55 protein-coding genes and 1 pseudogene (1 of these 56 only partly in view) are annotated in these 56,454 nt (G+C 71.9%); 40 read left to right on the forward strand and 16 right to left on the reverse strand.

The genetic code is table 11. The annotated features are described in order from the left end of the window. Window positions 1-142: 142 nt before the first annotated feature. Together ACWFR1_RS09720 and ACWFR1_RS09725 are read right to left on the reverse strand one after the other, a co-directional pair. Window positions 143-817, reverse strand: coding sequence for a response regulator (locus ACWFR1_RS09720; RefSeq protein ID WP_453548522.1), 675 nt, complete (start codon window positions 815-817; stop codon window positions 143-145). 63 nt (window positions 818-880) lie between these two features. After that, a complete protein-coding gene (locus tag ACWFR1_RS09725; RefSeq protein ID WP_453548524.1) occupies window positions 881-1,783 on the reverse strand; it encodes a RecB family exonuclease in 903 nt (300 codons plus the stop codon). A 180-nt stretch (window positions 1,784-1,963) separates the two neighbouring features. Between ACWFR1_RS09725 and ACWFR1_RS09730 the strand changes: the two genes are divergently transcribed. From ACWFR1_RS09730 to ACWFR1_RS09740, 3 genes are all read left to right on the forward strand, one after another. Next, window positions 1,964-3,097, forward strand: a complete 1,134-nt coding sequence (locus ACWFR1_RS09730) for a site-2 protease family protein (protein WP_453548756.1) — start codon at window positions 1,964-1,966, stop codon at window positions 3,095-3,097. An 18-nt stretch (window positions 3,098-3,115) separates the two neighbouring features. Further along, window positions 3,116-4,003: a tRNA (adenine-N1)-methyltransferase gene (locus ACWFR1_RS09735; RefSeq protein WP_015032448.1), complete on the forward strand. Its 888-nt coding sequence runs from the start codon at window positions 3,116-3,118 to the stop codon at window positions 4,001-4,003. Window positions 4,004-4,266: 263 nt separating this feature from the next. Then, complete coding sequence (locus tag ACWFR1_RS09740) at window positions 4,267-4,854, forward strand: hypothetical protein (RefSeq protein WP_453548527.1); 588 nt, start codon at window positions 4,267-4,269, stop codon at window positions 4,852-4,854. A 4-nt stretch (window positions 4,855-4,858) separates the two neighbouring features. Here ACWFR1_RS09740 and ACWFR1_RS09745 read toward each other — a convergent pair whose 3' ends face one another. Next, window positions 4,859-5,170: a ferredoxin gene (locus tag ACWFR1_RS09745; RefSeq protein WP_453548529.1), complete on the reverse strand. Its 312-nt coding sequence runs from the start codon at window positions 5,168-5,170 to the stop codon at window positions 4,859-4,861. Window positions 5,171-5,413: 243 nt separating this feature from the next. Between ACWFR1_RS09745 and arc the strand changes: the two genes are divergently transcribed. From arc to prcA, 5 genes are all read left to right on the forward strand, one after another. Next, window positions 5,414-7,180 (forward strand): proteasome ATPase, encoded by a 1,767-nt coding sequence (gene arc / locus ACWFR1_RS09750; RefSeq protein ID WP_453548531.1) that lies wholly within the window; start codon window positions 5,414-5,416, stop codon window positions 7,178-7,180. Between the two features lie 202 nt (window positions 7,181-7,382). Continuing rightward, window positions 7,383-8,894 (forward strand): depupylase/deamidase Dop, encoded by a 1,512-nt coding sequence (dop, locus tag ACWFR1_RS09755; protein ID WP_453548533.1) that lies wholly within the window; start codon window positions 7,383-7,385, stop codon window positions 8,892-8,894. Between the two features lie 159 nt (window positions 8,895-9,053). Continuing rightward, the gene (locus ACWFR1_RS09760) at window positions 9,054-9,266 is read left to right on the forward strand and encodes a ubiquitin-like protein Pup (protein ID WP_055644448.1); all 213 of its coding nucleotides are present in this window, start codon (window positions 9,054-9,056) and stop codon (window positions 9,264-9,266) included. 161 nt (window positions 9,267-9,427) lie between these two features. Beyond that, window positions 9,428-10,267: a proteasome subunit beta gene (gene prcB / locus ACWFR1_RS09765; RefSeq protein ID WP_453548535.1), complete on the forward strand. Its 840-nt coding sequence runs from the start codon at window positions 9,428-9,430 to the stop codon at window positions 10,265-10,267. Between the two features lie 46 nt (window positions 10,268-10,313). Then, window positions 10,314-11,066, forward strand: a complete 753-nt coding sequence (gene prcA / locus ACWFR1_RS09770) for a proteasome subunit alpha (RefSeq protein WP_453548537.1) — start codon at window positions 10,314-10,316, stop codon at window positions 11,064-11,066. A gap of 108 nt (window positions 11,067-11,174) precedes the next feature. Here prcA and ACWFR1_RS09775 read toward each other — a convergent pair whose 3' ends face one another. Further along, the gene (locus tag ACWFR1_RS09775; RefSeq protein WP_453548539.1) at window positions 11,175-12,194 is read right to left on the reverse strand and encodes a LacI family DNA-binding transcriptional regulator; all 1,020 of its coding nucleotides are present in this window, start codon (window positions 12,192-12,194) and stop codon (window positions 11,175-11,177) included. Between the two features lie 202 nt (window positions 12,195-12,396). On the opposite strand from ACWFR1_RS09775, the gene ACWFR1_RS09780 reads away from it, so the two are divergent. The 14 genes from ACWFR1_RS09780 (at window position 12,397) to ACWFR1_RS09845 (ending at window position 27,102) form a co-directional block, all read left to right on the forward strand. Further along, on the forward strand, window positions 12,397-13,671 hold the full coding sequence (locus ACWFR1_RS09780) for an MFS transporter (RefSeq protein ID WP_453548541.1): 1,275 nt from the start codon (window positions 12,397-12,399) through the stop codon (window positions 13,669-13,671). A 69-nt stretch (window positions 13,672-13,740) separates the two neighbouring features. Further along, a complete protein-coding gene (gene pafA / locus ACWFR1_RS09785; protein WP_024755470.1) occupies window positions 13,741-15,102 on the forward strand; it encodes a Pup--protein ligase in 1,362 nt (453 codons plus the stop codon). A gap of 118 nt (window positions 15,103-15,220) precedes the next feature. Next, a complete protein-coding gene (locus ACWFR1_RS09790) occupies window positions 15,221-16,159 on the forward strand; it encodes an FKBP-type peptidyl-prolyl cis-trans isomerase (RefSeq protein ID WP_453548546.1) in 939 nt (312 codons plus the stop codon). 43 nt (window positions 16,160-16,202) lie between these two features. Beyond that, window positions 16,203-16,574 (forward strand): FKBP-type peptidyl-prolyl cis-trans isomerase, encoded by a 372-nt coding sequence (locus ACWFR1_RS09795; protein ID WP_453548549.1) that lies wholly within the window; start codon window positions 16,203-16,205, stop codon window positions 16,572-16,574. A gap of 138 nt (window positions 16,575-16,712) precedes the next feature. Next, the gene (locus ACWFR1_RS09800) at window positions 16,713-17,669 is read left to right on the forward strand and encodes a helix-turn-helix transcriptional regulator (protein ID WP_453548551.1); all 957 of its coding nucleotides are present in this window, start codon (window positions 16,713-16,715) and stop codon (window positions 17,667-17,669) included. A gap of 16 nt (window positions 17,670-17,685) precedes the next feature. Further along, window positions 17,686-18,639, forward strand: a complete 954-nt coding sequence (locus tag ACWFR1_RS09805) for a helix-turn-helix transcriptional regulator (RefSeq protein ID WP_453548553.1) — start codon at window positions 17,686-17,688, stop codon at window positions 18,637-18,639. 134 nt (window positions 18,640-18,773) lie between these two features. Next, the gene (locus tag ACWFR1_RS09810) at window positions 18,774-19,037 is read left to right on the forward strand and encodes a hypothetical protein (protein ID WP_453548555.1); all 264 of its coding nucleotides are present in this window, start codon (window positions 18,774-18,776) and stop codon (window positions 19,035-19,037) included. 35 nt (window positions 19,038-19,072) lie between these two features. Next, the gene (locus ACWFR1_RS09815) at window positions 19,073-19,270 is read left to right on the forward strand and encodes a hypothetical protein (protein WP_453548558.1); all 198 of its coding nucleotides are present in this window, start codon (window positions 19,073-19,075) and stop codon (window positions 19,268-19,270) included. 185 nt (window positions 19,271-19,455) lie between these two features. Further along, window positions 19,456-19,749, forward strand: coding sequence for a Sec-independent protein translocase subunit TatA (gene tatA / locus ACWFR1_RS09820; RefSeq protein ID WP_453548560.1), 294 nt, complete (start codon window positions 19,456-19,458; stop codon window positions 19,747-19,749). 104 nt (window positions 19,750-19,853) lie between these two features. Beyond that, window positions 19,854-20,762: a twin-arginine translocase subunit TatC gene (gene tatC, locus ACWFR1_RS09825; protein WP_453548758.1), complete on the forward strand. Its 909-nt coding sequence runs from the start codon at window positions 19,854-19,856 to the stop codon at window positions 20,760-20,762. Window positions 20,763-20,804: 42 nt separating this feature from the next. Further along, the gene (locus tag ACWFR1_RS09830; RefSeq protein WP_453548562.1) at window positions 20,805-21,761 is read left to right on the forward strand and encodes a diacylglycerol kinase; all 957 of its coding nucleotides are present in this window, start codon (window positions 20,805-20,807) and stop codon (window positions 21,759-21,761) included. Between the two features lie 44 nt (window positions 21,762-21,805). Further along, window positions 21,806-24,631 (forward strand): DEAD/DEAH box helicase, encoded by a 2,826-nt coding sequence (locus ACWFR1_RS09835; protein ID WP_453548564.1) that lies wholly within the window; start codon window positions 21,806-21,808, stop codon window positions 24,629-24,631. 230 nt (window positions 24,632-24,861) lie between these two features. Continuing rightward, a complete protein-coding gene (locus ACWFR1_RS09840; protein ID WP_453548567.1) occupies window positions 24,862-26,259 on the forward strand; it encodes a cytochrome P450 in 1,398 nt (465 codons plus the stop codon). Between the two features lie 33 nt (window positions 26,260-26,292). Further along, a complete protein-coding gene (locus ACWFR1_RS09845) occupies window positions 26,293-27,102 on the forward strand; it encodes a class I SAM-dependent methyltransferase (RefSeq protein ID WP_453548569.1) in 810 nt (269 codons plus the stop codon). A 91-nt stretch (window positions 27,103-27,193) separates the two neighbouring features. On the opposite strand, the gene ACWFR1_RS09850 is transcribed toward ACWFR1_RS09845, so the two are convergent. The 3 genes from ACWFR1_RS09850 to ACWFR1_RS09860 are packed head-to-tail and all read right to left on the reverse strand — an operon-like array spanning window position 27,194 to window position 29,496. Continuing rightward, window positions 27,194-28,162, reverse strand: coding sequence for an ADP-ribosylglycohydrolase family protein (locus ACWFR1_RS09850; protein WP_453548571.1), 969 nt, complete (start codon window positions 28,160-28,162; stop codon window positions 27,194-27,196). 9 nt (window positions 28,163-28,171) lie between these two features. Further along, complete coding sequence (locus tag ACWFR1_RS09855) at window positions 28,172-28,597, reverse strand: ABA4-like family protein (RefSeq protein WP_453548573.1); 426 nt, start codon at window positions 28,595-28,597, stop codon at window positions 28,172-28,174. Continuing rightward, window positions 28,594-29,496 (reverse strand): hypothetical protein, encoded by a 903-nt coding sequence (locus ACWFR1_RS09860; RefSeq protein WP_453548761.1) that lies wholly within the window; start codon window positions 29,494-29,496, stop codon window positions 28,594-28,596. Before ACWFR1_RS09860 ends, ACWFR1_RS09855 begins: the two co-directional genes overlap by 4 nt. A 283-nt stretch (window positions 29,497-29,779) precedes the next feature. Here ACWFR1_RS09860 and ACWFR1_RS09865 point away from each other — a divergent pair, with 283 nt between their 5' ends. Then, a complete protein-coding gene (locus tag ACWFR1_RS09865) occupies window positions 29,780-30,412 on the forward strand; it encodes a MerR family transcriptional regulator (protein WP_453548575.1) in 633 nt (210 codons plus the stop codon). 77 nt (window positions 30,413-30,489) lie between these two features. Here ACWFR1_RS09865 and ACWFR1_RS09870 read toward each other — a convergent pair whose 3' ends face one another. Further along, complete coding sequence (locus tag ACWFR1_RS09870) at window positions 30,490-31,326, reverse strand: siderophore-interacting protein (protein WP_453548577.1); 837 nt, start codon at window positions 31,324-31,326, stop codon at window positions 30,490-30,492. Window positions 31,327-31,407: 81 nt separating this feature from the next. Continuing rightward, complete coding sequence (locus ACWFR1_RS09875; RefSeq protein ID WP_453548764.1) at window positions 31,408-32,313, reverse strand: 5'-3' exonuclease; 906 nt, start codon at window positions 32,311-32,313, stop codon at window positions 31,408-31,410. Window positions 32,314-32,703: 390 nt separating this feature from the next. Here ACWFR1_RS09875 and ACWFR1_RS09880 point away from each other — a divergent pair, with 390 nt between their 5' ends. The 4 genes from ACWFR1_RS09880 to ACWFR1_RS09895 all read left to right on the forward strand — a co-directional run bounded on the left by ACWFR1_RS09880 (window position 32,704) and on the right by ACWFR1_RS09895 (window position 37,163). Further along, window positions 32,704-33,846 (forward strand): quaternary amine ABC transporter ATP-binding protein, encoded by a 1,143-nt coding sequence (locus tag ACWFR1_RS09880; RefSeq protein WP_453548579.1) that lies wholly within the window; start codon window positions 32,704-32,706, stop codon window positions 33,844-33,846. Continuing rightward, entirely contained in the window at window positions 33,839-35,650 is a 1,812-nt protein-coding gene (locus ACWFR1_RS09885; protein ID WP_453548581.1) for an ABC transporter permease/substrate binding protein, read from the forward strand. Before ACWFR1_RS09880 ends, ACWFR1_RS09885 begins: the two co-directional genes overlap by 8 nt. A gap of 209 nt (window positions 35,651-35,859) precedes the next feature. Next, complete coding sequence (locus ACWFR1_RS09890; RefSeq protein WP_453548583.1) at window positions 35,860-36,411, forward strand: helix-turn-helix domain-containing protein; 552 nt, start codon at window positions 35,860-35,862, stop codon at window positions 36,409-36,411. Further along, window positions 36,408-37,163, forward strand: coding sequence for a helical backbone metal receptor (locus ACWFR1_RS09895; RefSeq protein ID WP_453548585.1), 756 nt, complete (start codon window positions 36,408-36,410; stop codon window positions 37,161-37,163). The genes ACWFR1_RS09890 and ACWFR1_RS09895 overlap by 4 nt, the downstream gene beginning before the upstream one ends. Here the strand turns inward: ACWFR1_RS09895 and ACWFR1_RS09900 are convergent. Next, entirely contained in the window at window positions 37,090-38,316 is a 1,227-nt protein-coding gene (locus ACWFR1_RS09900) for a TDT family transporter (protein ID WP_453548587.1), read from the reverse strand. The two genes, ACWFR1_RS09895 and ACWFR1_RS09900, sit on opposite strands and share 74 nt — an antisense overlap. 70 nt (window positions 38,317-38,386) lie before the next feature. Between ACWFR1_RS09900 and ACWFR1_RS09905 the strand changes: the two genes are divergently transcribed. Next, window positions 38,387-39,349, forward strand: coding sequence for a LysR family transcriptional regulator (locus ACWFR1_RS09905; protein ID WP_453548589.1), 963 nt, complete (start codon window positions 38,387-38,389; stop codon window positions 39,347-39,349). A 27-nt stretch (window positions 39,350-39,376) separates the two neighbouring features. Here the strand turns inward: ACWFR1_RS09905 and ACWFR1_RS09910 are convergent. Then, a pseudogene (locus ACWFR1_RS09910) lies at window positions 39,377-39,652 on the reverse strand (amidohydrolase family protein); the annotation flags it as partial. Window positions 39,653-39,655: 3 nt separating this feature from the next. On the opposite strand from ACWFR1_RS09910, the gene ACWFR1_RS09915 reads away from it, so the two are divergent. Continuing rightward, window positions 39,656-40,300, forward strand: coding sequence for a C45 family autoproteolytic acyltransferase/hydolase (locus ACWFR1_RS09915; RefSeq protein ID WP_453548591.1), 645 nt, complete (start codon window positions 39,656-39,658; stop codon window positions 40,298-40,300). 63 nt (window positions 40,301-40,363) lie between these two features. On the opposite strand, the gene ACWFR1_RS09920 is transcribed toward ACWFR1_RS09915, so the two are convergent. From ACWFR1_RS09920 to ACWFR1_RS09930, 3 genes are all read right to left on the reverse strand, one after another. Further along, a complete protein-coding gene (locus ACWFR1_RS09920) occupies window positions 40,364-41,059 on the reverse strand; it encodes a gamma-glutamyl-gamma-aminobutyrate hydrolase family protein (protein WP_453548593.1) in 696 nt (231 codons plus the stop codon). Between the two features lie 39 nt (window positions 41,060-41,098). Next, window positions 41,099-42,532: an ethanolamine permease gene (gene eat / locus ACWFR1_RS09925; protein WP_453548595.1), complete on the reverse strand. Its 1,434-nt coding sequence runs from the start codon at window positions 42,530-42,532 to the stop codon at window positions 41,099-41,101. Between the two features lie 114 nt (window positions 42,533-42,646). After that, window positions 42,647-43,375 (reverse strand): FadR/GntR family transcriptional regulator, encoded by a 729-nt coding sequence (locus tag ACWFR1_RS09930; protein WP_453548597.1) that lies wholly within the window; start codon window positions 43,373-43,375, stop codon window positions 42,647-42,649. 90 nt (window positions 43,376-43,465) lie between these two features. Here ACWFR1_RS09930 and ACWFR1_RS09935 point away from each other — a divergent pair, with 90 nt between their 5' ends. The 4 genes from ACWFR1_RS09935 to ACWFR1_RS09950 all read left to right on the forward strand — a co-directional run bounded on the left by ACWFR1_RS09935 (window position 43,466) and on the right by ACWFR1_RS09950 (window position 48,493). Beyond that, window positions 43,466-44,830: a glutamine synthetase family protein gene (locus ACWFR1_RS09935; protein WP_453548599.1), complete on the forward strand. Its 1,365-nt coding sequence runs from the start codon at window positions 43,466-43,468 to the stop codon at window positions 44,828-44,830. A 30-nt stretch (window positions 44,831-44,860) separates the two neighbouring features. Then, window positions 44,861-46,225 carry an aldehyde dehydrogenase family protein gene (locus ACWFR1_RS09940; RefSeq protein ID WP_453548601.1) on the forward strand — a complete coding sequence of 455 codons (1,365 nt, stop codon included), beginning with the start codon at window positions 44,861-44,863 and terminating at the stop codon, window positions 46,223-46,225. Further along, window positions 46,222-47,004 carry a 3-oxoacyl-ACP reductase gene (locus tag ACWFR1_RS09945; protein ID WP_453548604.1) on the forward strand — a complete coding sequence of 261 codons (783 nt, stop codon included), beginning with the start codon at window positions 46,222-46,224 and terminating at the stop codon, window positions 47,002-47,004. The genes ACWFR1_RS09940 and ACWFR1_RS09945 overlap by 4 nt, the downstream gene beginning before the upstream one ends. A 97-nt stretch (window positions 47,005-47,101) precedes the next feature. Beyond that, window positions 47,102-48,493 carry a haloacid dehalogenase-like hydrolase gene (locus tag ACWFR1_RS09950; RefSeq protein ID WP_453548607.1) on the forward strand — a complete coding sequence of 464 codons (1,392 nt, stop codon included), beginning with the start codon at window positions 47,102-47,104 and terminating at the stop codon, window positions 48,491-48,493. A gap of 200 nt (window positions 48,494-48,693) precedes the next feature. Here ACWFR1_RS09950 and ACWFR1_RS09955 read toward each other — a convergent pair whose 3' ends face one another. Then, window positions 48,694-49,896, reverse strand: a complete 1,203-nt coding sequence (locus tag ACWFR1_RS09955; protein WP_453548609.1) for an amino acid deaminase/aldolase — start codon at window positions 49,894-49,896, stop codon at window positions 48,694-48,696. Between the two features lie 124 nt (window positions 49,897-50,020). Here ACWFR1_RS09955 and ACWFR1_RS09960 point away from each other — a divergent pair, with 124 nt between their 5' ends. Genes ACWFR1_RS09960 through ACWFR1_RS09970 form a run of 3 tightly spaced genes read left to right on the forward strand, consistent with a single transcriptional unit; the run spans window position 50,021 to window position 53,890 of the window. Beyond that, complete coding sequence (locus ACWFR1_RS09960) at window positions 50,021-51,799, forward strand: hypothetical protein (protein ID WP_453548611.1); 1,779 nt, start codon at window positions 50,021-50,023, stop codon at window positions 51,797-51,799. After that, window positions 51,796-53,112, forward strand: coding sequence for a type VII secretion-associated serine protease mycosin (mycP, locus tag ACWFR1_RS09965; protein WP_453548612.1), 1,317 nt, complete (start codon window positions 51,796-51,798; stop codon window positions 53,110-53,112). The genes ACWFR1_RS09960 and mycP overlap by 4 nt, the downstream gene beginning before the upstream one ends. Before the next feature lie 46 nt (window positions 53,113-53,158). Next, window positions 53,159-53,890, forward strand: a complete 732-nt coding sequence (locus tag ACWFR1_RS09970; protein WP_453548614.1) for an SseB family protein — start codon at window positions 53,159-53,161, stop codon at window positions 53,888-53,890. 22 nt (window positions 53,891-53,912) lie between these two features. On the opposite strand, the gene ACWFR1_RS09975 is transcribed toward ACWFR1_RS09970, so the two are convergent. Then, the gene (locus tag ACWFR1_RS09975; RefSeq protein ID WP_365787788.1) at window positions 53,913-54,290 is read right to left on the reverse strand and encodes a DUF1844 domain-containing protein; all 378 of its coding nucleotides are present in this window, start codon (window positions 54,288-54,290) and stop codon (window positions 53,913-53,915) included. A 379-nt stretch (window positions 54,291-54,669) separates the two neighbouring features. On the opposite strand from ACWFR1_RS09975, the gene infC reads away from it, so the two are divergent. From infC to ACWFR1_RS09995, 4 genes are all read left to right on the forward strand, one after another. Further along, the gene (gene infC / locus ACWFR1_RS09980) at window positions 54,670-55,374 is read left to right on the forward strand and encodes a translation initiation factor IF-3 (RefSeq protein ID WP_453548766.1); all 705 of its coding nucleotides are present in this window, start codon (window positions 54,670-54,672) and stop codon (window positions 55,372-55,374) included. A 123-nt stretch (window positions 55,375-55,497) separates the two neighbouring features. Continuing rightward, window positions 55,498-55,692, forward strand: a complete 195-nt coding sequence (gene rpmI / locus ACWFR1_RS09985) for a 50S ribosomal protein L35 (protein ID WP_024760685.1) — start codon at window positions 55,498-55,500, stop codon at window positions 55,690-55,692. A gap of 106 nt (window positions 55,693-55,798) precedes the next feature. Then, the gene (gene rplT / locus ACWFR1_RS09990; protein WP_024760684.1) at window positions 55,799-56,185 is read left to right on the forward strand and encodes a 50S ribosomal protein L20; all 387 of its coding nucleotides are present in this window, start codon (window positions 55,799-55,801) and stop codon (window positions 56,183-56,185) included. 113 nt (window positions 56,186-56,298) lie between these two features. Further along, window positions 56,299-56,454 carry the 5' portion of a TrmH family RNA methyltransferase gene (locus tag ACWFR1_RS09995; protein WP_453548618.1) on the forward strand. 684 nt of this gene lie beyond the right edge of the window, so the window shows 156 of its 840 coding nt (coding positions 1-156); its start codon is at window positions 56,299-56,301; its stop codon lies beyond the right edge, outside the window.

The raw sequence follows: 56,454 nt of genomic DNA on the forward strand, positions 1-56,454 counted from the left end.
CGCGCGTCCCCCGGGGGGCGGGCCCCAGGCGCCCCGCCTCACCCCCCTACGACTTCTATACCCTCTCACCCGGGTTTTAAACCCGGGGCCCGGCCCCCCCCCGGGGGCGCGCCGGGCCCCTCCGCCGTACCTGTCGACCGTGCTACTGGTTACCGCCGGGCCGCACCAGACCGCTCTCGTACGCGTACACCGCGGCCTGCACCCGGTCCCGCAGCCCCAGCTTCGTCAGCACATGGCCCACGTGCGTCTTCACCGTCGTCTCGCTGACGAACAGATCCGCCGCGATCTCCGCGTTGGACAGGCCCCGCGCCACCAGCTTCAGCACCTCGACCTCACGATCGGTCAGAGTGCCCAGCGTGTCCGGCATCTGCTCCTCGCCCGTCGGCAGATGCGCCGAGTACTTGTCGAGCAGCCGACGCGTGATCGACGGCGCCAGCATCGCCTCACCCGCCGCCACCACCCGGATCGCCTGCACCAGCTCGTTCGCCGGGGCGTCCTTCAGCAGGAAGCCGCTCGCGCCCGCCCGCAGCGCCTCCACCACGTACTCGTCCAGATCGAACGTGGTCAGCACCAGCACCTTCGCCGGACCGTCCCGGCCGGGACCGGTGATCTGCCGCGTCGCCTCCACCCCGTCCATCCGCGGCATGCGGATGTCCATCAGCACCACGTCCGGCTGCAGCGCGCGCACCTGCTCCTGCGCCTGGAGACCGTCACCGGCCTCGCCCACCACCGCGATGTCCTGCTCCGCCTCCAGAATCATCCGGAAGCCGGTGCGCAGCAGCGGCTGATCGTCGACCAGGAGGACGCGGATCGTCACAAGGGCTCCTTCACGGGGCGGGCAGGGTTACGGGGTGGGTCGGGCTCACGAGACGGGCCGCTGTCACGGTGCCGGCGGCGCCGGGTCCATTCTGCCCTGCCCGGATTCGCCCGACTCCGGCGGGCGCGCGGAAACGATCTTCAGGGGGTACACCGGGGGAGTCCCGCCGAACTCCGGACAGACCTCCTGGTGGTCGCACCAGCCGCAGAGCTTCGTCGGCCTCGGCCGCCAGTCACCCGTCTCCGTCGCCAGCCGGATCGCGTCCCACAGCGCCAGGAGCTTCCGCTCCACCCGCAGCAGATCCGCCTCCACCGGGTCGTACGTCAGCACGTCCCCACTGCCCAGATAGACCAGCTGCAACCGCCGCGGCAGCACCCGCTTCAACCGCCAGACCACCAGCGCGTAGAACGTCATCTGGAACAGCGCGCCCTCGCGGTACTCCGGCCGGGGCGCCTTGCCCGTCTTGTAGTCGACGATCCGCACGTCACCCGACGGCGTGACATCGACGCGGTCGATCACCCCGCGCAGCCGCAGCCCGGAATCCAGCTCCGTCTCCACGAACAGCTCGCGCTCGGCCGGCTCCAGACGCGTCGGGTCCTCCAGCGTGAACCACCGCTCGACCAGCCGCTCCGCCTCGCCGAGCCAGCCCGCGAGCCGCTCCCCGTCCGGATCCTCCGCGAACAGCTCGCCCAGCTCCGGCTTCGACTCCAGGAGCCGCTCCCACTGCCCCGGAACCATCGCCTTCGCCCGCGGCGCCGTCCGCTCCGCCGCCTCGTCGTCGAAGAGCCGCTCGAGCACCGCGTGCACCAGCGTGCCCCGCGTCGCCGCCGCGCTCGGCTTCTGCGGCAGCCGGTCGATCACCCGGAACCGGTACAGCAGCGGACACTGCATGAAATCGCTCGCCCGCGACGGCGACAACGACATGGGCGCCCGGGGCTCCACCGGCACCTGCTCGCTCGTACTCATGACAGAGACCCTACGACCCGCCACCGACAACGGGCGGAATACCATCGACCTGGGACCCCGTCGCACTGCATGATCGAACCGTGACGCACCGACGTGGGTCACACGTCGCGACGAAAGGAACCCGTGAACCAGGACGAGCGCAAGCCGCAGCGGACCGAGGAGCCCGGCGGCGGGATCCTCATGGGCCGCCCCTTCGGCGTGCCCGTCTACGTCGCACCCAGCTGGTTCCTGGTCGCCGCTCTCATCACCTGGGTCTTCGGCGACCAGATCGAGCGGGTCCTGCCCGAACTCGGCGCCGCCCGCTACCTCGTCTCCCTCTTCTTCGCGGTCGCCTTCTACGCCTCCGTGCTCGTCCACGAACTGGCCCACACGATCGCCGCGCTCCGGTTCAAACTGCCCGTGCGCCGCATCCAGCTCCAGTTCTTCGGCGGCGTCTCCGAGATCGAGAAGGAGACCGAGACCCCCGGCCGCGAATTCGTCCTCGCCTTCGTCGGCCCGCTCTTCTCCCTCGTCCTCGCCGGCGTGTTCTACCTCTCCCTGTACGCCGTCGAGCCCGGCACCGTCCCCGGTGTCCTCCTCGCCGGCCTGATGATCTCCAACCTGATCGTCGCCGCCTTCAACCTGCTCCCCGGCCTTCCCCTCGACGGCGGCCGCATGCTCCGCGCCGTCGTCTGGAAGATCACCGGCAAGCCCATGAGCGGCACCGTCGCCGCCGCCTGGGTCGGCCGCGCCCTCGCCGTCCTCGTCCTCGTCGGACTGCCGCTGCTCACCCGCACCGGCCTCCTCGGCAACGCCACCGACGACATCAGCGGCCTCAACACCGTCACCGACGCCCTCCTCGCCGCCATCCTGGCCGCGATCATCTGGACCGGCGCCGGCAACAGCCTCCGGATGGCCCGGCTCCGCGAACACCTCCCCGAGCTCCGCGCCCGCACGCTCACCCGGCGCGCCATCCCCGTCGAACCCTCCACCCCCCTCTCCGAAGGCCTCCGCCGTGCCAACGAGGCCGGCGCCCGCGCCCTCGTCGTCGTCGACACCGGCGGCGACCCGACCGGCATCGTCCGCGAGGCCGCCATCGCCGCCGTCCCCGAGCACCGCCGGCCCTGGGTCGCCGTCAGCACCCTCGCCCAGGACCTCACCGAGGGCATGCGCGTCCCCGCCGAGCTCGCGGGACAGCCCCTCCTCGACCACCTCCGCGCCAGCCCCGCCACGGAGTACCTCGTCGTCGAGGACGCCGGGGAGATCTACGGCGTCCTCGCCACCACCGACGTGGAGCGCGCGTTCGTCCGGGCCATGGCGCGACCGTCTTCGTAACCCCGGTACTCTGTTCACATGTCCGAACCGACCGGTGCCGCCCGCCGACGCGGGCCCTTCAAGGTCGGGGACCAGGTTCAGCTGACCGACCCCAAGGGCCGTCACTACACGTTCACGCTCGAAGAGGGAAAGAACTTCCACACCCACAAGGGTTCTTTCCCGCACGACGAACTGATCGGCGCCCCCGAGGGCAGCGTTGTCCGCACCACCGGAAACGTCGCCTACCTCGCGCTGCGCCCCCTGCTCCCCGACTACGTCCTGTCCATGCCCCGCGGCGCAGCCGTGGTCTACCCCAAGGACGCGGGTCAGATCCTGGCCTTCGCCGACATCTTCCCCGGCGCGCGCGTCGTGGAAGCGGGCGTGGGCTCGGGCTCGCTGAGCAGCTTCCTCCTGCGCGCCATCGGAGACAGCGGAATGCTGCACTCCTACGAGCGCCGCGAGGACTTCGCCGAGATCGCGAAGGGCAACGTCGAGCGTTACTTCGGCGGCCCCCACCCGGCCTGGCAGCTGACCGTCGGCGACCTCCAGGACAACCTGTCCGACACGGACGTCGACCGCGTCATCCTGGACATGCTCGCTCCCTGGGAGTGCCTGGAGGCCGTCTCCAAGGCCCTCGTCCCCGGCGGCATCCTCTGCTGCTACGTGGCGACGACCACCCAGCTCGCGCGCACCGTGGAGTCCATCCGCGAGTTCGGCTGCTACGCCGAGCCGCAGCCCTGGGAGTCCATGATCCGCAACTGGCACGTCGAGGGCCTCGCCGTCCGGCCCGATCACCGCATGATCGGCCACACCGGCTTCCTCGTCACCGCCCGTCGCCTCGCGGACGGCGTCGAGCCCCCGATGCGCCGCCGCCGCCCCGCCAAGGGCGCGTACGGCGAGGACTACGAAGGCCCCAACAAGGGCTGAGTCGTCGAACGGGGCCCGCTCCCCGTACCGATGCCGACGTCCGGAACCAGGGCCCGCACCCCGTACGGGGGCTGACGCCCCGACACCCGTGCCGCGCCGCCGCCGAGTTCCCCGCCCACGCGAGGGAACTCGACGGCGGCGTCCTCATGTTCGCCGTCACCGAAAGCCGGCCGGCCGAGGCCGACCCCGCCTGTTCCGTCCCCCTGTGACGTATGGCACGATGCCCGAAACCCTCCGCACAGCCCCCACAGGAGACGTCTCGCGTGCAGCCCTCCGCCGCCCAGGACCCCGCGGATCTGCCCGACCTCGCGCACACCCACGCCGGGCCGGCGCACTGGCTGGCGACCGCCACGGCGACCGCCGCGGTCGTCGCCCTCGCCGGACTGCTCCAGCCGGGCCCCGCCGGAGCCACCGCGGCGGCCCCCGCCGCCCCGAGCCCCGCACCCGCTCCCGAGGCCGCCACGGCCGCCTTCCCGCTGGACTGCGGGGGAGCACCCCACAAGATCGCCAAGCGCGTCTCCGGCGACCTCGACGGCGACGGGAACCCCGAGACCGTTGCGGTCGTGCACTGCGAAGCCGGCTCCGGCACACCGCCGAGCGGCGTCTACGTCCTCACCCGGGGCAGGGGTACGGATGCCCCCGCGCGCGTGGTGGCCACGCTCGTCACGCCGGCGCAGGACAAGAACATCACCGAGCTCGCCGTACGCGACGGAGCGGTCCACGCCACGCTGCTCGGCTACTCGTCCCCGGACGTACCCAGGTGCTGCCCCGACGAGAAGGAGCAGGTCAGCTGGGCCTGGAAGGGCGGCACGTTCGTCCGCACCGCCCGTACCGAGGCGCGGAGCGCCTGACCGGTCACTCCGCGTCGGGGCCGTACACCTCGACCTTGTCGGCGACCCGGCGCACATGGATGCAGTCGCCCGGGCACTCCTTCGCCGAGTCCACCACGTCCTGGAGCAGCGGCAGCGGAACCCGCGTCGTCGCCCCACTGTCCTGGAGCAGCTCGTCGTCGGCGCTCTTCACATACGCGAGCCCGTCGATGTCCAGCTCGAAGACCTCGGGAGCGTACTGCGCGCAGATCCCGTCCCCGGTGCACAGGTCCTGGTCGATCCAGACCTCCAGCGCCTCTTCGACGCCCGTCGCCGGGGCCTCGTTCTGCACGGTCATTTCTCCTGCCGTTTCTGCTTCGCGCGGGTAAGTCGGGCCACCTCTGAAGGGTGTTGACCCATGACGACGATACAACCGCCCGCTTTCAGACCGCGAAAGGGTGGGTATTCCCTCTGGCGAGAGGGGAAGCGCAAGGGTGAAGATCGGACACGGCCCGGAGTCTTTTTGATCTAGGGGTTTCAATCACCACCCACGCAGGTAGGGTCAGGAAGCGTCCAGCTCCCCTTGGAGGAGGTGAGGACCGTGGCAGCCCACGACGACGACATCAACCGCGGCATCCGGCCCGGGCGAGGGTCTGAGGACCCCGCCGGCCAGGTTGCCTATCTCGAGCAGGAAATCGCCGTCCTGCGCCGCAAGCTCGCCGACTCTCCGCGACACACGAGGATTCTCGAAGAGCGGATCGTCGAGCTGCAGACGAACCTGGCCGGCGTGTCCGCGCAGAACGAGCGGCTCGCCAATACACTCCGTGAGGCCCGCGACCAGATCGTGGCCCTCAAGGAGGAGGTCGACCGGCTCGCACAGCCGCCGGCCGGCTTCGGTGTCTTCCTACAGGTGAACGAGGACGGCACGTGCGACATCTTCACCGGGGGCCGCAAGCTCCGGGTGAACGTGAGTCCCAGCGTCGAGCTCGAAGAGCTCCGGCGCGGCCAGGAAGTCATGCTCAACGAAGCGCTGAACGTGGTCGAGGCCATGGAGTTCGAGCGCGCCGGGGACATCGTCACCCTCAAGGAGATCCTCGAGGACGGCGAGCGCGCCCTGGTGGTCGGGCACACCGACGAGGAGCGGGTGGTGAGGCTCGCCGAGCCTCTGCTGGACGTCACCATCCGCCCCGGCGACGCCCTGCTGCTCGACTCCAGGTCCGGCTACGTCTACGAGGTCATCCCCAAGAGCGAGGTCGAAGAGCTCGTTCTGGAAGAGGTCCCGGACGTCGACTACGAGAAGATCGGCGGTCTGGGCAACCAGATCGAGCTGATCCGCGACGCGGTCGAGCTCCCGTACCTCTACCCCGACCTCTTCAAGGAGCACGAACTCCGACCGCCCAAGGGCATCCTGCTCTACGGGCCGCCGGGCTGCGGCAAGACGCTGATCGCGAAGGCCGTGGCCAACTCGCTGGCCAAGAAGGTCGCCGAGGTGACCGGCCAGCCCGCGGGGAAGTCCTACTTCCTCAACATCAAGGGCCCCGAGCTCCTCAACAAGTACGTCGGCGAGACCGAGCGGCACATCCGCCTCGTCTTCCAGCGTGCGAGGGAGAAGGCGAGCGAGGGCACCCCCGTCATCGTCTTCTTCGACGAGATGGAATCCCTCTTCCGCACCCGCGGATCCGGTGTCAGCTCGGACGTGGAGAACACCATCGTCCCCCAGCTGCTCGCCGAGATCGACGGTGTGGAGGGCCTGGAGAACGTCATCGTCATCGGCGCCTCCAACCGCGAGGACATGATCGACCCCGCGATCCTGCGGCCCGGCCGGCTCGACGTCAAGATCAAGATCGAGCGTCCGGACGCGGAGGCCGCGAAGGACATCTTCGCGAAGTACCTCACGGCCACCCTGCCGCTCCACACGGACGACATCTCCGAGCACAGCGGCTCCAAGGCCGCCGCCGCCCACGGAATGATCCAGTCGGTCGTCGAGCAGATGTACGCGGAATCCGAGGAGAACCGCTTCCTCGAAGTCACGTACGCCAACGGCGACAAGGAAGTCCTCTACTTCAAGGACTTCAACTCCGGCGCGATGATCCAGAACATCGTCGACCGGGCCAAGAAGATGGCCATCAAGGCCTTCCTCGACCACAACCAGAAGGGCATCCGGGTCTCCCACCTCCTCCAGGCTTGCGTGGACGAGTTCAAGGAGAACGAGGACCTGCCCAACACCACCAACCCCGACGACTGGGCCAGGATCTCCGGAAAGAAGGGCGAGCGGATCGTGTTCATCCGTACGCTCGTCACCGGAAAGCAGGGCGCGGACACGGGACGCTCCATCGACACGGTGGCCAACACCGGTCAGTACCTGTAGAAACGCACACCGGCTGCGGATGTCCGGAAACCGGGCATCCGCAGCCGGTGCATTCCGTCCCAGGATTTCTCCCGGCAGCACGGGTTTCTTCCGGCGGTACGGGAAATACCGCAAGTGATCTCCCCACCAGCGCTGAGCCGCTCTAGGCTCTTCGGTAACGCCGAGTCGCGCACTGTGAGCGACGCCGGGCAAGGAGGGCCGCATGACCGTACGGCGAGTAATGGGCATCGAGACGGAGTACGGGATCTCCGTCCCGGGACACCCGAACGCCAATGCCATGCTCACCTCGTCCCAGATCGTCAACGCCTACGCGGCGGCGATGCACCGGGCGCGCCGCGCCCGCTGGGACTTCGAGGAGGAGAATCCGCTGCGGGACGCCCGCGGCTTCGACCTCGCCCGCGAGGTCGCGGACTCGAGCCAGCTCACCGACGAGGACATCGGCCTGGCCAACGTGATCCTCACCAACGGGGCACGCCTCTACGTGGACCACGCCCACCCCGAGTACAGCTCGCCCGAGGTCACCAATCCGCGCGACGCCGTCCTCTGGGACAAGGCCGGCGAGCGGATCATGGCGGAGGCGGCCGTACGCGCCGCCCAGCTCCCCGGGGCCCAGCCGATCCACCTCTACAAGAACAACACCGACAACAAGGGCGCCTCCTACGGCACGCACGAGAACTACCTGATGAAGCGGGAGACCCCCTTCTCGGACATCGTGCGCCACCTGACGCCGTTCTTCGTCTCCCGCCAGGTCGTGACCGGCGCGGGCCGGGTCGGCATCGGCCAGGACGGCCGGAAGAACGGCTTCCAGATCAGTCAGCGCGCCGACTACTTCGAGGTCGAGGTGGGTCTGGAGACCACCCTCAAGCGGCCCATCATCAACACCCGGGACGAGCCGCACGCGGATGCCGAGCGGTACCGCCGCCTGCACGTGATCATCGGCGACGCGAACCTGTCGGAGATCTCGACCTACCTCAAGCTGGGCACGACCGCCCTGGTGCTCTCGATGATCGAGGACGGTTTCATCACCGTCGACCTCGCCGTCGACCAGCCGGTCAAGACGCTCCACCAGGTCTCGCACGACCCGACCCTCCAGTACCTGGTCACGCTCCGCAGCGGCCGGACGCTCACCGCGGTCCAGTTGCAGATGGAGTACTTCGAGCTGGCCAGGAAGTACGTGGAGGAGCGGTACGGCTCGGACGCGGACGAGCAGACGAAGGACGTCCTCACGCGCTGGGAGGACACCCTCAACCGGCTCGAGAACGATCCGATGAGCCTCGCCGGCGAGCTCGACTGGATCGCCAAGCTGGAGGTCATGGAGGGCTACCGGCGGCGCGACGGCCTGGACTGGGACGCGGCCCGCCTGCACCTGGTGGACCTCCAGTACGCGGACGTGCGCCCCGAGAAGGGCCTGTACAACCGCCTGGTGGCCCGAGGACGCATCAAGCGGCTCCTGGACGAGACCGACGTGCGGCAGGCCCAGACGGCGCCTCCGGAGGACACCAGGGCCTACTTCCGGGGCCGCTGCCTGGAGCAGTACGCCGACGACGTCGCCGCCGCCTCCTGGGACTCGGTGATCTTCGACCTGCCGGGCCGGGACTCGCTCCAGCGCGTCCCGACCCTGGAGCCGCTGCGCGGCACCAAGGCCCATGTGGCAGCGCTCCTGGACCGCTGCCGCACGGCGGAGGAACTCGTCCGCGTGCTCTCCGGCGGATGATCGGGGCCCCGACGCGGGCCTGAAATGCCCCGGCACTGGGAATCATGGAAACAGTGCCCGGGCGAAGTGGAAACCACGGGGCCGAAGTCAGACCCGACCTATAGGGTCTGATCTTGTACGGACTCAACCGAGCGGGCCGATTCGAGCGGGGTGAGGGATATGGCGACCAAGGACACCGGCGGCGGACAGCAGAAGGCGACGCGATCCACGGAGGAGGTCGAGGAGACCACCACGGAGGCGAGCTCCGACCTCCAGGAACGCCAGGAGAAGCTGAGCGACGACGTGGACTCCGTGCTGGACGAGATCGACGACGTCCTCGAGTCCAACGCGGAGGAGTTCGTCCGAAGCTTCGTGCAGAAGGGCGGCGAGTAGCCGCCTCGCGCGCCTGTACACCTCCGTCCCCGGAGCCCCGGAGAAAGCCGTGGGTCCGGGGACGGATGACAGGCGATGGCACGGGTATGGTCCGTGCACAGCAAGCAAGATCGGCCCGCGCGTCCCACGGCGGGCCGACTCTCCCACCCGGAAGGAATCGCGTGGAAGCCAACCCTCGTAGCACCGGGCGTCTGCCGGCGGCCTTCCTGACGCCGGGATCGTCCTCGTTCTTGGACTTCCTGTCCGCCCACAAGCCGGAGCTGCTGCCGAGCCACCGGAAGCTGCCCGAGGGCGTCATCGAGGCCCCGCACGGCACGACCATCGTGGCGGTCACCTTCCCCGGCGGGGTCGTCCTCGCCGGCGACCGGCGGGCCACCATGGGCAACATGATCGCGCAGCGGGACATGGAGAAGGTGTTCCCGGCCGACGAGTACTCCGCCGTCGCCATCGCGGGCACCGCGGGTCTGGCCGTGGAGATGGTCAAGCTCTTCCAGCTGGAGCTGGAGCACTTCGAGAAGGTCGAGGGCGCCACGCTCTCCCTGGAGGGCAAGGCGAACCGCCTGTCCACCATGATCCGCGGCAACCTCGGCATGGCCATGCAGGGGCTCGCCGTCATCCCGCTCTTCGCGGGCTGGGACGAGAGCAAGGGCAAGGGCCGGATCTTCTCCTACGACGTCACCGGCGGTCGGTCCGAGGAGCAGGGCTTCGCGGCCACCGGCTCCGGTTCGATCTTCGCGCGCGGGTCGATGAAGAAGCTCTACCGGTCCGACCTCACCGAGCAGCAGGCCACGACCCTGGTCGTGCAGGCGCTCTACGATGCGGCGGACGACGACTCGGCGACCGGCGGCCCCGACATGGCCCGCCGGATCTTCCCACTCGTCACCGTCATCACCGAGGAGGGTTTCCGCAGGCTCACCGACGCCGAGTCCTCCGGGCTGGCCCGGGCGGTCACCGACGGGCGCCTCGCGCAGCCCGACGGGCCGCGCGCCGCCCTGCTCTGACCACTCGTCGCTCTGTAGAAGCCCAGAAGAAAGGGACGGACCGCCGGTGTCCACTCCGTTCTACGTCTCACCCCAGCAGGCCATGGCCGACCGGGCGGAGTACGCCCGCAAGGGCATCGCCCGAGGCCGCAGCCTCGTCGTCCTCCAGTACACCGACGGCATCGTCTTCGTCGGCGAGAACCCGTCGCGCGCACTGCACAAGTTCAGCGAGATCTACGACCGGATCGGCTTCGCCGCCGCCGGCAAGTACAACGAGTACGAGAACCTCCGCATCGGCGGCGTGCGGTACGCCGACCTGCGGGGCTACACCTACGACCGGGACGACGTCACCGCGCGCGGCCTGGCCAACGTCTACGCGCAGACGCTGGGCACGATCTTCTCCAGCGCGGGCGAGAAGCCGTACGAGGTGGAGCTGGTCGTCGCCGAGGTCGGCGCCGAGCCGGAGGGCGACCAGATCTACCGGCTGCCCCACGACGGCTCGATCGTGGACGAGCACGGCTCGGTCGCGGTCGGCGGCAACGCGGAGCAGATCGGCTCCTTCCTGGACCAGCGCCACCGGGACGGCATGTCCCTGGCCGAGGCCCTGAAGCTGGCCGTGCAGGCGCTCTCGCGGGACACCAACGGCAGCGAGCGGGAGATCCCCGCGGAGCGCCTCGAGGTGGCGGTCCTGGACCGTACGCGCCCGCAGCAGCGCAAGTTCAAGCGGATCGTCGGCCGGCAGCTCTCGCGCCTCCTGGAGGCGGACAACGCGGCCATCGCGAAGACGGACGAGCCCTCGGACGAGGCGCCCGAGGAGTAGACGGGCCCGGGATCCTCCCGAGTCCTGCCCGAGGGGCCCCGGTGCGCGCGAGCGGACCGGGGCCCCTCGGCGTCCGTGCGGCCGGAGCCGGCGCGTCCGTCCCGGGCCTCAGGCCGTCGGTGCGGGCCCCGAGGAGCCGCGGGGGACCAGGGTGACCGGGAGGTCGTCCGGGCGCGGCGGTTCGCCCGCGAGGACAGCCAGGAGGGCCGCCATGCCCCGCTCCCCGATGCGCTCGGCGGGCAGGGCGACCGTGGTCAGCTCCGGTTCGACGGCGGTCGCGAGCGCGAGGTCGTCGAAGCCGGTGACCGAGACGTCCTCGGGGACCCGCAGTCCCAGGCGTCGCAGGGCCTTGCAGGCGCCCGCCGCGAGGATGTCGTCGTCGCACACGAGGGCCGTGGGGCGTGGGCCGGGCGCGGCGAGGGCGCGCTCGGTGGCGGCCATGGCGCCGTGCACGTCCAGGGGCGCGCGGACGGTCCGTACCGACGCGTCGGCGAGGGCCTCGGCGAGCGCCGCGGCCCGGACGTCGAAGGTCCAGGACGGCACGGCCGAGGCGAGATGGACGAAGCGCCGGTGGCCGAGGGAGAGCAGGTGACCGGTGACCTGACGCATGCCGTCCGCGATGTCGAGGTTGACGTGCGCGGCGGCGGCGGAATCGGCGGGGTCGCTGTCGAGCATGACCAGGGGCAGGTCGGTGCCCCGGAAGGCCTTGAGTGCGTCCGAGGCCATCGAGGAGGCGATGACCCCGTCGAGGGCGGCGCGGGCCGAGGCGAACGGGTCCTTGGCCGGGCCGACGCCGTCGGGGGAGGGGTACAGGACCACGCCGAAGCCGTGCCGGGCGGCGACGGTCGCCGCGCCCGTGTAGACGCGGGCGAAGAACTCGTTGGTGAGCGCCGGGACGACGAGGAGCGCCGTGCGGGTGTGGCCGAGGCGGAGGTTGCGGGCGGCGAGGTTGGGGCGGTAGCCGAGGCTCCGCGCCGCCTCCCGCACCGCGTCGGCCGTCCGCTCGGAGACGCGCCCGCGCCACTTGTCGCCGAGGACGAGCGACACAGTGGCCTGGGAGACGCCCGCGACCCGGGCGACGTCCCGGCTGGTCGGGCGCGTGCCGCCGAGCGGCTCCGGGGTCTGCACACAAGCCTCCGCGTCGGACGGGTCACGGTACGCACCGCGGCGCCAGGTGGCCCCAGGTGCTTCGGTACGTCGGGTGGGCTCCGGACACTACCCCGTCGTGACCAGGACGAGGGGTGGACCCGCGGACCGCCGACGTGGTACGTATGATGCCGGACGTTATACGTAAAACCTCGGCGGGGTCCGAGGGTGAGGGGAGACCGACATGGCCACCGAGGCCACGGCACACGGCGGCTATCTCGACATACTCCGGGCACCGCACGCGGCCCGGCTGCTCGCGGGCACGCTCGTCGGGCGGCTGCCCAACGGCACCGGCCCCATCGCCCTCACCCTCTTCGTGCGCGACCAGGGCGGCAGTTACACGCTCGCCGGCGGCCTCATCGCCGCCTACGGCGTCGCGACCGCCGTCGGCCAGCCCCTCCTCGGCCGCGCCGTCGACCTCAAGGGCCAGCCGCGCGTCCAGCTGCCCGCCGCGGTCCTCTCCGCCCTCGGCATGGTCCTGCTGGCCTTCACCGGCATCGGGAACCTCGCCCTCGCCTACGCGGCCGTCGTCCTCGCCGGCCTCTTCACCCCGCCCCTGGAGGGCGGGCTGCGGGCCCTCTGGCCGAGCGTCCTCGGCCGTGAGGACCGGGTGCACCGCGCCTACGCGCTCGACGCGGTCGCCCAGGAGGTCATGTTCACCGTCGGGCCCCTCCTGCTGACGCTCCTCGTCTCGCTCCGGTCGCCCGCCGCGGCCCTCCTCGTCATCAACGTCCTCGGCGTCCTCGGCGCCCTCGCCGTCGTCCTCTCCGAGCCCTCCCGCACCTGGCGCTCGGCGCCCCGCGAGGCCCACTGGCTGGGCGCACTGCGCTCGCCCGGCCTCCTGGCCCTCCTCGGCTCCTTCTTCTTCGTCGGCCTCGCCCTGGGCTCCATCACCGTCGCCGCCGTCTCCTACGCCGACGACCTGGGCACCCCCTCCGTCTACGGCTGGCTGATGGCCGCCCTCGGCCTCGGCGCCCTCCTCGGCGGCGTCGCCTACGGCGCCCGGCCGTGGGCCGGCACGCCCGAGAAGCGGCTGCGGGTCCTCGTCCTGCTCCTCGCGCTCTGCTACCTGCCGCTCACCCTGACCCCCGGCCCGGTCGCCATGACTGGCCTCGCGGTCCTCTCCGGCGTGTTCCTCGCCCCGGTGCTCGCCTGCGCGTTCATCGTCGTCGACCGGCACGCCCCGGCCGGCACCGTCACCGAGGCCTTCTCCTGGCTCGTCACGACGTTCGGCGTCGGTTCGGCCCTCGGCTCCGCGGTCGCGGGACCCGCCGTCGAACTCGCCGGGACCGTCACCGGATTCGCCGTCGCCGGAGTGGGTGGTGTCGTCGCCCTGCTCGTGCTCCTCGCCACGGGCCGCGTCCTCGACGCACCCGAGGCCCCGGCCGGGTACGACGCGCGACACGCCGTCAGCGCGGGCGGCCCCACCCCCGTACATACGGAAAAGAACGCGCACTGATCGGAAAATGATCGAAACGGGAACGCCCAACCCGGTTTCATCACACGCCGTCAGGCGTAATGTTCAGACATGGACCGCCGCATTTTCGGGCTGGAGAACGAGTACGGCGTCACGTGCACGTTCAGGGGACAGCGCCGACTGTCTCCTGACGAAGTGGCGCGCTACCTCTTCCGCCGTGTCGTGTCATGGGGCCGCAGTAGCAATGTCTTCCTGCGGAACGGCGCCCGCCTGTACCTGGACGTGGGTTCGCATCCGGAATATGCCACACCGGAATGTGACGACGTGACCGAACTGGTCACCCACGACAAGGCCGGCGAGCGCATTCTCGAGGGCCTGCTGGTCGACGCCGAACGCCGCCTGCACGAGGAGGGAATCGCGGGCGACGTCTATCTCTTCAAGAACAACACCGACTCGGCCGGAAACTCCTACGGCTGCCACGAGAACTATCTCGTCGCCCGCCACGGGGAGTTCTCCCGGCTCGCGGACATCCTCATTCCCTTCCTCGTCACCCGGCAGCTGATCTGCGGTGCGGGAAAGGTCCTCCAGACCCCGCGCGGCGCGGTCTTCTGCGTCTCCCAGCGTGCCGAGCACATCTGGGAGGGCGTCAGCTCCGCCACGACACGCTCCCGGCCCATCATCAACACCCGGGACGAGCCGCACGCCGACGCCGAGCGCTACCGCCGCCTTCACGTCATCGTCGGCGACTCGAACATGTCCGAGACGACCATGCTGCTCAAGGTCGGCGCCACCGACCTGGTGCTCCGCATGATCGAGGCCGGCACCGTGATGCGCGACCTGACCCTGGAGAACCCCATCCGGGCGATCCGCGAGGTCAGCCACGACATCACCGGCCAGCGCAAGGTCCGGCTCGCCAGCGGCCGCGAGGCCTCCGCCCTGGAGGTCCAGCGCGAGTACTACGAGAAGGCCGTCGACTTCGTCGACCGGCGCGGGATCCGCACCGGCACCGTCGCGCAGGTCCTGGAGCTGTGGGGCCGTACGCTCGACGCCATCGAGAGCGAGCGCCTCGACCGCATCGAGACCGAGATCGACTGGGTCATGAAGCACCGGCTCATCGAGCGGTACCGAGCCAAGCACAACATGACCATGTCGAACCCGCGGGTCGCGCAGATAGACCTCGCGTACCACGACATCCACCGCCGCCGCGGGCTCTACTACCTGCTGCAGAAGAACGGGCAGGCGGCCCGGATCTGCAACGACATGAAGATCTTCGAGGGCAAGTCGGTGCCCCCGCAGACCACCAGGGCACGGCTCCGCGGCGACTTCATCCGCCGCGCGCAGGAGCAGCGCCGGGACTTCACCGTCGACTGGGTCCACCTGAAGCTCAACGACCAGGCACAGCGGACCGTGTTGTGCAAGGACCCGTTCCGCTCCGTCGACGACCGCGTCGAAAAGCTGATCGCCGGAATGTAGGACCGGCGCGTACGAGTCCCAGGGCCCCGCACGTTTGGCGTGCGGGGCCCTCGACGTGACAGGAGGGTCCCCTAGAGTGTCGGCACAACTACTGTGCCGTCTGAGATCTGAGGAACACGTGCGCCGACTTGCCGGCCTTCTCGTCGTCCCGCTGCTGCTGCTCTCGACAGCGGCGTGCGGCAGCGACGACAAGGGCTCCGATTCCGCTTCGATGAAGAACGGGCTGCCCGCCATCACCGCGGGGGCCAAGTTCGGTGAGAAGCCGACCCTCTCCAAGGGCGAGGGTGACCCGCCCAAGGAACTGAAGGTCAACGTCATCAGCGAGGGTGACGGCGCGGTGACGAAGAAGGGCGACGCGCTCCAGGTGAACTACCTGGGCCAGGCCTGGGACTCCACCACCCCCTTCGACAACAGCTTCGACCGCGGTCAGCCGTTCGACCTGACCCTCGGCGCCGGCGCGGTCATCAAGGGCTGGGACCAGGGCCTTGAGGGCCAGAAGGTCGGCAGCCGCATCGAGATCGGCATCCCGCCGGAGCTCGGCTACGGGGCGCAGGGCCAGGGCGACATCAAGCCCAACGCCACCCTCGTCTTCGTCGTGGACATCCTGAAGTCCGTCACGATCCCGAAGTCCGCCACCGGCACGCCGGTCGCGCAGGACAACAAGGACCTGCCGAAGGTCGGGACGAACACCGACGGCAAGGCGCCCTCGCTGACCGTCCCCAAGGTCGCCCCGCCGACCAAGCTCGTCTCGAACTACGTGCTCGAGTCCAAGGGCGAGGTCGTCAAGGAGACCGACACGGTCGTCGTGAACTACGTCGCCGCCCTCTGGAAGGACGGCAAGGTCTTCGACTCGACCTACACCACCGGCAAGCCCGCGAACTTCCCGCTCGCGCAGCTCACGCTGAAGGGCCTCAAGAACGGCCTCGTCGGCAAGAAGGTCGGCAGCCGTGTCCTCATCGTCGCCCCGCCGTCCGAGGCGTTCGGCAACGAGGAGAAGCAGGGCATCCCGAAGGGATCCACGCTGGTGTTCGCCGTGGACATCCTGACGAAGATGTAAGACTGTCCCGATCACGCAGTTCATCAGTATGAGGAGCAGTTCAGTGAGCATCGAGAAGCCCGAGGTCGACTTCCCGGGCGGCGAGCCGCCGGCGGACCTGAAGATCAGGGACATCTGGGAGGGCGACGGCGCCGAGGCCAAGGCCGGCGCCAACGTCCTCGTCCACTACGTGGGCGTCGCCTTCTCCACCGGCGAGGAGTTCGACTCCTCCTGGAACCGCGGCGAGCCGCTCCCGTTCCGGCTCGGCGCCGGCCAGGTCATCTCCGGCTGGGACCAGGGCATCCAGGGCATGAAGGTCGGCGGCCGTCGTGAGCTGATCATCCCCGCCCACCTCGCCTACGGCGACCGTGGCGCCGGCGGCAAGATCGCTCCGGGCGAGACGCTGATCTTCGTCTGCGACCTGGTCGCCGTCTGATCGGTCGTGCCCGACCGGTAACGGTCCTCCGAGGCCCCCGCCACCCGTGGCGGGGGCCTCGGCTTTTGCCCCGACACTCCGGGGCGGTACGGTCGGACGTCCGACAAGTGGATCCGGTAGATGAGGTGCGGGGCGTCGATGGCGATTGCCAAGTCCGAGCGGCTGATGAATCTCGCGCTGTGTCTGCTCGGGACGCGCCGGCCGCTGAGCAAGCGGGAACTCCGCGGCTCCATCGAGGCCTACCTCGAAGCGAGCGGGGACGACGCCTTCAACCGGATGTTCGAGCGCGACAAGGACGACCTGCGCGAGCTCGGCCTCGTCATCGAGACCGTCGAGAACCTGGAGGGCGAGACCGGCTACCTCGCCCGCCGCGACTCCAACCGCCTCCCGGCGATCACCCTCGACGCCGAGGAGGCCGCCGCACTCGGCCTCGCCGCCAAGGTGTGGCAGCAGGCCCGGCTCGCGGGAGCCGCCAGCGGCGCCCTGCAGAAGCTCCGCGCCGCCGGCATGCCCGAGGCGGAGGACTCGTACGACGTCCAGCCCAGCGCCCTCGAACCCCGCATCCCGGTGCACGAGGCCGCTTTCGAGCCCCTCATGCTGGCCTGCCGCGACCGCCGGACCGTCGCCTTCGACTACCGCAAGGCCAACGCCGCCCGCCCCGAGACCCGCCAGGTCGAGCCCTGGACCCTCGAGTGCTGGCGCGGCCACTGGTACCTCGCGGGCTGGGACCGGGACCGGGGCGCCGAGCGCGTCTTCCGCCTCTCCCGGATCACCGGCAAGGTCCGCTCCCGGGCCGGCGCCTTCACCGTGCCCGTGCCCGACGTCGTCACCGTCCGCGAGACCGTCGAGAGCTGGGCCGGCGAGACCGCCACCCGCTCCGCCCGGATCCGGCTGCGCGCGGGCTGCGGCTACCCGCTGCGAGCCCGCGCCAAGTCCGTGGAGGTGGGCCCCGACGGCTGGGACGAGCTGGAGATCCCGTACGGCCACGGCCTCGACGCCTGGCTCGTCGAGTTCGGCCCGGACGTCGTCGTACGGGAACCCGCCGATCTGCGGGCGGATGTAGTGGACCGGCTGCGCGCCGTGGCCAAGGGCTGAGGGGGAGACGTACCGCATGGCTGCCAACGCGATCGACCAGACGAGGCGGATGCTGTCCCTCGTCACCTATCTCCGTGAGCGCCCCGGCGCCCACGTCGCCGACGTGGCGCGCGCCTTCGGCATCACCGAGGACGAGCTGATCTCCGACCTGGACGTGCTGCCCATGTGCGGCACCAGCTTCCGGGGCGGCGATCTGCTCGACATCGACACCGACGGCGACCGGATCTGGTGGCACAACCCCGACGACGTCGCCGAGCCGCTGCGGCTCGCGGCCGACGAGGCGACCGCCCTGCTCGTGGCCGCCCGCGCCGTCGCCACCCTGCCCGGGCTCCGCGAGAGCGACCGGGACGCCCTGGTCCGCGCCACCGCCAAGCTGGAGGCCGCGGCCGGCGAGGCCGCCGGGGCCAGCTCCCGGCTCTCGGTCACCTTCGAGTCCGAGGGCGGCGTCTTCGCCGAGGTCGACCGGGCCATCTCCGAGCGCCGACGGCTGTGGGTGCGCTACTACTCGCCCGCGCGCGACGAGCTCACCGAGCGCGAGGTCGACCCGATCCGGCTCTTCGCCGTCGGCCACACCTACATGGAGGCGTGGTGCCGGCTCTCCGAGGCGCGCCGCACCTTCCGCCTCGACCGGGTCGTCGAGATCCGGCTCCTCGACGAGCACGCCGCGCCGCCGGAGCTGGAGCTGCGCGACCTCTCCGAGGGCCTGGTCCAGCCCTCCGCCGACGACCCCGAGGTCGTGGTCGAGGTCGGCCCCGGCGGCCGGTGGGTCGCCGAGTACTACCCGCACGACCGGGCCGAGGAACTGCCCGACGGCGGCCTGCGGATCACCCTGCGGACGCCGGACCCCGCCTCGCTGCGCAGGCTCGGCCTCCGGCTGGGCAGTGACGGGCGGATCGTCGCGCCGCGTGAGCTCGCCGTCAGCGCCCGTGAGGCGGCCGCCGCGGCCCTCGCCGCGTACGAGGGTGTGTGACGAGTTCCGCTCCGTGGACGCTGTTGCTGACGTGGTTGCCCACTCGGTCGCCCACCTGATGTGCCCATCCGGTCGCCCACCGGGTCGCCCAGCCGTCGGCGACCGGGTGGCCGCCCGGTCGACGCCGTAGAGAAATGAGGGAGATGTCCGTCATGCATGGTCTTGCCGCGACGATGGCCCCAGTCCTCTTCAAGGCAGCCTGCCCCGACTGCCGGGCCCGCTTCGAACTCTCCGCGAGCGCCCTGCGCCTCGCCATCGGCGCCAGCCGCCGCACCACCTTCTACTCCTTCACCTGCCCCGAGTGCGGCAGCTCCGTCCGCAAGCCCGCGGGTGAGCGCATCGTCGAGCTCCTCACCGGCGGCGGCGTCCGCACCCTGCGCCTCCACACCACCGTCTGAACGACCCGTACCCGCTCAAGGTCTAGGCTCTGCCCATGTTCTGGCCCATGCTCGCCATCGCCCTCGGCTTCCTCGGCATCGCCGTCCTCGGTGTCCTCGGCATCAAGGTCTTCCTGGAGGTCCAGCGCCTCGGCCGTCAAGTGGCCCGCACCACAGAGCGGATCACCCAGGCCGCCGAAGAGCTCGAAACGGCCGCCGAGGGACTGGCCCGAACCGGCGAGTCACTGCGGTGAGTCGGTGCCGTACGCTGCACGAAAGGGCCTCGGCCCGGGCACGCGGGACGCAATCCGGAGTATGCACGGGCATTGCCTCGCGTTTACTCCTGCGGGTTACGATCGCAGGCAGCGCGGTGGCCGGACGCTTGTCCGACCCGCCGGGCACGCACTCCATGTCGCCTCGGTGAAGAAGGTAAACAGCTATGGGTAGGCTCGGCCCCACCGAGATCATTCTCATCCTCGTCGTCATCATTCTCCTGTTCGGCGCCAAGAAGCTCCCGGACATGGCCCGCTCGCTGGGCAAGTCGGCCCGCATCCTCAAGAGCGAGGCCAAGGCGATGAAGTCGGACGACCAGCAGAGCGCCCCCGCCGACCCGCCGCAGGCCGGAACCGGAGCGCAGGACCAGCAGCCCGCGCCGCGCACCATCCAGGCCGCTCCCGGAGACGTGACCAGCTCGCGTCCCGTGACCGAGCCCTCGGACACCACCAAGCGCTGACCCGGTCCGCCGCGGCCGCCGCACCGTGCGGCGGCTGCCGCACGAGATGAGGACGTGGGTTGCCCAAGTCTGCCCGCAAGCAGGAGAAGGATCCCGAGGGCCGGATGCCCCTCGTGGAGCACCTGCGTGAACTCCGCAACCGACTGGCGAAGGGTCTCCTCGCCGTCGCAGTGGTGACGATCGTGGCCCTCGTGTACAGCGAGGAGCTCATGCAGTTCCTGACGCAATCGGTGCCCACCTGCGCCAAGGGCGTCACCAGTGACGGCGGAAACTGCGCCATCGTCTCCTTCAACACGCTGATGGCCCCCTTCAGCACGACGATCCAGCTGTCCCTGACGGTGGGTCTCGTCGTCGCGAGCCCGGTCTGGCTGTACCAGCTGTGGGCGTTCGTCGCGCCCGGCCTCCACAAGAGCGAGAAGAAGTACACGTACGCGTTCGTCGGCGCGGCCGTGCCGCTCTTCTCCGCCGGCGCCTACCTCGCGTACCTGATCCTCCCCATCAGCGTGAAGGTCCTCATCAGCCTCACGCCCAGTGGTTCCGCGAACATCCTCTCGCTCGGCGACGTCCTCGACTTCACCCTGCGCATGGTGCTCGTCTTCGGCCTCGCCTTCGAGCTCCCGCTCGTCCTGGTGATGCTCAACCTCACCGGGGTCCTCACCGGTCGCCGCATGGCCGGCTGGTGGCGTGGCGTGATCATGGGCGTCTTCGTCTTCGGCGCCGTCATCACCCCCACCACCGACCCGATCGGCATGATCGCCCTCGCGGGACCGATCACGATCCTGTACTTCGGGGCCGTCGGCTTCTCGCTCCTGAACGACCGTCGCCGCAAGCGCAACAACCCCGACGCCGCACTCGACGACGACGAGGCCTCCGAGCTCGACCTCACGCCCGAGGCGGTCGGCGCGATCGAGCCCGTCGGAGCCGCGCGGGCCTTGCCCGAGCAGGCCACCGGCCCGGGGGAGACCGGGGGAACTGCCGCCCACCGGGTCAACGGTTACGACGACATCACCTGACCTTGTAAGGTCCCCCCAGACTCCGTCCGGGGGGACCTCCGCATGACCAGCGACATCACCCTTTTCGTCAACCCCACCGCCGGCCGCGGCCGGGGCGCCCACGCCGCGCAGCCCGCCGCCCAGGTCCTGAGGGACGCCGGATTCTCGGTCCGGACCCTCCTCGGGTACGACGCCGACGACGCGCTGCGGCGCGCCCGCGAGGCCGTCACCGCCGGGACCGGTGCCCTCGTCGCCGTCGGTGGCGACGGCATGATCTCCCTCGCCCTCCAGGCGGTCGCGGGGACCCGGACACCCCTCGGGGTCATCGCCGTCGGCACGGGCAACGACTTCGCCCGCACCCTCGGCCTGCCGGTCCGCGACCCGGCCGCCGTCGCCCGCGTCACCGCCGAGCTCCTCAAGGGTGGTGGCGACCACGCGATGGACCTCGGGCGGATCACCGGGGCCTCCACCGCCCGTTGGTTCGGCACCGTCCTCGCGTCCGGCTTCGACTCCCGTGTGAACGACCGCGGGAACCGCATGCGCCTTCCCGTCGGGCGCTTCAAGTACGACCTCGCCGTCCTCGCCGAGCTCGCGGCCTTCCGGCCCGTGCCCTACCGGCTGACCCTCGACGACGGGCGGGTCGTCGAGACCGACGCGACCCTGGTCGCCGTCGGCAACGGCACGTCCTACGGCGGCGGCATGCGGATCTGCGCCGACGCCCGGACCGACGACGGACTCCTCGACGTCACCGTCGTCGGCGACTGTTCCCGCGCCACCCTGATCAAGGTGTTCCCCCGCGTCTACCGCGGCACACACCTCGACCACCCGAAGGTCACCACGTACCGTGTCCGCTCCCTCACGCTCGACGCCCCGGGCATCACCGGCTACGCCGACGGCGAGCCCCTCGGTCCGCTGCCCCTCACGGTGGAGTGCGCACCCGGCGCCCTGCGCGTCCTGGCGCCCCCGGCTCCTCCGGCGCCCTCAGCCCCTCCGGTGGCCCCGGGAGCATTGCCCCGATAAAGATCGCGTCACTGTCAGAGGTGGCGGGTAGGCTCGAGAACAAGATGACAGAGGACCTCACACCAGCCGAAGCGTACGCAGCCGCCCGCGCCCGAAACGCCGAGCAGCGCACCGCACTGGCCCCCTTCCGCGAGATGTACGAGTTCGACCTGGACCCCTTCCAGATCGAGGCGTGCAAGGCCCTCGAAGCGGGCAAGGGCGTGCTCGTCGCCGCGCCAACGGGCTCCGGAAAGACCATCGTCGGTGAGTTCGCCGTCCACCTCGCCCTGAGCCAGGGCCGCAAGTGCTTCTACACGACACCCATCAAGGCGCTGTCGAACCAGAAGTACGCCGACCTCGTCAAGCGGTACGGCGCCGACAAGGTCGGCCTGCTCACCGGCGACAACAGTGTCAACGGCGACGCCCCGATCGTCGTCATGACGACCGAAGTCCTCCGCAACATGCTGTACGCGGGGTCCCAGGCCCTCTCCGGCCTCGGCTACGTCGTCATGGACGAGGTGCACTACCTCTCCGACCGCTTCCGTGGCGCCGTCTGGGAGGAAGTGATCATCCACCTCCCCGAGTCCGTCACGCTCGTGTCACTCTCCGCGACCGTGTCGAACGCCGAGGAGTTCGGCGACTGGCTCGACACCGTCCGCGGCGACACCGAGGTCATCGTCTCCGAGAGCCGTCCCGTGCCTCTCTGGCAGCACGTCCTGGCGGGACGCCGGATGTACGACCTCTTCGAGGAGGAGACGGACCACGGTGGCCGCGGCTCCTCCCGTCGCGAGGTCAACCCCGACCTCGTCCGTCTCGCCCGCACCGAGAACTCCACGTACAACCCGCGTGACCGACGCCGCGGCAAGATGATCCGCGAGGCGGACCGCGAGCGCGAGCGGCGCCAGCGCTCCCGGATCTGGACCCCCGGCCGGCCCGAGGTCATCGAGCGCCTCGACGCCGAGGGGCTCCTGCCCGCCATCACCTTCATCTTCAGCCGCGCCGGCTGCGAGGCCGCCGTCCAGCAGTGCCTCCACGCCGGACTCCGCCTCAACAACGAAGAGGGACGGCTGCGCGTCCGCGAGATCGTCGAGGAGCGGACCGCCTCCATCCCCAGCGAGGACCTCCACGTCCTCGGCTACTACGAGTGGCTCGAAGCACTGGAGCGCGGCATCGCCGCCCATCACGCCGGCATGCTCCCCACCTTCAAGGAGGTCGTCGAAGAGCTCTTCGTCCGCGGCCTCGTGAAGGCCGTCTTCGCCACGGAGACCCTCGCCCTCGGCATCAACATGCCCGCGCGTTCCGTCATCCTGGAGAAGCTCGTCAAGTGGAACGGCGAGCAGCACGCCGACATCACGCCCGGCGAGTACACGCAGCTCACCGGCCGTGCCGGCCGCCGCGGCATCGACGTCGAGGGCCACGCCGTCGTCCTCTGGCAGCGCGGCTTCGACCCGGGCCACCTCGCCGGACTCGCCGGCACGCGTACGTACCCGCTGCGCTCCAGCTTCCGCCCCTCGTACAACATGGCGGTCAACCTCGTCGACCAGTTCGGCCGCCACCGCTCCCGCGAGCTCCTCGAGACCTCCTTCGCGCAGTTCCAGGCCGACCGCTCGGTCGTGGGCATCTCGCGCCAGGTACAGAAGAACGAGGAGGGCCTGGAGGGCTACCGCGAGGGCATGACCTGCCACCTCGGCGACTTCGAGGAGTACGCGCGGCTCCGCCGCGACCTCAAGGACCGCGAGACGGAACTGGCCCGGCAGGGCGCCGCCCAGCGGCGTGCCCAGGCCGCGGGATCGCTGGAGAAGCTCAAGCCGGGCGACGTCATCCACGTCCCCACCGGCAAGTTCGCGGGCCTCGCCCTCGTCCTCGACCCCGGCATCCCCGCGGGCCGGACGAACGGCCACCGCGGCTTCGAGCAGCACGACGGACCCCGGCCCCTCGTCCTCACCGCCGAGCGGCAGGTCAAGAGGCTCGCCTCCATCGACTTCCCGGTCCCCGTCGAGGCGCTCGACCGCATGAGGATCCCCAAGTCCTTCAACCCCCGCTCCCCGCAGTCCCGCAGGGACCTCGCCACCGCGCTGCGGACCAAGGCCGGGCACATCAACCCCGAGCGGCACCACAAGCAGCGCGCGGCCGCCGCCGACGACCGTGAGATCGCCCGGCTGCGCTCCGCGCTCCGTGCCCATCCCTGCCACGGCTGCGACGAGCGCGAGGACCACGCCCGCTGGGCCGAGCGCTACCACCGGCTCCAGCGCGACACGCAGCAGCTGGAGCGGCGCATCGAGGGCCGTACCAACACCATCGCCCGGACCTTCGACCGGATCGTCGCGCTCCTCACCGAGCTCGACTACCTGCGGGGCAACGAGGTCACGGAGAACGGCAAGCGGCTCGCCCGGCTCTACGGCGAGCTCGACCTGCTGGCGAGCGAGTGCCTCCGGGACGGTGTCTGGGAGGGGCTCACTCCGCCCGAACTGGCCGCCTGTGTCTCGGCGTTGGTGTTCGAATCGCGCCAGGCCGACGACGCCGTCGCGCCGAAGCTGCCCACGGGCAACGCCAAGGCGGCGCTCGGCGAGATGGTCCGGATCTGGGGGCGCCTCGACGCCCTTGAGGAAGAGTTCAAGATCAATCAGGCGGAAGGCGTCGGTCAGCGCGAGCCCGACCTCGGCTTCGCCTGGGCCGCCTACCAGTGGGCCTCCGACAAGAGCCTCGACGAGGTGCTCCGCGAGGCGGAGATGCCCGCCGGCGACTTCGTCCGCTGGTGCAAGCAGGTCATCGACGTCCTCGGACAGATCGCCGCCGCGGCGCCCAAGGAGAACAGCACGGTCTCCAAGAACGCCCGCAAGGCCGTCGAATCGCTGTTGCGGGGGGTCGTGGCCTACAGCTCGGTGGGCTGACGGTTCGGGCCCCTTCCGGTCCCGTCGTCAGGTCTCGTCCGGTTCCCTTCCGGTTTCCTTACGGTCCTCTTTCGGTCAGTGCTCGTGGCGTTCACGCCACGGGCGCTGACCGTTCCACCCCCTGTGCGCATGGTTGTCCACAGGTCGTTGTCCACAGGGGTGGCGCCGGGTCGACCCTTCCGCTTGCATGGACTCGCACAGGGGGAAGGCCAGTTGGGGAGGGGACGCACATGACCACGCAAGCCGGTCAGGACGCCGGGACGGCAAGCGGCGACACGGCACGGCCGACACCGGGCATCGTCGACGGCCCCCGAGGGGTACCCCTCCTCGGGAACCTGCCCGCCTTCGGCAAGGACCCGCTCGCCTTCTTCGAACAGCTGCGGGAGCGCGGCGACTTCGTCCGCTGGCGCTTCGGCCGCGGCCCCGCCCTCTTCATCGCCCACCCGGACACCGTCGGCGAACTCCTCACCGAGGTCGAGCGCACCTTCGACCAGCCCGACCTCGGCGTCGCCTTCCGCACGCTCCTCGGGAACGGGGTGGTGGTCGCCAAGGGCGCCGACTGGCGGCGCAAGCGCTCCCTCGTCCAGCCCTCCGTCCGCCCCAAGCAGGTCCGCTCGTACGCGGCGACCATGTCGGAGTGCGCTGTCGCGCTCGCCGACCGGTGGAGCGACGGGCAGCGCGTCGACATCAAGAAGGAGATGGCCGCCCTCACCCAACTCATCGCCGTCCGTACCATCTTCGGCGTCGACACCGCCGCGGACGCCGAGGCCATCGGCAAGGCCATGGACGTCGCCCAGCACGAGATCGGCGCCGAGTTCAGCGGCATCGGGGCGCTCCTGCCCGACTGGGTCCCCACGCCAGGGCGCGCCCGGATCAAGCGAGCCACCGCCGTCATCGACGCCGAGGTCACCCGCGTCGTCTCCCGCCACCGCGACGGCGACACCGAGCGCCCCGACCTGCTCAGCCGCCTTCTCGCCGCCCGGGACGAGACCGGTGCCCGGCTCTCCGACCAGGAGATCCGGGACGAGACCGTCACGCTCTACATCGGGGGCCACGAGACGACCAGTTCGACGCTCGTCTGGGCCTGGCACCTGCTCGCCCGCAATCCGCAGGTCCGTGACGCCCTCGCGGAGGAGCTCGACCGGGTCCTCGCCGACCATGAGCCCGGCTACGACGACTACGCCTCCCTTCCCTACGCCCAGGCCGTCGTCAAGGAGACCCTCCGTCTCTACCCGACGATCTGGCTCATCACCGGCATCGCGAAGGAGGGCGCCACTCTCGGCGGCGCGCCCGTCCCCGTCGGCACCCGCGTCTGGTCCAGCCAGTGGGCCACCCAGCGCGACCCCCGCTGGTACGGCGACGCCGAGGCCTTCCGGCCCGAGCGGTGGCTCACCACCGAGGACGGCGAACCGGCCGAGCAGATACCGGAGTACGCCTGGTTCCCCTTCGGTGGCGGGCCCCGCGTCTGCCTGGGGACCCGCTTCGCCCTCGTCGAGGCCGTCCTGGTGCTGGCCGTCCTCGCCCGCCGCTACCACCTGGACGTCACCACCGAGGACATACGCCCGGTCCCGAGCCTCACCCTCCAGCCGGACCGCGAGGTCCTCGCCACGGTCCGGGCCCGCAACTGACGTCCGGTCCTGGGAGGCGGCTATCGTCACCGGATGTCAGAAAACTCGCAGAAGTTCGACACCGCGATGACGACCTGGCAGGAGTGGCAGGAGGCCCCCTGGGGCCGCCTCCGTTACACGCTCGCCGAGGCGAACCTGATGCGGCACGTGGACGGTCCCGACGGCGGAGGGCCCCTGCGGGTGCTCGACCTCGCGGGCGGCGACGGTGGTGACGCGCTGCGCCTGGCCGCCCGGGGACACCACGTCACGATCGTCGACTACGCGCCGGCCATGCTCGCCGCCGCGGCCGAACGCGCAGCGGAGGGCGGCCTGTCGGAGCGGATCGCCTGCGTCCGTGCCGACGTGACCGACCTGCCGGCCGACCTGGTGGCCGGTGAGTTCGATGTGGTGCTGTGTCACAACCTCCTCGCGTACGTGGACGACATGCCGGGCACCCTGGCCGGGGCGCTCGCGCCGCTGAAGGGCGGAGGGCTGTTCTCCGTGATGGCGATCAACCGGCACTCGGCGGCCTTGAACGTCGCCGTCCGGGAGACGGACCCTGCGGCGGCGTTGGCCGCACTCGACAGCGACCGGCTCCGGAGCGGGATGTTCGACTCGGAGCTGACGCTCCACACGGCGGAGGAGGTCACCCCGGTCCTCCAGCGCCTCGGATGCCGGGACGTACAGCACTACGGCATCCGCACCTTCTGCGACTACATCACCGACGACGCCCGTAAATACGACAAGGAGTACTACGCCGACCTGGAGCGCCTGGAACTCGCCACCACCGCGAGACACCCGTACCCACACACGGCCCGACTCTTCCAGCTGACGGCCCGGAAGGGACCCGACTCTTCCAGCTGAAGGCCCGGAAGCGGCCCGACAGCTGACCGCCCGGGAGCGACCGGCCTGATCCTGCCGAGGGCTGTTGGTCAGGGCCCGACCGCGGTCGTTCTCACCGAGCGAGCGGTCCCGTCATCCGACGGTGCCGTTCTTCGCCCTGCTCGGTCAGGGCCTTTGCGAGGTCCCGCAGGTCGTCCGCGCGCAGGACACGGCCGGCCGAGCCGGGGAGGGGGACGTGGAGGGCCGACGTCCAGCGGGCGGGGACGGCGGCGGGGCCGTGGACCGCGCCCGCGAGCATGCCGGTCACGGCCGCCACCGTGTCGGTGTCGCCGCCCAGGTCCACCGCGGTACCGAGGGCCTCCTCGAAGGAGTCCGTGGTGCGCAACGCCCACACCGCCGAGCCCAGACATGGCCAGACCGCGCCGTTGAACTCGGTCGCGTCGTCCGGATGCCAGGCCGGGGCCAGGACCGTCGCCCAGCGCTCCCGGTGCTCGGGGGCCACTTCGGCGAGTGTGGCGGGCAGCGCGGCGAGCGGGTCCTCGCCGAGGAGGGCGACCCGGACCAGTTCGTGGAGGATCGCCGTGCCCTCCCAGGCCGCGCCGTCCCCGTGCGTCAGCGCCGCGATGCGCCGCCCGGCGTCCATCGTCGCCGACCGGCCCCGTGCGGCGAAGTGGACGGCGGAGGTCGACGCCCGCATGAGCGAACCGTTCCCGGCGGCCCGCCCGTTGACCTGGAAGTGCCGGAACGCCGCGAGGTCCCAGGGATCGCCGCCGAGCAGGACCTGCTCCGTCTGGAGACCTATGTCCTTCGGGTCGGAGGCCGCCCACCGGCGGAACCGGTGGAAGACGTCCGGCAGGTCGAGACCGCCCTGCTCGATGAGAGATTCCCCGACGAGCACGGCCATCTGCGTGTCGTCGGTGGCCTCGCCCGGATCCCAGCCGCCTCCGCCGCACAGCTCCCCGACGCCGTCCGGGAAGCGCTCGCGGAACACGCCGGCGAGCCCGAACTCGAAGGGTGCGCCCAGCGCGTCGCCCACGGCGGAGCCCAGCACGGCGCCCGCGGCGCGGTCGGAGGTTCGCATGTGGGGAGACTAGTCCGCCCGCCGGGTCCGCCAGGCTCGGACCGCCAGGAAGAGCGGGAGGCCCAGGGGGGAGAGGAGGATCGTCAGGAGGAGCAGGGGGGCCATGAGGAACGGGGAGACGCCCAGGCGCCGGCCCTCCCTGTACATCCACTGGCCGAGGAGCAGGTCCCAGGCGAGGACCTGGGCCCAGATCGCGGCCGCTCCGTTCGCGAGGGCCGTCAGTTCGCGGAAGGAGTCGATGTCGGGGCTGCTGACCGCCGTCCAGAGCTCCGGCAGGACGGGGGCGGCCAGGACGGCCCAGACCACGAGCAGCGGAAGGACCGTCAGGGGTGAGGCGGCGACGCGCTCCGTGACGCGCCGGCCCGGCGCGACGATCATCAGGAGCCAGACGGGCGCCGCGAGGAGGAACGTCAGCTCGAAGAGGAATTCGGTCATGCCGAGACCTTCTCCGTGGGGGAGGGGGCGGGGGAGGCGCCGCGGAGCGAGAGTGCTGTGGCGGCGGCGCCGAGCACTGCGATCGTCGACGCCGCGGTGAGCGTCGCGGCGTCCGGTGAGAAGAGGGCCTGGCCGCGCAGTGCCTGCCAGGTGAGGAGGACGAAGGTCGCCGCGTAGACCCCCGAGGCCGTCAGCGTCAGCTGGAGGCGGACCCGCTCGTCGGCGAGACGGGCGAACCGGGGTGCGAGGGCGGCCAGCACGAGCAGGAGCAGTGGGAGCAGCTGGAGCGCGTGCATGCCGAAGAAGTGCGGAATGCGCAGGTCGCCGCCGGTGGTCGACCAGCCGGTCAGCGGCATCGAGGGGCCGCCGTCCGGGACCCCGACGCTGTGGGCCCCGACGATCGGGGAGTCCTCGACCGCCAGCTGTTCCGGGGTCGGAGTCGCCATCAGGAAGCCCACGGCCGCGCCCGCGAGGGCGATGAGTGAGGAGAGGCGGACGGCCCAGGCGGTGGCGCGGTCGAGGATCCGGGCGCGCAGCAGGAGCACCGCGATGACCAGGGCGCCCAGCCACATGATGGCGATGGTGGCTCCCATGACCTGGAAGAGGGCGTTGTCGAAGGGAGTCGTGTGGTTGAAGTGGCTCTGGGTGCCTCGGACCACCTGGAGGGTGATGAGCACCATCTCGATCAGCAAGGCCACGGCGACCACGGTCCCGGCCCACCAGCCGACGCGATGTCCGCGGGGGCGCGGGGCGAGCAGGGAGAGCATCCAGGCCAGCGAGAGCGTGTAGGCGGTCAACGAGATCGAGAACTTGAACGGCTTCGACCAGATCGGCACGCCCACCAGGATCCGGTCGTCGACGACCAGACCGACGGCGGAGACGAGCGCGAGGGCGACCATCGAGCCGGCGAACCAGACCAGCGGCCGGTGCAGGCGGGCGAGCGGCCGGAGTACGGATGTGCCGAGCGCGGGCCTGTTGGACGAGGGCCCGTTGGACGAGGGCCCGTTGGACGAGGGCCCGTTGGACGAGGGCCCGTTGGACGAGGGCCTGCTGAGTGAGGACATACGGATCCCCCCGTGGGAAGTATGGATAGTGGCACTAGCCACTATCTGATAGCACCACTATCTATGATGGGGGTGTCGGTCGGCAAGGCCGTTGAAGGACCGGAAAGGTGAACACGCGGTGCGCATCGGAGAGTTGAGTAGAAGGACCGGGGTATCCGTACCGACGATCAAGTTCTACGTACGGGAAGGGCTGCTGCCGGCCGGAGAGCTGACGAGCCCGAACCAGGCCTCGTACGGCGAGACGCACGTACAGCGCCTCCGCCTGATCCGGGCGCTCCTCGACGTGGGCGGCCTGTCGGTATCGGGGATCCGTGACGTGATCGTCGCGGTAGACGATCCCGAGCGGCCGGTCCACAAGGTGCTGGGCGTCGCGGCGAACCGCATGGTGCCGCGGTACGACCGTGAGCCGGGCGCCGGGATCGAGGAGGCGCGGAAGACGGTCGCGCAGCTGATCGCCGCCCGCGGCTGGCACGCCTATCCGGGCAACCCGGCGGGCGAGGTGCTGGCGCAGGCCCTCGCGGCGCTCGAGGACGTCGGCCACGGCGGCTTCGTCGAGGTTCTGGACGTCTACGCGGACGCGGCGGAGCAGGTCGCGCGGGCGGACCTGGAGTACGTGGCGCACCATGTGGCGCGCGAGGAGCTCGTGGAGAGCGTGGTCGTCGGTACGGTCCTCGGCGACGCGATCTTCGCGGCGCTGCGGCGGTTGGCCCACGTCGACGCCTCGCACCGCGCCTTCGGCGGCACGCGGTAACGCGGTAACGCGGTAACGCGGTAACGCGGAGGGGGGTGGGAGCCTCCGCCCCACCCCCCTCGCTCAAGCTCCGAGCGTCAGTTCTCCTGCTCGCGCTCCACCTGGTCGTTCCACTCGCGCTTGATCGCGCGCCACGCCTCGTCCGTCTTCCCCTGGCGCCAGTACCCCGAGATCGACAGCCGCTCGCGCGCCACCCCACGCTCCATCCGGAGATGCCGGCGGAGGTCCTTCACGAAGCCCGCCTCGCCGTGGACGAAGGCGTGGACGTCGCCCGGCGGGAAGTCGAGCGTCCGCACGGCCTCGACGACGGCCTCGCCCGCCGGGCGGTCGCCCCGGTGCAGCCAGGTGACGTCCACCCCCGCGGCCGTCGCGAACTTCTGCTCCTCCGTCGCGTCCGAGACCTCCACGAAGGCGTGCACCCGCGCCCCGGCGGGCAGCCGCTCCAGGGCCGCCGCGATCGCCGGCAGCGCGCTCTCGTCGCCCGCGAGCAGGTGCCAGTCCGCCGCCGGGTCCGGCGTGTAGCCGCCACCCGGGCCGAGGAAGCGCACGGTCTCGCCCGCCTGGGCCCGCGCCGCCCAGGGGCCCGCGAGGCCCTCGTCGCCGTGGACCACGAAGTCGACGGTCAGCTCGCGGTGGACCGGGTCCCAGGCCCGTACCGTGTACGTCCGCGTCGTCGGCCACTGCTCCCGGGGGAACTCGGCCCGGATCCGGTCCATGTCGAACGGCTCGGGATAGGCGACCCCCTCGGGGGCGAACAGCAGCTTCACGTAGTGGTCGGTGAACTCGCCGACCTCGAAGGCGTCGAGCCCGGGGCCTCCGAGAACGACCCGCACCATGTGCGGGGTGATCCGCTCGGTGCGCACCACACGCGCTTCGGTGGCCTTCGGTGCCTTGCGGGCCGGCTGCTCTGCCACGAGGGGCTCTCCTGACTCGACGAACTTAGGTATACCTAAGCTAGCATCCTCGCGCGCTGCCGCCCAGGGTGGACCGGCCGGTCAGCGGCCGAGCACCGGGAGCAGCCGTCCCACCGCCCCGCCGAGACCCCACCGCTTCACCAGCGCGTCCAGCGCCGCCGGGTCGCGCGGCTCCTTCGGCAGGGCCGGGTCGAACTCCGGCAGGGGTACGTCTCCGGCGACCCGCACCACGGTCGGCGCCACGTCCAGATAGGCGGCCGCCTCCACGATGCCGCGCCGCTTCGCCGGCGTCAGCTTCGACGTCCGGTCCTCCGCCGCCGCCCGCACCCCGGCCAGGTCCCCGTACTCCGTGATCAGCTGCGCGGCCGTCTTCTCGCCGATGCCCTTCACCCCGGGCAGCCCGTCGCTCGCGTCCCCGCGCAGCGCCGCGAAGTCCGCGTACTGGTCGGGGCGCACCCCGTACTTCGTACGGATCAGCTCGTCGTCCACCAGGTCGCAGTCGCCGACGCCCTTGCGGGGGTACAGCACGCGCACGCCGCGCGCGTCGTCCACCAGCTGGAAGAGGTCCCGGTCGCCCGTGACGATGTCCACCGGCCCGGCGGCGTGCCCCGCGAGCGTCCCGATGACGTCGTCCGCCTCGTACCCCGCGGACCCGACCCGGGCGATCCCGAGCGCCGCGAGGACCTCCTCGATCACCGGCACCTGCGGGGACAGCGTGTCCGGGACCTCTTCCACGTCCGGGCCGGTCTCCGTCTCCACGACGACCCGGTGCGCCTTGTACGAGGGGATCAGGTCCACCCGCCACTGCGGCCGCCAGTCCTCGTCCCAGCAGGCCACCAGGTCGTCGGGGTGGTGGTCCTGGACGAGCCGGGTGATGAAGTCGAGGAGCCCGCGCACGGCGTTCACGGGAGTGCCGTCGGGGGCGCGGACCGAGTCCGGCACGCCGAAGTAGGCGCGGAAGTAGAGGCTGGCGGTGTCGAGGAGCATCAGGCGTCGCGTCACCTGCCTGATTTTAGGGCTCGGTTCGCCTCCGGGGTGCTCCAGCCGGGCTCAGGGCCCCGACCGTGCTCGCCCCCTCCTTCGGCGGGGCCTCCGCGCGCTCGGGACCGTTCCCCCGGCCGCGCCCCTTCGGCTCACTCGCCAGGTCTCGGAGGTGGAGGCCGCCCCGCGCCCCGCACCGGGCCCGCGCGTGACCCCCGTCACCTTTGCGTTTGCACCCTGTGAAGCCGGGAAGGCGCGAGCCCGGAGCGGAACCCGGTACGGGATTCAACAACGGAATCCCCGTACGTGACGGGTCGCGGGCGGATCCCGCGCCGCTCCACGGCCCAGCCGCGCGGGGGTGGCGGGGCCGTTCTCGTCGCTACCCGTGAGGTGTATGTGTCCAGGCTCCAGGCCGACCATCTGTACAAGGTGTTCGGCAGACGACCCGACGAAGCCGTCCGGCGCCTCGCCGACGGCGCCGACCGCGACGACCTGCGCGCCGAAGGGACGACGGCCGCCGTCGTCGACGCCGGCTTCGTCGTCGAACCCGGTCAGATCTTCGTCGTGATGGGCCTGTCCGGCTCCGGGAAGTCCACCCTCCTCCGCATGCTCAACGGCCTGCTCGAACCCACCGCGGGCCGGGTCCTCTTCGACGGCCGCGACCTCACCGCGCTCACCCCCCGCGAGCTGCGCACCGTCCGGGCCACCAAGATCAGCATGGTCTTCCAGCACTTCGCACTGTTCCCGCACCGGAACGTCCTGGAGAACGCCGGCTACGGCCTGGAGGTCCAGGGCGTCCCGCGCGCCGAGCGCGAGACCCGCGCCGCCGAGGCCCTCGAGCTGTGCGGACTCGCCGGCTGGGAGAAGTCCTGGCCCGACGAGCTCTCCGGCGGCATGCAGCAGCGCGTAGGCCTCGCCCGCGCCCTCGCCACCGACGCCGACCTCCTCCTCATGGACGAGTCCTTCAGCGCGCTCGACCCGCTCATCCGCCGCGACATGCAGGACCAGCTCCTCGTGCTCCAGCAGCGGCTGAAGAAGACCATCGTCTTCATCACCCACGACCTCAACGAGGCCATGCGCATCGGCGACCGAATCGCCGTCATGCGCGACGGCCGGATCGTCCAGCTCGGCACCGCGGAGGACATCCTCGTCCGCCCAGCCGACGACTACGTCGCCTCCTTCACCCAGGACGTCGACCGCTCCCGCGTCCTCACCGCCGCCGCCGTCATGACCGACGGCGCCGCCCCGGCGGACTGCCCCGACGGCTGCGCCTGCCGGCCCGTCGGACCCGACACCCTCGTCGCCGACCTCTGCGCCGTCGCCGCCCTGGCCCCGCACCCCGTGACCGTCCAGGACTCCGACGGCACCGTCCTCGGAGTCGTACCGACCGAACGCCTCCTCGGCGTCATGGGCGGGCTCGCCGCGAAGGACATCCAGGAGCAGGCCATCCAGGAACAGGCCTTCCCGGAACGGACCATCAAGGGACGGGCCGGCAAGGAACAGGCCATCCACGAGAAGGAGGCGACCGCCCGTGCCTAGGCTCCCCCTCGGCGAGTGGGTCGACAGCTCCGTCGACTGGCTCCAGGCCCAGTTCTCCTGGCTCTTCGACGCCGTCAGCACCGGCGTCACCGGCCTCTACGACGGCATCGACGCCGTCCTGTCCGCCCCCCAGCCGCTGCTCTTCGCCGGCATCCTCGCCGTCGTCGCCTGGTGGCTGCGCGGCCTCGCCGCCGGCGTCCTCGCCTTCGCGGGCTTCGCGCTCGTCGACTCCGTGCAGCTGTGGGACGAGGCGATGGCGACGCTCTCCCTCGTCCTCGTCGCCACCCTCGTCACCCTGGTGATCGCCGTTCCGCTCGGCATCTGGGCGGCCCGCTCGAAGACGGTCAGCGCCGTGCTGCGACCCGTACTCGACTTCATGCAGACCATGCCGGCGATGGTCTACCTCATCCCCGGCATCATCTTCTTCGGCGTCGGAGTCGTCCCCGGCATCATCGCCACCATCATCTTCGCGCTGCCCCCGGGCGTCCGCATGACCGAGCTCGGCATCCGCCAGGTCGACGGCGAACTCGTCGAGGCCGCCGAGGCCTTCGGCACCACCCCGCGCGACACCCTGCTGCGCGTGCAGCTCCCGCTGGCCCTGCCGACGATCATGGCGGGCGTCAACCAGGTCATCATGCTCGGCCTGTCCATGGTCGTCATCGCGGGCATGGTCGGCGGCGGCGGCCTCGGCGGCGCGGTCTACCGCGCCATCGGCAACGTCGACATCGGTCTCGGCTTCGAGGCCGGCGTCTCCATCGTCGTCCTCGCCATGTACCTGGACCGGATGACCGGCGCCCTCGGCCGCCAGGTCTCCCCGCTGGGCCGCCGCGCCGCCGCCAAGGCACGCGCGGCGCTGAGCGCCAAGCGGCCGGGGGCGAAGCTCTGGGCCCACCGCCCGCAGCCCGTCACCGCCCTCGTCGGCGTCGTCGTCCTGGCCCTGGTCGCCGGCGGCACGGGCTTCCTCGGTTCCGGCGGCGCGACCTCCACCACCGCCTCCGGCGCGAACAGCGGCCACGGCAAGAAGATCAGCATCGGCTACATCCCCTGGGACGAGGGCATCGCCTCCACGTACCTCTGGAAGGAGCTCCTGGAGCGCCGCGGCTACGAGGTCGACACCAAGCAGCTGGAGGCCGGCGCCCTCTACACCGGCCTGGCCGGCGGGCAGCTCGACTTCCAGACCGACGCCTGGCTGCCCGTCACGCACGAGCAGTACTGGAAGAAGTACCAGAGCAAGCTCGAAGACCTCGGCTCCTGGTACGGCCCCACCTCCCTGGAGCTCGCCGTCCCCTCGTACGTGAAGGGCGTCGACTCGCTCGCCGACCTCAAGGGCAAGGCGGGACAGTTCAAGGGCCGCATCGTCGGCATCGAGCCCAGCGCCGGAATGATGGGCATCCTCAAGGACAAGGTCCTCAAGGAGTACGGCCTGGAAGGCGAGTACAAGGTCGTCGACGGCTCCACCCCCGGCATGCTGGCCGAGCTCAAGCGCGCGTACGAGCGCAAGGAGCCGGTCGTCGTCACCCTCTGGTCCCCACACTGGGCCTACTCCGCCCATGACCTGAAGAAGCTCACCGACCCCAAGGGCACCTGGGGCAAGGGCGACGGCGTCCACACCCTCGCCCGCAAGGGCTTCGCCGCCGAGAACCCCGAGGTCGGCGCCTGGCTGAAGAACTTCGAGCTCACCGAGAAGCAGCTCACGGACCTCGAAGCCGTCATCCAGGAGACCGGTAAGGGCAAGGAGCAGCAGGCCGTCCGCGTCTGGCTGGACCGCAACCCCGGCCTCGCGGAGAAGCTCGCCCCGCAGTAGCGCCCGGAGTGGCCGGGATCCGTTCCTGTCCGGAAAGGGGTGGTCGCCGAGCGTATTCGGCGACCACCCCTTTTCGTCACGACGCGAAACCCGGAGCCAAAGCTGCGTAAGGTTCAGGTAACCGACCGGTACGCGGTCCGAGGACACGCGACCCGGCACACGCGACACGGGACACGCGACGCGCACGAGGCACGAGGGAGGGAGCCGACATGGACGACAAGGAATCACCCCGCGTGGGCGCGGCCGTCAAGAGGCGCCGCAGATCGCTCCAGCTCACGCTGGCCGTCGTCGCCTCCCGCAGCGGCCTCTCCGTGCCCTTCCTCAGCCAGGTCGAGAACGAGCGCGCCCGGCCCAGCCGCCGCTCCCTCGAACTCGTCGCCGGAGCCCTGGAGACCACCGCCGGCGAGCTCATCGCCACCGCCGAGGCCGCTCGCACCGTCGACGTCGTCCGCGCCGACGAGCCGTCCGCGGCGCTGCCCGACGGTGTCCGCAGGCTCGTCCGCGACCGCCACCAGCTGCACGCCCTGGAGTTCACCGGCGAGCAGGACGCGGGCCGCGAGTTCCAGCACCGGAACGACGAGTTGCTGTACGTCGCCGACGGCGCCGCCGAGGTCGAGGCCGAGGGCCGCGCCCACCGGCTCGGCCGCGGCGACACGCTCTACCTCTCCGGAGGCGTACGCCACCGCTGGCGCGCCACCGAGCCCGGCACCCGCCTCCTCGTCGTCGCCGTCGCCGACCACGTCGAGGTCGAGGAGGAGTGAGGACCGCCGGCGTCGGGCCGCGGGTCGTCTCCCTCGTCCCCTCCCTGACGGAGGCCGTCGCCGTCTCCACGCCAGGCGTCCTCGTCGGCGCGACGGAGTGGTGCAGCCACCCCGCCGGCCTCGACGTCGTACGGATCGGCGGCACCAAGAACCCCGACGTCGCCGCGATCACCGCGCTCCGGCCCGACCTCGTCCTCGCCAATGAGGAGGAGAACCGCGCCCCGGACCTCGCCGCCCTGCGGGCCGCCGGGATCGACGTCCTCGTCACCGAGATCCGCACCCTCGACCAGGGCCTGCGCGAACTGGAGCGGGTCCTCGCCGCCTGCGGCGCACCGCGGCGGCCCCGCTGGCTGGCCGAGGCCGAGGCCGCCTGGGAGTCCGTGACACCGCTGGAGCCCGGGCCGGACGGCAGGCCGCTCACCGCCGTCGTACCGATCTGGCGCCGTCCCTGGATGGTCCTCGGCAGCGACACCTTCGCCGGCGACCTGCTGGCCCGCCTCGGCGTCCGGAACGCGTACGAGGACCATCCCGAGCGCTATCCGCGGCTCCCGCTCGACGAGCTCCGCGCCACCGCCCCCGACCTCGTCGTCCTGCCCGACGAGCCCTACCGCTTCACGCGGGACGACGGCCCCGAGGCCTTCCCCGGGACCGCCGCAGCCCTCGTCGACGGGCGCCTGCTCACCTGGTACGGGCCGTCCCTGACCCAGGCGCCGCGGGAGCTGTCCCGGGCCCTGCGAGCAGCGCGCCGCTGAGCAGCCCGCGCACGGTGTGGAAGCCGGCCACCAGCCAGGCCGCCACGAGGAACACGTACAGCGCGACGGCGAGCCACCGGAAGGCGGCCAGACCGGTGTGCTGGGCGAGCCCCTCGGCGCCGGTCACACAGGTTCCCACGGGGAAGGTGAACGCCCAGAAGGTCATCGCGAAGCCCATGCCCCGGCGCCGCGCCCGCAGCACCATCGACCCGGCGAGCGCCAGCCACAGCAGCGCGAAGCCCATCACGGGCACCCCGTAGAGGACGGCGAAGACGGCGAAACCGTGCGCGTACGGGTCGGGCAGCACGCCGGGGGCCACGTCGGCGAACTTGTTCGCGGCGGTCGTCGACTGGCCGAGCGGGCCGAGGACCAGGAAGAGCGTGGGGGTGAGCGCGAGGGGCAGCGGGCCGCCGGTCACGAGCCGGCCGAAGACCAGCGGCAGCATGACGAGGGTCGCGAGCAGGCTGAGACCGAACATGGCGTAGCAGGCGAAGAGCAGCGTCTGCTGGGCCTGCCCGGCGGGCAGATGGGGCACGAGCAGCGGGCCGAGCGCGGCGGAGACCATGGGGGCGACGACCGGCAGCAGCCACACCGGGGACGCGCTCTCGATCCGGTGGTGCACCACCATGAGGTACGGGACGGCCACGGCCGCCGCCAGACCGATCACCGTGCCGGCGGTGAACAGGACCGTGTCGAGCGCCAGGGCCGCCGGGAGTCCGATCCAGTCCTGGCCCACGATCATCGCGCCGCCGCCCACGGCGAGCAGCGCCATCGACAGACAGCCGTAGAACGGCGCCATCGCGGGGTCCAGGAGATGCGCCCGGGCCTGGTCGCGGTGGTGGATCCAGTGCAGCGCGCGGGCGGTGACGAGGACGAGCAGCATCGCGAGCGACAGCGCCCAGACGGCCGCGCAGAGGGTACGGAGGCCGGGGACGTCCACGGGAAGGGCCGCGCCCGCGTTGGCGACGATGGCCGTTCCCATGACGGAGGCGTACCAGTTGGGTCCGAGGTGCCGGACGGAACGGGCCGGGGCGGCGGGGGTGGCCGGGGCGGTACTGGCGGCGGCTGGGGTGGACGCGGTGGCGGCTGTGGCCGGTCGTGCGCCGGGGGTGGTGGCGCGAGGGGCCGAGCGGGGTGTTGCGAGGCTTGCCATGACTCCACCGTCGCGCCCTTTCGCCACACCCACCAGGGATCTTGCGACTATGACGTCATAAGCTGGGTTTATGAGCAGTGAGATACCGGAGCGGTACGGCACACAGGGCGGCGAGCCGAGGCCGCACCTCTCCCACCGGGTCCCGGACCTCGGCGCGCTCGAACTCCTCATCGCCGTCGCCCGGCACGGCAGCCTCGGCGCGGCCGCCCGCGAGGTCGGGATCACCCAGCCCGCCGCGAGCAGCCGCATCCGCTCGATGGAACGGCAGCTCGGGGTGGCCCTCGTCGACCGTTCCCCCCGCGGCTCGCGGCTCACCGACGCGGGCGCGCTCGTGACGGACTGGGCGCGGCGGATCGTCGAGGCCGCGGAGGCCTTCGACGCGGGCGCCCAGGCGCTGCGCGGGCGGCGCGACTCGCGGCTGCGGGTGGCCGCGTCCATGACCATCGCCGAGTACCTGCTGCCGGGCTGGCTGATCGCGCTGCGCGCCCAGCGTCCCGACACGGCCGTGTCGCTCCAGGCCGGGAACTCCGCCGCCGTCGCGCAACGGCTCTTCGCGGGCGAGGCCGACATCGGCTTCGTGGAGGGCCTCGCCGTGCCGGACGGTCTCGACGGCGTCGTCGTCGCGCACGACCGGCTCGCACTCGTCGCCGCGCCCTCGCACCCCTGGGCCCGCCGCCGGGGCCCCCTGGACCCGGCGGAGCTGGCCGCGACCCCGCTGATCCTGCGGGAGCGCGGCTCGGGCACCCGCCAGGTCCTGGACGCGGCGCTCGCCGGGCACGGCGGTCTCGCGGAGCCGCTCCTCGAACTCGCCTCCACGACGGCCGTGAAGGGCGCCGTCGTCAGCGGGGCGGGTCCGGCCGTCCTCAGCGAACTCGCCATCACCGAGGAGTTGGCCTCCCGTCGCCTGGTCGCCATTCCCGTCGAGGGTGTGACGCTCCGCCGCGACCTGCGCGCGGTCTGGCCCGCGGGCCACCGCCCGACGGGCCCGGCCCGCGACCTCCTCGCCCTGACCCGCGCCCGGCCGACGGGGTGAGGACCGGGCTGAGGAGCCCTGGACCTGTCAGACGCCCGCCGCCCGGTGCGTGATCCGGCCGTCCAGGACCGTCAGCAGGGCCGGCAGGTCCGGAAGTTCGGTCGCCGCTGTGGTGACCGGGCTGTCCGCGAAGACGGTGAGGTCGGCGCGGTGGCCGAGCGCGATCCGGCCCGACTCGTGCTCCTCGCCCGCCGCGTACGCCGGACCCGTCGTCAGGCCCCGCAGCGCCTCCAGCGCCGTCAGCGCCTGTTCGGGCCCGTGCGGCGCCTGGGCGAGGTCGCGGCTCGGGCGGCGGTGCCGGGCGGCGTGCTCTTCAACATCCTGGGGCACACGGGCGACGCCGCCACCGGCGTCCCCGTCCATCTCGTGGCCCGTCAGGTGCTCGGCGAGGCCGCGTCGTTCACGGAGGCGGTCGCGATGCTGACGGCCGCCCCCGTCTCGGCCTCCGCGGTCGTCACCGTGGTGACGCCGGACGGCGCCGCCTCCGTCGAACTCGCCCCCGGTGGGTCGGCGGTCGTCTCCCCGGACCACCGGGGCTGGCTGGTGCGCACGAACCACTTCCTGGCCCCGGCCCTCGCCGCCGGCGAACTGCGCGGGCGCCGCATGCCGGAGACGTACGACCGCCACCGCCTGCTCACCGCCCGCGTCCGCGCACACGGCGGCCCGCTCGGCGCCGAGGCGCTGGTGGACCTGCTCGCCGCGCACCGGGACGACGGCGCCGAGGTGTGCTGCCACGCCCCGGCGGAGGGGCCCCTGGGCAGTAGGTGGGCGACACTGGCCACGGTCGCGGTCGATCCGGCGCGACGGTGCCTCCTCGTCCACGACGGCGGGCCGTGCACGGCGGACCCGTCGACCTGGACCCCGCTCACGGCGCCCGAGCGACGACGGAGGACCAATGACGGAGGACCAGTGACGGACGACCGGTCCCCGCTCACAGCTCCCGACCGGTGACGGAGGCCCGGTAACGGCCGACCGATCCCCCTCCCAGCTCCCGACCGGTGACAGCCGACCCGCTCAAAGCCGGGCCGTCGCCACCCCCGCCGCCTCGACAAGCCCCCGCATCACCCGCAGGTCCTCGCCCATCTCCGGGTGCCACTGCACACCGAGGGCCCAGGTCGGGGCGGCCAGTTCCACCGCCTCCACCGTGCCGTCCTCCGCGTGGGCCGAGGCCGTGAGCCCCGTGCCCAGCAGCTCCACGGCCTGGTGGTGGTAGGTCGGGACCTCGGTCAGCTCGGGCACGAGGGAGGCGTACCGCGTGCCCGGCACCGGCTTGACCGCGTGCCGGCCGATCACCCCGACCGCCTCCACATGCCCGTCCAGGTGCTGGATCAGCGTCCCGCCGAGGGCCACGTTCAGCAGCTGCATGCCCCGGCAGATCCCGAGCAGCGGCGTGCCGGAGGCCAGCGCCGCGTCGATCAGCGCCAGTTCCCAGGAGTCCCGCGCGCGGGCCGGCGGGCCGGTACGGGGGTCGGGCGCGGCCCCGTACCGTACGGGCTCGACGTCCGCCCCGCCCGCGACGACCAGACCGTCGAGCCGGGCCACGACCGCCGCCGCGGCGGCCGGTTCGTCCGGCGGCAGCATCACGGCGAGCCCCCCGCTCTCCCGGACGAGCCGTGGGTACGGCGCGGGGAGCAGCGCGGCCTGCATGTCCCACACCCCCCAACGGGCCTGGTCCAGATAGGTCGTCACGCCGATGAGCGGCTTGGACACGTGCTTCCTCCAGGAGCGTCGGTGACTCGATGAGACGGATCAGTCGCGGGCGAGCTCGGCCTCGGCAGCGGCGAGCGCCGCGAACTCCTCCTCCGGCGCGCCGGCCACCAGATGGTGCCGACTGTAGAACGCGAAGTAGGCGAGAGCGATCACGTACACCCCGAGTGCCATGAACGCCGCCGTCCGGTCCACCAGGAAGGTCGCGACGAGCGCCGAAAGGGCCAGGACGAAGGCGATGGACGAGGTCACGATCCCGCCGGGCGTGCGGTACGGCCGGTGCAGGCCGGGCTCGCGGCGCCGCAGCACGATGTGCGAGAGCGCCATGAGGGCGTACGAGATGGTGGCGCCGAAGACCGCGATGTTCAGCATCCGCGCGCCGTTCCCGGTCCCGGCGGCGAGCGCGAAGCCGATCGCGCCCGGGATGAGCAGGCCCAGGTACGGCGACTTGCGGCGGCTGGTCAGGGAGAGGAAGCGGGGCAGGTAGCCGGCCCGGGAGAGGGCGAACAGCTGGCGCGATCCGGCGTAGATGAGCGAGAAGAAGGAGGCGACCAGGCCCGCGAGGCCCGCGTAGTTCACGAAGCGGCTGAGCGCCGTCGGCTCCCCGTCGCCCTGGAGCGCCACGACGAGCGGGTTGCCCGCCTCCTGGACGGCGGCCGAGCCGCGCGCGCCGGTGGCGGCGAGGAAGGTCACGACGGCGAGCAGCACCAGGATCCCCATCGAGATCGCGAGCGCCCTGGGCATCGACCGCACCGGGTCCTTCGCCTCCTCGGCGGCGAGCGGCACGCCCTCCACCCCGAGGAAGAACCACATGCCGAAGGGGAACGCGGCCCAGATCCCGAGCAGTCCGAAGGGCAGCCAGGAGTTCGACCCGAAGGCCTGGCCGTCGACGGGGATGTCGTTCAGTCCGTCGACGTGGAAGTCGGTGAACGCGCCCAGCGCGAAGACGACGAGCGCCGCGACCGCGATCGCCGTCACGATCAGGCTGAAACGCAGCGCCTCGCCCACGCCCCACAGATGGATCCCGATGAAGAGCGCGAAGCAGACGAGGTAGACCGGCCAGCCGGACTCCAGGCCGAAGAGGCCGAGGGACTCGACGTAGTCGCCGATGAAGATGGAGATCGCGGCGGGCGCGAGGACGTACTCGATGAGGATCGCGGTTCCGGTCAGGAACCCGCCCCAGGTGCCGAGCGCCCGGCGGGCGAAGCCGTAGCCGCCGCCCGCCGTGGGCAGGATGGCGGAGAGCTCGGCGAGCGCGAAGACCAGACAGGCGTACATCGCGCCCATGAGGACGGTGGCGACGGCGAGTCCGCCGAAGCCGCCCTTCGACAGGCCGATGTTCCAGCCGGAGAAGTCCCCGGAGACGACGTAGGCGACGCCGAGACCGGTGAGCAGCAGCCAGCCGGCGCTGCCGCGGCGCAGCGTGCGCCGTTCCAGATAGTCGTCTTTCGGCGGTGTGGTGTCTTCGAGCGTCATGGCAGCGTCAGCTCCCCGCAACGGGCCCAATGGATTGGAGCCATACCTTTGCGGCGCCCGTACGGATGCGCAACCCCCGTGCGTTACTTTCGGGTTACGGCGACGGGGCCCCGCTCACGTCAGGAAGCCCCGCAGCAGCGCCGCCGTGCCCGCGCAGTGCTCCCGCATCACCTCGCGCGCCGCGTCCGCGTCCCCGTCGAGGACCGCCTCCACCAGGGCCGTGTGCTGGTGCTGGGAGTGCTCCAGATTGCGTACGAGCAGGGGGATGCAGTCCAGGAGGTCGTTCACCGTCGCCCGTACGGCGGCGTACTGCGCGGTCAGCGTCGGCGAGCCGGAGAGCTCGGCGAGCGTGAGGTGGAGCAGGGTGTCCTGGCGACGGTAATCGGCCAAAGGCGCGTCATGGGTCGCCGTCACGGCGGCCCGCAGCCGCTCGGCGCCCGCCGCGTCGAGCCCGTGTGCCGCGCAGAGCCCCGCGGCCCCCACCTCCAGGACCTCACGGAAGCGCAGGATGTCCTCCACGTCGACCGAGGCGATCCGGCGGCGCAGCTCGTCCTCGTCGGCGGTCTGGACGCGGGGCAGGACGAACGTCCCGCCGTACCGGCCGCGCCGGCTCTCCACGAGCCCCTGTTCCTGGAGGACCTTGAGGACCTCGCGCAGGGTCACCCGGCTGATCCCCATCCGGTCGGCCAGCTCCCGCTCGGCGGGCAGCCGCTCCCCGCCCGGCACGAGTCCGAGCCGTACCACCTGGAGGATCTGCTGCAACGCCTCCTCGAAGCCGTTGCCCGCCCGCACAGGCCGGAGCACGGGCGTCAGCCGGTCCGCCGATTCACTCGTACTGGCCACGTTCCTCGTTTCCCCTTCTCCAGGACTTCCCAAGCAATGGTCTTCGGCAATACCTTATGGCTCCCGGCAGGCCGAAGGAGGAGCAATCCCGTGGCAGACCGCACACCCCCGCTCACCGTCGAGGAGCTGCGTGCCCTCGTCGCGAGCGGCGAGATCGACACCGTCGTCCTGGCCTTCCCCGACATGCAGGGACGGCTCCAGGGCAAGCGGTTCGCCGCACAGTTCTTCCTGGACGACGTCCTCGGCCACGGCACCGAGGGCTGCAACTATCTTCTGGCCGTCGACACCGAGATGAACACCGTCGAGGGCTACGAGATGTCCTCCTGGGACAGCGGCTACGGCGACTTCGCGATGCACCCCGACCTCACCACCCTCCGCCGCCTCCCCTGGAACGAGGCCACCGCCATGGTGACGGCCGACCTCGCCTGGGCCGACGGCACCCCGGTGGTCGCGGCCCCCCGCCAGATCCTCCGCCGCCAGCTGGAGCGCCTCGCGGAACTCGGCCTCACCGCCCACGTCGGCACCGAGCTCGAGTTCATCGTCTTCCAGGACAGCTACGAGCAGGCCTGGGACGCGAACTACCGCGGCCTCACGCCCGCCAACCAGTACAACATCGACTACTCCGTCCTCGGTACCGGTCGCATCGAACCCCTCCTGCGCCGCATCCGCAACGAGATGACCGCCGCCGGACTGACCGTCGAGTCCGCCAAGGGCGAGTGCAACCCCGGCCAGCACGAGATCGCCTTCAAGTACGACGAGGCCCTCGTCACCTGTGACCAGCACGCCGTCTACAAGACGGGCGCCAAGGAGATCGCCGCCCAGGAGGGCTACTCGCTCACCTTCATGGCGAAGTACAACGAGCGCGAGGGCAACTCCTGCCACATCCACCTCTCCCTCCAGAACGCCGACGGAGAGAACGTGATGGCGGGCGACGACCCCCACCACATGTCCGAGACCATGCGGCACTTCCTCGCCGGACAGCTCGCCGCCCTCCGTGACTTCTCCCTCCTCTACGCCCCGAACATCAACTCCTACAAGCGGTTCCAGCCCGGCTCCTTCGCCCCCACCGCGGTCGCCTGGGGTCACGACAACCGCACCTGCTCGCTCCGGGTCGTCGGCCACGGCCGCTCCACCCGCTTCGAGAACCGCCTCCCCGGCGGCGACGTCAACCCCTACCTCGCCGTCGCGGGCCTGGTCGCCGCCGGCCTGTACGGGATCGAGCAGCGCCTCGAGCTGCCCGAGCCGTGCACCGGGAACGCCTACACCGCCGAGTACGCGCACGTCCCCACCACCCTCCGCGAGGCCGCCGAACTCTGGGAGACCAGCGAGATCGCCAAGGCCGCCTTCGGCGCGGAGGTCGTCGCCCACTACCGCAACATGGCCCGCGTCGAACTCGACGCCTTCGACGCCGCGGTGACCGACTGGGAACTGCGCCGCTCCTTCGAACGCCTCTGACCGGCACATGTGACAAGAGAGAGGAACGAGTTGCTCCAGGTACTGAACCCGGCGACGGAGGAGCTGGTCGCCACCGTCCCCGCCGTGACCCCGGCCGAGGTCGACGCCGCCGTCGGCCGCGCCACCGCCGCCCAGCGCGGCTGGGCCGCCGCGGCGCCCGCCGACCGGGCCCGGGTGCTCCGCCGCTTCGCCGCTGTCGTCGACGAGCACATCGAGGAACTCGCCCGCCTGGAGGTCACCGAGGCCGGGCACACGATCGGCAACGCCCGCTGGGAGGCCGGCAACGTCCGCGACCTCCTCGACTTCGCCGCCGGGGGAGTGGAGCGCCTCAACGGGCGCCAGATCCCGGTGGCCGGCGGCCTCGACGTCACGATCCTCGAACCCCTCGGGGTCGTCGGCGTCATCGCGCCCTGGAACTTCCCCATGCCGATCGCCGCCTGGGCCGCCGCACCCGCCCTCGCCGCCGGCAACGCGGTACTCCTCAAGCCCGCCGAGACCACCCCGCTCACCGCGCTCCGCCTCGCCGAACTCGCCCTGGAGGCGGGTCTGCCCGAGGGCCTCTTCCAGGTCCTCCCCGGCACGGGCCCGGTCACGGGCAACACCCTCGTCGAGCACCCCGGCATCGCGAAGATCGTCTTCACCGGCTCCACCCGGGTCGGAAAGTCGATCATGGCCAAGTGCGCCGACCGGGTGAAGCGGCTCACGCTCGAACTCGGCGGCAAGAGCCCCAACATCGTCTTCGCGGACGCGGACATCGAGGCGGCCGCCGCCGCGGCGCCGATGGCCTTCCTCGACAACAGCGGCCAGGACTGCTGCGCCCGCACCCGCATCCTCGTGCAGCGGAGCGCGTACGACCGCTTCCTGGAGCTCCTCACCCCCGCGATCGAGGAGATCGTCGTCGGCGACCCCCTCGACGAGCGCACCCAGATGGGCCCGCTCATCTCCCGCGCCCATCTCGACCGCGTCCGCTCGTACGTCACCGAGGACCTCCAGGGAATCCGCGGCAAGGCACCCGAGGGCCCCGGCTTCTGGTTCCCGCCGACCGTCCTCACCGACCTGCCCGAGGACGCCCCCTGCGCCGTCGAGGAGATCTTCGGGCCGGTCGCCGTCGTCCTGCCCTTCGACGACGAGGCCGACGCGATCCGGCTCGCCAACGCCACCGAGTACGGCCTCTCCGGCTCGATCTGGACCCGCGACGTCGGCCGCGCCCTGCGCGCCTCCCGCGCCGTCCGCGCCGGCAACCTCTCCGTCAACTCCCACTCCAGCGTCCGCTACTGGACGCCGTTCGGCGGCTACCGGCAGTCCGGCCTCGGCCGCGAACTGGGCCCCGACGCCCTGACCGCCTTCACCGAAACCAAGAACGTCTTCATCAGCACGGAGGGCCCCGCACTGTGAGCAACGAGATCATCTGCCGCCGCCTCGTCGGCCGTACCGCCGTCATCACCGGAGCCGGCAGCGGCATCGGCCTCGCCACCGCCCGACGCCTCGCCTCCGAGGGCGCGAACGTCGTCTGCGGCGACATCGACGAGACCGCGGGCAAGGCCGCGGCGGAGGAGGTCGGCGGCACCTTCGTCAAGGTCGACGTCACCGACCCCGAGCAGGTCGACGCGCTCTTCAGGACCGCCTTCGACACGTACGGCTCCGTCGACATCGCCTTCAACAACGCCGGCATCTCGCCGCCCGACGACGACTCCATCCTGGAGACCGGCCTGGAGGCCTGGAAGCGCGTCCAGGACGTCAACCTCACCTCCGTCTACCTGTGCTGCAAGGCCGCCCTCCCCTACATGCGCCGCCAGGGCAGGGGCTCCATCATCAACACCGCCTCCTTCGTCGCGATCATGGGCGCGGCCACCAGCCAGATCTCGTACACGGCCTCCAAGGGCGGCGTCCTCGCCATGTCCCGCGAGCTGGGCGTCCAGTTCGCCCGCGAGGGCATCCGGGTCAACGCCCTCTGCCCCGGGCCGGTCAACACCCCGCTCCTCCAGGAGCTGTTCGCCAGCGACCCCGAGCGGGCCGCGCGCCGCCTCGTGCACATCCCCGTCGGCCGCTTCGCCGAGGCCGAGGAGATCGCCGCCGCGGTCGCGTTCCTCGCGAGCGACGACTCCTCCTTCGTCAACGCCAGCGACTTCCTCGTCGACGGCGGCATCGCGGCCGCGTACGTGACACCTCTCTAACCCTCCGCTCGTCCCACCTCCCCCCCACCCGGCAGCCGGGCGTCGCAAGGCGCCCGGCTGTTCCGCGTCCAGAAGCCTTCCGAGAAGGAGAGTGACCATGACCAACCGACTCCGTACGAGAACGGCGACCTCCGCCCTCGCCCTCACGCTCGCCACGACCGGCCTCGCGGCCGCGGCCCCCGCCGAGGCGAAGCCCCGGGAATGCCCGACGCTGACGGTCTCCGAAGGCTGGTACGGCGACAACAGGGCACGCCTGGACGCCTTCCTCGCCGACCACTGCGCCGACCGGGGTCGCGGCGGCGGGAAGAAGCCCCTCGCGGTCTTCGACTGGGACAACACCGTCGTCAAGAACGACGTCGGCGACGCCACCTTCTACTGGCTGCTCCGCAACGACCGCGTCCGCCCGCCCCGCGACGGCGACTGGTCCACCACGAGCCGCCACCTCACCCCCGGGGCCGCCGCGGCGCTCGGCGAAGCGTGCCCCACCGGCGTACGCACCCTCCCCACGTCCACCGACACGCGATGCGCCGACGAGCTCCTCGCGGTGTACGGAGGGGGTGCCACCACGGGCGGCGAACCGGCCTTCGACGGCTTCGACCACCGCCGCACGGACCCCCAGTACGCCTGGCTGGCCCAGCTCCTGCGCGGCTGGACCACCCGCCAGGTCGAGTCCTTCGCCGCCGCCGCCCGCGCCGAGAACCTCGCCGCGCCGCAGGGCGCCACCCAGCGGGTCGGCACCGCCCGCGTCACGGGCTGGGTCCGCCACTACGAGCAGCAGCGCGACCTCATCCGTACGCTCAAGGCCGCGGGCTTCGACGTCTGGGTCGTCTCCGCCTCGCCCGAACCGGTCGTCGACGTCTGGGCGAAGGGCGCCGGCGTCGACCCTTCCCACACCATCGGCATCCGCAACACCACCGAGCACGGCCGGCTCACCGCCCACCTCAAGGGCTGCGGCACTGTCCGCGACGGCGAGGACGAGATGATCACCTACATCGACGGCAAGCGCTGCTGGATCAACCAGGAGATCCTCGGCGTCCGCGGCCCCGCCGCCGAGCGCGTCCAACCGGCCTCCCGCCGCCAGGATTTCGCCGCCGGAGACTCCGACACGGACGTCTCCTTCCTGCGCGACGCGACCGGCCTCCGGCTGGTCCTCAACCGCAACAAGAACGAACTCATGTGCCGGGCGTACGAGAACGGCGACGGCCGCTGGATCGTCAACCCCATGTTCATCGAGCCGAAGCGGCAGAAGGCCACCCCGTACCCCTGTGCCACGACGGGCTACACGGCGGCCGACGGCACGGCGGAACCGGTCCGCCGCCCCGACGGCACGGTGATCCCGGACCAGCGGGACACGGTGAGCCGCCTGAGCGCCCGCGAAGACGGCCGCACCGACCAGCAGCCCGCGTCGGCTGATCACCCGTGGCCGGGGGGCCTGGCAGGGCCGGAGAAGGGGTCGATGGTGGACGGCACGGGTGGCCTCCTGGAGTAGCGTCAGCAGCACCTGCTGGAGCGGGGCAAATCATCCTGGAACGGACAGACCGTGAACAAGGAGCCGCTTCCTGACGCCCCCACGCCGCCACCCGGACAGCCGACATCCCCGGCCTCGCCCGGCTCGTCTGCCGGGCGAGGGGACCGGGTGAGGAACCTCGCCGGTTCGGGCGGGTCCTGTCTGGCGGGGCCCATGGGGCCCTAAAGGAACGTCTGCCCCTCGCCCCGGTAGGTCGGCACGGTGGCCGTGACCCGGTCGCCCTCGACCAGCCGCAATCGGTCGAACCGCTCGCACAGCTCGCCGGCCTTCGCGTGCCGGAACCACACCTTGTCGCCGATCCGCAGGTCGTCGGCCGGCGAGCCGAGCAGTGGGGTCTGGACCTCGCCGGGACCCTCCTGCGGGTCGTACCGCAGCCCCTCCGGCAGATACGGCACGGGCAGCCGGTCCGGGCCCGCCGCCCCGGACGCGGGATAGCCGCCGCCGAGCACGGTCACCACGCCCACGCCGGGGCGGCGGACGACGGGCTGCGCGAAGAGCGCGGCCGGACGCCCGCTGAAGGACGTGTAGTTGTCGAAGAGCCGCGGCACGAAGAGCCCCGAACCGGCGGCGATCTCCGTCACCGCGTCCTCGGCGGCCGTGTGCTGGACGCTCCCGGTGCCGCCGCCGTTCACGAACTCCAGGTCCGGCGCCACCGCCCGTACCGCACGGACGACCGCCGCCCGGCGCTCCGCCAGCTCCCGGCGGGCGGCGGACTGCATCAGCCGGATCGCCCGCGAGCGCAGCGGCCGGCCCGCGACCGCGTCGCCGACGCCGGCGACGTGCCCTTCGTACGCCATGATCCCGACCAGCCGGAAACCCGGCCGCCGCACAACGGAACGGGCCAGCTCGGCCAGGTCGGCGGGGGTGCGCAGCGGCGAACGCCGAGCCCCGATCCGTACCCGTCCCCCCAGGAGGTGGAGGGCCGTGTCCAGCTCCAGGCAGACCCGCACCTCCTCCGCCCCGCCCGCGCGGGAGGCGTCGATCAGATCGAGCTGCGCGACGTCGTCGACCATCACGGTCACGGCGGCGGCGAGCTTCGGATCCCGCGCCAGGTCCGCGAACCCGGCCCGGTCCGCCGACGGATACGCGAGCAGCACGTCCTCGAACCCGGCACGCGCCAGCCACAGCGACTCGTCGAGCGTGAACGACATGATCCCGGCGAACCCGTCACGCGAGAGCACCCGCTCCAGGAGCGCGCGGCAGCGCACGGACTTGCTCGCCACCCGGATCGGCTTGCCGGCGGACCGGCGGACGAGATCCGCCGCGTTGTCGTCGAAGGCCTCCAGGTCGACGATCGCCACGGGAGCGTCGAGATGAGCGGTGGCACGGTCGTAACGGGCCCGGTCGGCGGCGCGGGGAGTCATGGCCCGAGCTTGCCAGACAGGTATACGAGTGGGTAGCCCCCGACCTCGGTCCGCCCGGGTTCCCGCGGGGCCGGGAACAGCCCGTAGAGTGACGGGCATTGTCGACACGAGCGGGGGGACGGGGATGACCGCCGAACACCCACGTCCCACGTCCCGCATCACCGACGCGCTCCTCCAGGCCCCACCGACGACCACGTCACCGCCGGCGCCCGCGACACCGCCGCCCGCCGCGGAACATCCGGGGCGCCTCACGCCGAGGAACGCCCTGGCCACCCCCGCGCGTCTCGCGGCGACGTCGACCGCCCAGGGCGCTCCTGAGCGCCCGACGGCGTCCGTGACGGCCCCACCGCACCCGGCTGTCCCGGAGATCCCGGCACGCTCCACGGCGAGGAACGCCGCCCAGGACGGAGCCGAGCGCCTCACGGCGAGGAACGCCGCCCAGGACGGGGCCGAGCGCCTCACGGCGAGGAACGCCGCCCAGGACGGGGCCGAGCGCCCCACGGCGGCGGACACCTCAAGGCCCGCTCCGCCGTCGCCCCCGGCACGTCCCGCGCCGACCGCCTCCGCGCCGCCCAAGCCCCCGGTCACGCCGAGGGCCGCGTCCCCGGTGGTGCCCGTACGGCCCGCGCCGACGGCTTCGGCGCCTCCCGAGCCCCCGGTGGCGCCCGCACGGCCCGCGCCGACCGCCGCCCCTGAGCGTCCGCAGTCCCCGGGCCCGCAGGCCGAGCCCGCGCGCCCCGGTTTCCCGCCCGCCGCCGGCCCCGTGGCCTCTCAGGCCGTCCCGGCTCCCGGGCCGGCCGGTCGCGCCGTGCCGCCGCGCGGGGTTCCGGACGGCCCCGACGCGCGGCGCGGATACCCGTCCGCGCGCGAGTCGGGCGGCACGGCCGTCGAGCCCCTGCCGTCCCGTCAGGCACCCGCGCCCGCCCGCACCTGGGCTTCCCCGTCCGAAGCGGGCGACCTGCCGGAGGTGGAGACCACCACCCGGCTCCGGCCGATCCGCGACGTACCGCGCACGGCTCACCCGCCGAGGCCGCCGCGACCCGCCGCGCACGGGACGCCCTCGTACGGATACGGGCTCGCGGGCGCCCTGCCGCCCGAGACAGCCGTCGAGACCACCACCCGACTGCGCCCCGTACGCGAGCGCCGCACCGGGCGACTGCTCGCGGTCACGGCCTGCGTCGTCCTCGGGGTCGGGCTCATCGGCGGGGCCCTCACCGGGATATGGCTGGCCTCCAGCGACCCCGCGCGGCCCGCCGAACCCGCCGGGTACACCGAGGCGAAGGACCTCTGGCACAACGTCCCCGTCGACACCCTCTTCCCCCGCACCCTCGCGGGCCCCGGCGCGGGCCCCGGCGCCGCCGGACGCACCTGGACCCGGATCGTCGTCGCCCCCGACACCCCCTGCTCGCCCGCCGTCCTGGCCAAGGGCCTGCTCGCCACCCTCACGCCGCTCGGCTGCGAGCGCGTCCTGCGCGCCACGTACACCGACGCCACCGCCAGCAGCGTGATCACCGTCGGCCTCGTCTTCACCCGCGCCGACGCCGGCGCGCAGCGCACCCTCGGCCAGGGCGGCGGCCTCGCCGCCCGCCTCGGCGAGGACGTCCCCCCGGCGCTCACCGGCCCCTCCACCGTCGCGGCCCGCTTCGGCGCACGGCAGCGCGCGAGCTGGTGGCTGAGCGCCCCCGCCGACCTTCCCGTCGTCGTCACCGCCGTCTCCGGCTTCGCCGACGGCCGGGCCGTCGAACGCCCGCAGTCCGCCGACCTGGCCATGACCCAGGGCCGTACCGACGCGACCGCGCAGTCCGGCCTCGGCCACGAGGCCAAGGGCATCACCAAGCGTTTCGAATCCCTGCTGCGCAAGACCGTCGCCGCGGCCGTCAAGGAGAAGGAGAGCGCCCGGTGACCCACCCGACCGCCTCCACCCGGGTGACAGCCCCTGCCCGGGCGGCCGCTCCCACCCGGCCGACAGCCCGCGCCACCGGCCAGGACCGTGCCACCGGCCCGGCCCCCGCCACAGCCCCCACCCGCACCACCACCCCCGCCCGCCTCACCACCCCCACCCGCGCGACCGGCGTCGTCCTCCTCGCCGCCGCCTTCTCCGTCCTCCCCGCGACCACCGCCCCCGCCCACGCCGACACCATCCGGGCCCGGCAGTGGGGCCTGGAGGCCATGCACACCGCCGAAGCCTGGCGTACGACCAAGGGCGAGGGCGTCAAGGTCGCCGTCCTCGACACGGGCGTCGACCCCGACCACCCGGACCTGACCGGCTCCGTCCTCCCCGGCCGCGACCTCATCGGCTTCGGAGCCTCCAAGGGCGACGACGCCTGGGCCCGCCACGGCACCGCCATGGCCGGCATCATCGCCGGGCACGGCCACGGCCCCGGCGACGAGAGCGGGGTCCTCGGGATCGCGCCCGACGTCGAGATCCTCCCCGTCAGGGTCATCCTGGAGAGCACCGACAAGTCCCGCGACAAGGCCCGCAAGAGCCGCGGCACCGCCCTCGCCGAGGGCATCCGCTGGGCCGCCGACCACGGCGCCGACGTCATCAACCTCTCCCTCGGCGACGACTCCAAGTCCGCCCACCCCGACGCGGGCGAGGACGCCGCCGTCCAGTACGCCCTCGCCAAGGGCGTCTCCGTCGTCGCCTCCGCAGGCAACGGCGGCGAGAAGGGCGACCACATCTCGTACCCCGCCGCCTACCCCGGCGTCATCGCCGTCACCGCCGTCGACCGCTACGGCACCCACGCCTCGTTCTCCACCCGCCGCTGGTACGCCACGGTCAGTGCCCCCGGCGTCGACATCGTCATCGCCGACCCCGACCGCCGCTACTACGAGGGCTGGGGCACCAGCGCCGCCGCCGCGTTCGTCTCCGGCGCCGTCGCCCTCGTCAGGTCCGCCCACCCCGACCTCACCCCGGCCCAGATCAAGCAGCTGCTCATCGACACCGCCCGCAACCGCCCCAAGGGCGGCCGCAGCGACGCCAAGGGGTACGGGACGGTCGACCCGGCCGCCGCCATCGAGGCCGGGGCGGCGCGCAAGGGCGGCGACCCGAAGATCGCCACCACCGGCTACCGGGGGCAGTACTTCGGCCCCGGCCCGACCCCCGCCGCCGAGGAGAGCCGCCCCCTCGGCCTGCTCGCCCCCGCCGCCGGCGGGCTCGGCGCCCTGCTGCTCCTCGCCGCCGTCGCCCTCCGGCGCACGCGACGCACCCGCTGACGACCCGGCGGACAGATCCGTGCCCCTCGCCCGTTAGGCTCGGTGCGTGGCGCTCAAGAACATCCCGGACCCCGGTTTCTCCGACGACGACGGCACCGCCGACCCGCGGCTCGCCGCGGCCCTCGCGGCCTGGGCGGAGGACAGGACCGCCCACGGCCCGGTCCTCGAAGCGCTCAAGGGCGCCCGGCTGCTCGTCCCCGTGGTCGCCGTCCTCGGCGAGGTCGAGACCGACGAGAACGGCCTGCGCCGCGAGAAGACCAGCGACATGGCGGTGCCCACCCTCACCGCGGGCGACCGCCGGGCCCTGCCCGCCTTCACCTCGATCGCCGCGCTCGCCCTGTGGGACCCGGAGGCCCGGCCCGTGGCCGTGCCCCTCCACCAGGCGCTCCAGGCCGCCGCGCACGAGAAGGCCGACACCGTCGTCCTCGACCTCGCGGGCCCCGTCCCGTACCAGCTGACGGGTCCGGCGCTGCTCGCCCTCGCCGAGGGTCGCTCCAGCACCGACCCGCTCGACGACCCGGCCGTACGGGAGGCCGTACGCGCCGCCGTCGCCGCCGAGCCCGCGGTCCTCCGCGCCCATCTGGGCCCCGGCGCCGCCGACGGCACCCTCGCCCTGATCCTCGCCGGGGACGCCGCCCCGGCGGAAGCGGCCCAGCGCGTCGCCCGCGCCCTGGCCGCCGACGAAACACTGAGGGCCCGCCTGGTGCGGGGCCTCGACCTGGCACTGCTGCCGGCCTCGGCCACGCCTCCTGGCGAGCCCTTCTACGTGAAGCGGTAAGAGCGGTAAGTAGGGAGAAGTCCTAGCCGTACACCGGCCCCGTGTACTTCTCGCCCGGTCCCTGGCCCGGCTCGTCCGGGATCAGGGACGCCTCGCGGAAGGCGAGCTGCAGGGACTTCAGACCGTCCCGCAGGGGAGCGGCGTGGAAGGAGGAGACCTCCGTCGCGCCGGCGTCCAGCAGGCCGGCGAGCGCGTGCACCAGCTTGCGGGCCTCGTCGAGGTCCTTGTACTTGTCGCCCTCCTCGGTGAGACCGAGCTTCACCGCGGCGGCGCTCATCAGGTTGACGGCGACCGTCACGATCACCTCGACGGCCGGGACCTCCGCGATGTCGCGGGTCATGGCGTCGAAGTCGGGGGCGTCGGGGGAGTCCGCGGACTCGTTCTGGGGCGTCTCGCTCATGCCTCACACGATAAGCCGCCCGGCGCGCCTCTCCGTCGCCCCCGTCCCGGTTCGCGTAGAGGGGCCGGTCCTGCTAACCTTGTGTAACGACCGGCCGGACACGCGTGTGCCCGGCCCACAAGTGGAGGCTCCGTACTCCCACCTGACCACCCTCACGGGTGGCGGGTCACCGGTCAGGTGGTCCCCATCGTTCCGTACGGACGATGGAACTGCCCGATTCTGCGCCCCGCGGTTGACCGCGGCGGTGCTCCGGTTTTCCTTGGAGCCCCGCCTGTGTCCCGTCCGGGGCGTTTTTCATGTGCCGGCTCGGTTGGTCTCAGTGAACAGACGTTGCGCGTCCGTCCGCCAGGCGGTCGCGTGGTGCTACCTAGGAGGATCCATCAGCGCCGAGCCCCGCATCAACGACAGGATTCGCGTTCCCGAGGTGCGACTTGTCGGACCCAGCGGCGAGCAGGTCGGGATTGTTCCGCTTGCCAAGGCCCTGGAGCTCGCACAGGAGTACGACCTCGACCTGGTCGAGGTCGCGGCGACCGCCCGTCCGCCCGTGTGCAAGCTCATGGACTACGGGAAGTTCAAGTACGAGTCGGCCATGAAGGCCCGTGAGGCGCGCAAGAACCAGGCGCACACGGTCATCAAGGAGATGAAGCTCCGGCCGAAGATCGACCCGCACGACTACGACACCAAGAAGGGTCACGTCGTCCGGTTCCTCAAGCAGGGCGACAAGGTCAAGATCACGATCATGTTCCGTGGTCGTGAGCAGTCCCGTCCCGAGCTTGGTTTCCGGCTGCTTCAGCGGCTGGCGTCGGACGTCGAGGAGCTTGGCTTCATCGAGTCCAACCCGAAGCAGGACGGCCGGAACATGATCATGGTTCTCGGCCCGCACAAGAAGAAGACCGAGGCCATGGCCGAGGCGCGTGAGGCCCAGGCCGCACGCAAGGCCGAGCGCCAGGGTGTCGCCGCCGACGAGGCGGACGACGCTCCGGTCGAGGAGGCTCAGGTCGAGGAGACCGAGGCCACCGAGGCCACCGACGCTCCGGTCGCCGAGGCCGAGGCCGACGCTCCGGTCGAGAACCCCGAGGCGTGACCCGACGGGCTGCCACCCAGGCAGCCCCGGGACCCGCCCGGAACCACCAGAACTAAGAATTGACGCTCCCGGCAGTCCGGTGTCCGCACCGGGGGAGCGCCACTGACGAGGAGATACGGCGCGATGCCGAAGAACAAGACGCACTCCGGTGCCAAGAAGCGCTTCAAGGTCACCGGCACCGGCAAGATCATGCGCGAGCGCGCCGGCAAGCGCCACCTGCTCGAGCACAAGTCGTCCAAGCTGACGCGTCGCCTCACCGGCAACGCCGAGATGGCCCCGGGTGACGCCGCCAAGATCAAGAAGATGCTGGGCATCTGATCTTGATCTCCCGCCCTCGGCGACGAGGGCATCCGGCTCAGACCGGGATCCATTCGTTTTTCGGGTCGTGTGAGGACCACCACGACCCCGCTACAAGGAGTTAAAAGTGGCACGCGTCAAGCGGGCAGTCAACGCCCACAAGAAGCGCCGGGCAATCCTCGAGGCGGCCTCCGGCTACCGCGGTCAGCGTTCGCGCCTGTACCGCAAGGCCAAGGAGCAGGTCACCCACTCGCTGGTCTACAACTACAACGACCGCAAGAAGCGCAAGGGCGACTTCCGCCGTCTGTGGATCCAGCGCATCAACGCCGCTGCCCGTCAGAACGGCATGACGTACAACCGCCTCATCCAGGGTCTGAACGCCGCCAACATCGAGGTGGACCGCAAGATCCTCGCCGAGCTGGCCGTCAACGACATCAACGCGTTCGCCGCGCTGGTCGAGGTCGCGCAGAAGGCTCTGCCGGCCGACGTCAACGCCCCGAAGGCCGCTGCCTGATCTTCCAGGCCGCAGTACCTCTGCCCGGACCCGCAGGCGCGTGCGCCTGCGGGTCCGGGTGCGTCGGGCCCCCGAAGTCGCCGTCCCCCTCGAAGAGAGAACCGCCGCACCTCATGGTCACCCCCGAGCTGATCTCCCCGCGTTCCCCGCGCGTCGTCGCCGCCCGGCGACTCGCCAAGCGCAACTTCCGGGGCAAGGACCGCCTCTTCATCGCCGAGGGCCCGCAGGCCGTCCGCGAGGCCGTCGAGCACCGCGGGGCCGGCGGCGAG

Source organism: Streptomyces sp. NPDC055103 (genome assembly GCF_053607625.1).

Excerpts from the sequence above, each read along its gene's own strand:
- ACWFR1_RS09725 (WP_453548524.1), bottom strand. The coding sequence starts at position 1,783 with ATGAGTACGAGCGAGCAGGTGCCGGTGGAGCCCCGGGCGCCCATGTCG.
- ACWFR1_RS09730 (WP_453548756.1), top strand. The coding sequence starts at position 1,964 with ATGGGCCGCCCCTTCGGCGTGCCCGTCTACGTCGCACCCAGCTGGTTC.
- ACWFR1_RS09735 (WP_015032448.1), top strand. The coding sequence starts at position 3,116 with ATGTCCGAACCGACCGGTGCCGCCCGCCGACGCGGGCCCTTCAAGGTC.
- ACWFR1_RS09745 (WP_453548529.1), bottom strand. The coding sequence starts at position 5,170 with ATGACCGTGCAGAACGAGGCCCCGGCGACGGGCGTCGAAGAGGCGCTG.
- dop (WP_453548533.1), top strand. The coding sequence starts at position 7,383 with ATGACCGTACGGCGAGTAATGGGCATCGAGACGGAGTACGGGATCTCC.
- ACWFR1_RS09760 (WP_055644448.1), top strand. The coding sequence starts at position 9,054 with ATGGCGACCAAGGACACCGGCGGCGGACAGCAGAAGGCGACGCGATCC.
- ACWFR1_RS09780 (WP_453548541.1), top strand. The coding sequence starts at position 12,397 with ATGGCCACCGAGGCCACGGCACACGGCGGCTATCTCGACATACTCCGG.
- pafA (WP_024755470.1), top strand. The coding sequence starts at position 13,741 with ATGGACCGCCGCATTTTCGGGCTGGAGAACGAGTACGGCGTCACGTGC.
- ACWFR1_RS09800 (WP_453548551.1), top strand. The coding sequence starts at position 16,713 with ATGGCGATTGCCAAGTCCGAGCGGCTGATGAATCTCGCGCTGTGTCTG.
- ACWFR1_RS09805 (WP_453548553.1), top strand. The coding sequence starts at position 17,686 with ATGGCTGCCAACGCGATCGACCAGACGAGGCGGATGCTGTCCCTCGTC.
- ACWFR1_RS09810 (WP_453548555.1), top strand. The coding sequence starts at position 18,774 with ATGAGGGAGATGTCCGTCATGCATGGTCTTGCCGCGACGATGGCCCCA.
- ACWFR1_RS09815 (WP_453548558.1), top strand. The coding sequence starts at position 19,073 with ATGTTCTGGCCCATGCTCGCCATCGCCCTCGGCTTCCTCGGCATCGCC.
- tatA (WP_453548560.1), top strand. The coding sequence starts at position 19,456 with ATGGGTAGGCTCGGCCCCACCGAGATCATTCTCATCCTCGTCGTCATC.
- tatC (WP_453548758.1), top strand. The coding sequence starts at position 19,854 with ATGCCCCTCGTGGAGCACCTGCGTGAACTCCGCAACCGACTGGCGAAG.
- ACWFR1_RS09830 (WP_453548562.1), top strand. The coding sequence starts at position 20,805 with ATGACCAGCGACATCACCCTTTTCGTCAACCCCACCGCCGGCCGCGGC.
- ACWFR1_RS09835 (WP_453548564.1), top strand. The coding sequence starts at position 21,806 with ATGACAGAGGACCTCACACCAGCCGAAGCGTACGCAGCCGCCCGCGCC.
- ACWFR1_RS09840 (WP_453548567.1), top strand. The coding sequence starts at position 24,862 with ATGACCACGCAAGCCGGTCAGGACGCCGGGACGGCAAGCGGCGACACG.
- ACWFR1_RS09845 (WP_453548569.1), top strand. The coding sequence starts at position 26,293 with ATGTCAGAAAACTCGCAGAAGTTCGACACCGCGATGACGACCTGGCAG.
- ACWFR1_RS09850 (WP_453548571.1), bottom strand. The coding sequence starts at position 28,162 with ATGCGAACCTCCGACCGCGCCGCGGGCGCCGTGCTGGGCTCCGCCGTG.
- ACWFR1_RS09855 (WP_453548573.1), bottom strand. The coding sequence starts at position 28,597 with ATGACCGAATTCCTCTTCGAGCTGACGTTCCTCCTCGCGGCGCCCGTC.
- ACWFR1_RS09860 (WP_453548761.1), bottom strand. The coding sequence starts at position 29,496 with ATGGTCGCCCTCGCGCTCGTCTCCGCCGTCGGTCTGGTCGTCGACGAC.
- ACWFR1_RS09875 (WP_453548764.1), bottom strand. The coding sequence starts at position 32,313 with ATGCTCCTCGACACCGCCAGCCTCTACTTCCGCGCCTACTTCGGCGTG.
- ACWFR1_RS09890 (WP_453548583.1), top strand. The coding sequence starts at position 35,860 with ATGGACGACAAGGAATCACCCCGCGTGGGCGCGGCCGTCAAGAGGCGC.
- ACWFR1_RS09900 (WP_453548587.1), bottom strand. The coding sequence starts at position 38,316 with ATGGCAAGCCTCGCAACACCCCGCTCGGCCCCTCGCGCCACCACCCCC.
- ACWFR1_RS09905 (WP_453548589.1), top strand. The coding sequence starts at position 38,387 with ATGAGCAGTGAGATACCGGAGCGGTACGGCACACAGGGCGGCGAGCCG.
- eat (WP_453548595.1), bottom strand. The coding sequence starts at position 42,532 with ATGACGCTCGAAGACACCACACCGCCGAAAGACGACTATCTGGAACGG.
- ACWFR1_RS09950 (WP_453548607.1), top strand. The coding sequence starts at position 47,102 with ATGACCAACCGACTCCGTACGAGAACGGCGACCTCCGCCCTCGCCCTC.
- ACWFR1_RS09955 (WP_453548609.1), bottom strand. The coding sequence starts at position 49,896 with ATGACTCCCCGCGCCGCCGACCGGGCCCGTTACGACCGTGCCACCGCT.
- ACWFR1_RS09960 (WP_453548611.1), top strand. The coding sequence starts at position 50,021 with ATGACCGCCGAACACCCACGTCCCACGTCCCGCATCACCGACGCGCTC.
- ACWFR1_RS09975 (WP_365787788.1), bottom strand. The coding sequence starts at position 54,290 with ATGAGCGAGACGCCCCAGAACGAGTCCGCGGACTCCCCCGACGCCCCC.
- rpmI (WP_024760685.1), top strand. The coding sequence starts at position 55,498 with ATGCCGAAGAACAAGACGCACTCCGGTGCCAAGAAGCGCTTCAAGGTC.